The sequence below is a fragment of the Uliginosibacterium aquaticum genome (assembly GCF_012972705.2).
In the GTDB taxonomy this organism is placed as follows: domain Bacteria; phylum Pseudomonadota; class Gammaproteobacteria; order Burkholderiales; family Rhodocyclaceae; genus Uliginosibacterium; species Uliginosibacterium aquaticum.
This window is the reverse complement of record NZ_JABCSC020000002.1, coordinates 224,091-280,770: the sequence shown is the minus strand read 5'-3', so window position 1 is coordinate 280,770 and position 56,680 is coordinate 224,091. Positions and strand designations below refer to the sequence as shown.

General features: G+C 61.6%; 48 protein-coding genes and 1 tRNA gene (2 of these 49 only partly in view). 22 read left to right on the top strand and 27 right to left on the bottom strand.

Annotation, left to right across the window (positions count from 1 at the left end; genetic code table 11):
* The 4 genes from nifV to HJ583_RS08735 all read right to left on the bottom strand — a co-directional run.
* Window positions 1-729, bottom strand: partial view of a homocitrate synthase gene (gene nifV, locus HJ583_RS08750; RefSeq protein ID WP_170021575.1) — the 5' portion only. The gene continues 402 nt to the left of window position 1, outside the view; only the first 729 of its 1,131 coding nucleotides appear in the window; the start codon lies at window positions 727-729; its stop codon lies beyond the left edge, outside the window.
* Between the two features lie 145 nt (window positions 730-874).
* A complete protein-coding gene (locus HJ583_RS08745; RefSeq protein WP_170021574.1) occupies window positions 875-1,312 on the bottom strand; it encodes an RrF2 family transcriptional regulator in 438 nt (145 codons plus the stop codon).
* 59 nt (window positions 1,313-1,371) lie between these two features.
* Entirely contained in the window at window positions 1,372-1,755 is a 384-nt protein-coding gene (locus HJ583_RS08740) for a SirB2 family protein (RefSeq protein WP_170021573.1), read from the bottom strand.
* Between the two features lie 58 nt (window positions 1,756-1,813).
* Window positions 1,814-4,087 carry a nitric-oxide reductase large subunit gene (locus tag HJ583_RS08735; RefSeq protein ID WP_170021572.1) on the bottom strand — a complete coding sequence of 758 codons (2,274 nt, stop codon included), beginning with the start codon at window positions 4,085-4,087 and terminating at the stop codon, window positions 1,814-1,816.
* Between the two features lie 163 nt (window positions 4,088-4,250).
* Here HJ583_RS08735 and HJ583_RS08730 point away from each other — a divergent pair, with 163 nt between their 5' ends.
* Window positions 4,251-5,066: a class II glutamine amidotransferase gene (locus HJ583_RS08730; RefSeq protein ID WP_328824875.1), complete on the top strand. Its 816-nt coding sequence runs from the start codon at window positions 4,251-4,253 to the stop codon at window positions 5,064-5,066.
* A 44-nt stretch (window positions 5,067-5,110) separates the two neighbouring features.
* Here HJ583_RS08730 and HJ583_RS08725 read toward each other — a convergent pair whose 3' ends face one another.
* The 4 genes from HJ583_RS08725 to HJ583_RS08710 form a co-directional block, all read right to left on the bottom strand.
* Window positions 5,111-6,109, bottom strand: a complete 999-nt coding sequence (locus tag HJ583_RS08725) for an amino acid ABC transporter permease (RefSeq protein WP_170021571.1) — start codon at window positions 6,107-6,109, stop codon at window positions 5,111-5,113.
* Window positions 6,106-7,074, bottom strand: coding sequence for an amino acid ABC transporter permease (locus HJ583_RS08720; RefSeq protein ID WP_235943791.1), 969 nt, complete (start codon window positions 7,072-7,074; stop codon window positions 6,106-6,108). The genes HJ583_RS08725 and HJ583_RS08720 overlap by 4 nt, the downstream gene beginning before the upstream one ends.
* 61 nt (window positions 7,075-7,135) lie before the next feature.
* On the bottom strand, window positions 7,136-8,173 hold the full coding sequence (locus HJ583_RS08715; RefSeq protein WP_170021570.1) for an amino acid ABC transporter substrate-binding protein: 1,038 nt from the start codon (window positions 8,171-8,173) through the stop codon (window positions 7,136-7,138).
* Between the two features lie 137 nt (window positions 8,174-8,310).
* Complete coding sequence (locus HJ583_RS08710; protein WP_101942808.1) at window positions 8,311-8,757, bottom strand: ProQ/FINO family protein; 447 nt, start codon at window positions 8,755-8,757, stop codon at window positions 8,311-8,313.
* A gap of 432 nt (window positions 8,758-9,189) precedes the next feature.
* Between HJ583_RS08710 and fdnG the strand changes: the two genes are divergently transcribed.
* Genes fdnG through fdhE form a run of 5 tightly spaced genes read left to right on the top strand, consistent with a single transcriptional unit; the run spans window position 9,190 to window position 15,558 of the window.
* On the top strand, window positions 9,190-12,246 hold the full coding sequence (fdnG, locus tag HJ583_RS08705) for a formate dehydrogenase-N subunit alpha (RefSeq protein WP_170021995.1): 3,057 nt from the start codon (window positions 9,190-9,192) through the stop codon (window positions 12,244-12,246).
* A gap of 12 nt (window positions 12,247-12,258) precedes the next feature.
* The gene (gene fdxH / locus HJ583_RS08700) at window positions 12,259-13,173 is read left to right on the top strand and encodes a formate dehydrogenase subunit beta (protein ID WP_170021569.1); all 915 of its coding nucleotides are present in this window, start codon (window positions 12,259-12,261) and stop codon (window positions 13,171-13,173) included.
* A complete protein-coding gene (locus tag HJ583_RS08695; protein WP_170021568.1) occupies window positions 13,170-13,790 on the top strand; it encodes a formate dehydrogenase subunit gamma in 621 nt (206 codons plus the stop codon). The genes fdxH and HJ583_RS08695 overlap by 4 nt, the downstream gene beginning before the upstream one ends.
* A 7-nt stretch (window positions 13,791-13,797) precedes the next feature.
* Window positions 13,798-14,697 carry a formate dehydrogenase accessory sulfurtransferase FdhD gene (gene fdhD / locus HJ583_RS08690; protein WP_170021567.1) on the top strand — a complete coding sequence of 300 codons (900 nt, stop codon included), beginning with the start codon at window positions 13,798-13,800 and terminating at the stop codon, window positions 14,695-14,697.
* Between the two features lie 33 nt (window positions 14,698-14,730).
* On the top strand, window positions 14,731-15,558 hold the full coding sequence (gene fdhE / locus HJ583_RS08685; RefSeq protein ID WP_170021566.1) for a formate dehydrogenase accessory protein FdhE domain-containing protein: 828 nt from the start codon (window positions 14,731-14,733) through the stop codon (window positions 15,556-15,558).
* A gap of 98 nt (window positions 15,559-15,656) precedes the next feature.
* Here the strand turns inward: fdhE and HJ583_RS08680 are convergent, their stop codons facing one another.
* Genes HJ583_RS08680 through cysT form a run of 4 tightly spaced genes read right to left on the bottom strand, consistent with a single transcriptional unit; the run spans window position 15,657 to window position 19,456 of the window.
* A complete protein-coding gene (locus tag HJ583_RS08680; RefSeq protein ID WP_101942727.1) occupies window positions 15,657-16,595 on the bottom strand; it encodes a CysB family HTH-type transcriptional regulator in 939 nt (312 codons plus the stop codon).
* 2 nt (window positions 16,596-16,597) lie between these two features.
* The gene (locus HJ583_RS08675; protein WP_170021565.1) at window positions 16,598-17,707 is read right to left on the bottom strand and encodes a sulfate/molybdate ABC transporter ATP-binding protein; all 1,110 of its coding nucleotides are present in this window, start codon (window positions 17,705-17,707) and stop codon (window positions 16,598-16,600) included.
* Window positions 17,704-18,612 carry a sulfate ABC transporter permease subunit CysW gene (gene cysW / locus HJ583_RS08670; protein WP_170021564.1) on the bottom strand — a complete coding sequence of 303 codons (909 nt, stop codon included), beginning with the start codon at window positions 18,610-18,612 and terminating at the stop codon, window positions 17,704-17,706. Before cysW ends, HJ583_RS08675 begins: the two co-directional genes overlap by 4 nt.
* A gap of 1 nt (window position 18,613) precedes the next feature.
* On the bottom strand, window positions 18,614-19,456 hold the full coding sequence (gene cysT, locus HJ583_RS08665; protein WP_101942730.1) for a sulfate ABC transporter permease subunit CysT: 843 nt from the start codon (window positions 19,454-19,456) through the stop codon (window positions 18,614-18,616).
* Window positions 19,457-19,847: 391 nt separating this feature from the next.
* Here cysT and HJ583_RS08660 point away from each other — a divergent pair, with 391 nt between their 5' ends.
* The 7 genes from HJ583_RS08660 to HJ583_RS08630 all read left to right on the top strand — a co-directional run bounded on the left by HJ583_RS08660 (window position 19,848) and on the right by HJ583_RS08630 (window position 26,190).
* Window positions 19,848-20,375, top strand: a complete 528-nt coding sequence (locus HJ583_RS08660) for a rhodanese-like domain-containing protein (RefSeq protein ID WP_170021563.1) — start codon at window positions 19,848-19,850, stop codon at window positions 20,373-20,375.
* A 168-nt stretch (window positions 20,376-20,543) separates the two neighbouring features.
* On the top strand, window positions 20,544-21,518 hold the full coding sequence (gene cysK / locus HJ583_RS08655; RefSeq protein WP_170021562.1) for a cysteine synthase A: 975 nt from the start codon (window positions 20,544-20,546) through the stop codon (window positions 21,516-21,518).
* The gene (gene epsC, locus HJ583_RS08650; protein ID WP_170021561.1) at window positions 21,515-22,492 is read left to right on the top strand and encodes a serine O-acetyltransferase EpsC; all 978 of its coding nucleotides are present in this window, start codon (window positions 21,515-21,517) and stop codon (window positions 22,490-22,492) included. The genes cysK and epsC overlap by 4 nt, the downstream gene beginning before the upstream one ends.
* 2 nt (window positions 22,493-22,494) lie before the next feature.
* A complete protein-coding gene (locus HJ583_RS08645; protein WP_170021560.1) occupies window positions 22,495-22,716 on the top strand; it encodes a helix-turn-helix domain-containing protein in 222 nt (73 codons plus the stop codon).
* A gap of 102 nt (window positions 22,717-22,818) precedes the next feature.
* Window positions 22,819-23,748, top strand: coding sequence for a family 2A encapsulin nanocompartment shell protein (locus HJ583_RS08640; RefSeq protein ID WP_170021559.1), 930 nt, complete (start codon window positions 22,819-22,821; stop codon window positions 23,746-23,748).
* Complete coding sequence (locus tag HJ583_RS08635) at window positions 23,723-25,684, top strand: family 2A encapsulin nanocompartment cargo protein cysteine desulfurase (RefSeq protein WP_170021558.1); 1,962 nt, start codon at window positions 23,723-23,725, stop codon at window positions 25,682-25,684. The genes HJ583_RS08640 and HJ583_RS08635 overlap by 26 nt, the downstream gene beginning before the upstream one ends.
* A 71-nt stretch (window positions 25,685-25,755) precedes the next feature.
* Window positions 25,756-26,190, top strand: a complete 435-nt coding sequence (locus HJ583_RS08630; protein WP_170021557.1) for an OsmC family protein — start codon at window positions 25,756-25,758, stop codon at window positions 26,188-26,190.
* A 101-nt stretch (window positions 26,191-26,291) separates the two neighbouring features.
* Here HJ583_RS08630 and HJ583_RS08625 read toward each other — a convergent pair whose 3' ends face one another.
* The 3 genes from HJ583_RS08625 to HJ583_RS08615 form a co-directional block, all read right to left on the bottom strand.
* The gene (locus tag HJ583_RS08625; RefSeq protein ID WP_170021556.1) at window positions 26,292-28,082 is read right to left on the bottom strand and encodes an amidohydrolase; all 1,791 of its coding nucleotides are present in this window, start codon (window positions 28,080-28,082) and stop codon (window positions 26,292-26,294) included.
* A gap of 212 nt (window positions 28,083-28,294) precedes the next feature.
* The gene (locus HJ583_RS08620) at window positions 28,295-29,005 is read right to left on the bottom strand and encodes a Crp/Fnr family transcriptional regulator (RefSeq protein WP_170021555.1); all 711 of its coding nucleotides are present in this window, start codon (window positions 29,003-29,005) and stop codon (window positions 28,295-28,297) included.
* A 169-nt stretch (window positions 29,006-29,174) separates the two neighbouring features.
* A complete protein-coding gene (locus tag HJ583_RS08615; protein ID WP_235943790.1) occupies window positions 29,175-29,864 on the bottom strand; it encodes a Crp/Fnr family transcriptional regulator in 690 nt (229 codons plus the stop codon).
* 386 nt (window positions 29,865-30,250) lie between these two features.
* On the opposite strand from HJ583_RS08615, the gene HJ583_RS08610 reads away from it, so the two are divergent.
* The 5 genes from HJ583_RS08610 to HJ583_RS08590 all read left to right on the top strand — a co-directional run bounded on the left by HJ583_RS08610 (window position 30,251) and on the right by HJ583_RS08590 (window position 41,930).
* Window positions 30,251-30,862, top strand: a complete 612-nt coding sequence (locus HJ583_RS08610) for a hypothetical protein (RefSeq protein ID WP_170021553.1) — start codon at window positions 30,251-30,253, stop codon at window positions 30,860-30,862.
* Between the two features lie 145 nt (window positions 30,863-31,007).
* On the top strand, window positions 31,008-31,232 hold the full coding sequence (locus HJ583_RS08605; protein ID WP_170021552.1) for a CsbD family protein: 225 nt from the start codon (window positions 31,008-31,010) through the stop codon (window positions 31,230-31,232).
* A 327-nt stretch (window positions 31,233-31,559) separates the two neighbouring features.
* Window positions 31,560-31,874: a BON domain-containing protein gene (locus HJ583_RS08600; RefSeq protein WP_170021551.1), complete on the top strand. Its 315-nt coding sequence runs from the start codon at window positions 31,560-31,562 to the stop codon at window positions 31,872-31,874.
* 325 nt (window positions 31,875-32,199) lie between these two features.
* Window positions 32,200-40,902, top strand: coding sequence for a glycoside hydrolase family 94 protein (locus tag HJ583_RS08595; RefSeq protein WP_235943789.1), 8,703 nt, complete (start codon window positions 32,200-32,202; stop codon window positions 40,900-40,902).
* A 20-nt stretch (window positions 40,903-40,922) separates the two neighbouring features.
* On the top strand, window positions 40,923-41,930 hold the full coding sequence (locus tag HJ583_RS08590) for a 2-hydroxyacid dehydrogenase (RefSeq protein WP_170021550.1): 1,008 nt from the start codon (window positions 40,923-40,925) through the stop codon (window positions 41,928-41,930).
* Window positions 41,931-42,045: 115 nt separating this feature from the next.
* On the opposite strand, the gene HJ583_RS08585 is transcribed toward HJ583_RS08590, so the two are convergent.
* The 3 genes from HJ583_RS08585 to HJ583_RS08575 form a co-directional block, all read right to left on the bottom strand.
* Complete coding sequence (locus HJ583_RS08585; RefSeq protein ID WP_170021549.1) at window positions 42,046-42,870, bottom strand: PRC-barrel domain-containing protein; 825 nt, start codon at window positions 42,868-42,870, stop codon at window positions 42,046-42,048.
* Between the two features lie 162 nt (window positions 42,871-43,032).
* Window positions 43,033-43,887, bottom strand: a complete 855-nt coding sequence (locus HJ583_RS08580) for a PRC-barrel domain containing protein (protein WP_170021548.1) — start codon at window positions 43,885-43,887, stop codon at window positions 43,033-43,035.
* 251 nt (window positions 43,888-44,138) lie between these two features.
* Window positions 44,139-45,185: an OmpA family protein gene (locus tag HJ583_RS08575; protein ID WP_235943788.1), complete on the bottom strand. Its 1,047-nt coding sequence runs from the start codon at window positions 45,183-45,185 to the stop codon at window positions 44,139-44,141.
* 292 nt (window positions 45,186-45,477) lie between these two features.
* Here HJ583_RS08575 and HJ583_RS08570 point away from each other — a divergent pair, with 292 nt between their 5' ends.
* Together HJ583_RS08570 and HJ583_RS08565 are read left to right on the top strand one after the other, a co-directional pair.
* A complete protein-coding gene (locus tag HJ583_RS08570; RefSeq protein ID WP_170021546.1) occupies window positions 45,478-45,678 on the top strand; it encodes a BON domain-containing protein in 201 nt (66 codons plus the stop codon).
* Window positions 45,679-45,714: 36 nt separating this feature from the next.
* Window positions 45,715-45,936, top strand: coding sequence for a hypothetical protein (locus HJ583_RS08565; RefSeq protein ID WP_170021545.1), 222 nt, complete (start codon window positions 45,715-45,717; stop codon window positions 45,934-45,936).
* Here the strand turns inward: HJ583_RS08565 and HJ583_RS08560 are convergent.
* The 3 genes from HJ583_RS08560 to HJ583_RS08550 all read right to left on the bottom strand — a co-directional run bounded on the left by HJ583_RS08560 (window position 45,920) and on the right by HJ583_RS08550 (window position 48,975).
* Window positions 45,920-47,266, bottom strand: coding sequence for a PQQ-dependent sugar dehydrogenase (locus HJ583_RS08560; protein WP_170021544.1), 1,347 nt, complete (start codon window positions 47,264-47,266; stop codon window positions 45,920-45,922). The genes HJ583_RS08565 and HJ583_RS08560 overlap by 17 nt on opposite strands.
* Window positions 47,266-47,424 (bottom strand): DUF3309 family protein, encoded by a 159-nt coding sequence (locus HJ583_RS08555; RefSeq protein ID WP_170021543.1) that lies wholly within the window; start codon window positions 47,422-47,424, stop codon window positions 47,266-47,268. Before HJ583_RS08555 ends, HJ583_RS08560 begins: the two co-directional genes overlap by 1 nt.
* A gap of 159 nt (window positions 47,425-47,583) precedes the next feature.
* Window positions 47,584-48,975, bottom strand: coding sequence for an SAM-dependent methyltransferase (locus HJ583_RS08550; protein ID WP_170021542.1), 1,392 nt, complete (start codon window positions 48,973-48,975; stop codon window positions 47,584-47,586).
* 253 nt (window positions 48,976-49,228) lie between these two features.
* On the opposite strand from HJ583_RS08550, the gene HJ583_RS08545 reads away from it, so the two are divergent.
* Window positions 49,229-50,545, top strand: coding sequence for a cation:proton antiporter (locus HJ583_RS08545; RefSeq protein ID WP_170021541.1), 1,317 nt, complete (start codon window positions 49,229-49,231; stop codon window positions 50,543-50,545).
* Window positions 50,546-50,976: 431 nt separating this feature from the next.
* Here the strand turns inward: HJ583_RS08545 and HJ583_RS08540 are convergent, their stop codons facing one another.
* From HJ583_RS08540 to HJ583_RS08515, 6 genes are all read right to left on the bottom strand, one after another.
* Window positions 50,977-52,056 (bottom strand): ABC transporter substrate-binding protein, encoded by a 1,080-nt coding sequence (locus HJ583_RS08540; RefSeq protein WP_170021540.1) that lies wholly within the window; start codon window positions 52,054-52,056, stop codon window positions 50,977-50,979.
* Window positions 52,057-52,074: 18 nt separating this feature from the next.
* Window positions 52,075-53,154, bottom strand: a complete 1,080-nt coding sequence (locus HJ583_RS08535; RefSeq protein WP_170021539.1) for an ABC transporter substrate-binding protein — start codon at window positions 53,152-53,154, stop codon at window positions 52,075-52,077.
* Between the two features lie 84 nt (window positions 53,155-53,238).
* The gene (locus HJ583_RS08530; RefSeq protein WP_170021538.1) at window positions 53,239-53,988 is read right to left on the bottom strand and encodes an ABC transporter ATP-binding protein; all 750 of its coding nucleotides are present in this window, start codon (window positions 53,986-53,988) and stop codon (window positions 53,239-53,241) included.
* Between the two features lie 13 nt (window positions 53,989-54,001).
* Window positions 54,002-54,832, bottom strand: a complete 831-nt coding sequence (locus HJ583_RS08525) for an ABC transporter permease (RefSeq protein ID WP_170021537.1) — start codon at window positions 54,830-54,832, stop codon at window positions 54,002-54,004.
* Between the two features lie 15 nt (window positions 54,833-54,847).
* Window positions 54,848-55,813, bottom strand: a complete 966-nt coding sequence (locus HJ583_RS08520) for an aliphatic sulfonate ABC transporter substrate-binding protein (RefSeq protein ID WP_170021536.1) — start codon at window positions 55,811-55,813, stop codon at window positions 54,848-54,850.
* Between the two features lie 541 nt (window positions 55,814-56,354).
* Window positions 56,355-56,430 (bottom strand) — tRNA-Val (locus HJ583_RS08515).
* Between the two features lie 125 nt (window positions 56,431-56,555).
* Between HJ583_RS08515 and gltX the strand changes: the two genes are divergently transcribed.
* Window positions 56,556-56,680, top strand: partial view of a glutamate--tRNA ligase gene (gene gltX / locus HJ583_RS08510; RefSeq protein WP_170021535.1) — the beginning only. It continues 1,264 nt past the right edge of the window; the window shows 125 of its 1,389 coding nt (coding positions 1-125); its start codon is at window positions 56,556-56,558; its stop codon lies off the right edge, out of view.

The window sequence follows — 56,680 nt, the reverse complement described above, 5'->3', positions numbered from 1 at the left end:
GCACTGGCGCAAACCGAGCACGACTTCCTCCAGCGCTGCGTTGCCGGCCCGCTCTCCAAGCCCGCCGACCGTGGTGTTCAGATGGCTGGCACCGGCGCGTGCTGCCGCCAGGGTGTTGGCCGTGGCCATGCCCAGATCGTTATGAGCATGCATCTCGATTTCGAGCCGGGTCGTCTTGCGCAAGGCCTTGATGGCGCGCTCCACGCCGAAGGGCTCCATGATGCCCAGGGTGTCGGCAAAGCGCAGGCGACGCGCGCCCGCCCGGGCCGCTACCTCGGCAATCTGGGCGAGAAAGGCGGGGTCGGCCCGTGAAGCGTCCTCCATGCCGATACTCACTTCCAGGCCAAGGTCGCGGGCGAAATGCACCAGGCGATGGATCTCGGAGAGCAACCAGCTGCGCGGGCGCCCCAGTTTGCTGGCCAGTTGCTGGTCGGAAGAAGGCGCTGAGATGTCGATCAGCTGCGCGCCGAGACCGGCGCAGGCGGAGATGTCACGTTCATTCAGGCGGGCCCACACCATCAGCCGGGCTTGCAGGCCCAGCTCGGCAATGGCGCGAATGCAGTCGCGCTCGGCTTCGCCCATGGCCGGGATGCCAACCTCCATCTCCGGCACGCCCAGCGCGTCGAGCTGGCGGGCGATATCCAGCTTCTCGGCGGCGCTGAAGGCTACGCCGGCGGTTTGCTCACCGTCGCGCAGTGTGGTGTCGTTGATGATGATCCTGCGGCCCATGCCCAGCCCCTTTGGTTGCCTTGGCTGTATTCAGCAAGCACGGTGCCAGAACTTATCCGCATGATTTTAAATGGAAAAATTAATGAGCGAGAGCGTTTGTGTGGGGGCTTGGTGACAAAACCCTGCAGGATTTGCGACAGCAGCGTCAGCTGCGCACGATCTTCAGGATCTGTACCAGCGCGGCTGGCTGCTGGGTGAGATCGGCCAAGGTGTATTCATCCAGCGTGGTGTAGAGCGCGTCAAACGCGCGGCGCAGGGCACCGGCCAGCTTGCAGTTGGGGGTGATGCGGCAGGTGTCGTTGGCGCTGAAACACTCCACGATCGGGCCATCCCCTTCCGCGTCGCGTACCACCCGGCCAATGCGGATCTCGCTAGCCGGCAGGGCCAGCCGGATGCCGCCGCCCTTGCCGCGTAGGGCTTCGATCACGCCGGTTTTGGCCAGGTGCTGCACCACCTTCATCAGGTGGCTTTCCGATATGCCATAGGCCTCAGCGATGCCCTGGATGGTGGCGAGGCGATCCTGATTCAGCGCGAGGTACATCAGCACGCGCAGGGTGTAATCGGTGAAGGTGGTGAGTTTCATGGCGGGCGACGATCTTTTCCTGCTGCGAACGATACAGGCTTACGCCCTCGCTGGCTGCGTCAAAACAGGCCGAGGCTGGCCGAATGGGTGATGGCCACGCACACGATGTAGGCCACGCAGAGCAGCGCGCCGCCGAAAGCCAGCGCTGCGCGCCGGGGCGGCTGGCCGGCCTTGAGGGCCAGGCGGCCAACGAGGATGTAGGCGACCAGCGCCAGCACCTTGGCGGTGATCCAGCCATGCACGAAGGGAATCTGCTGCAGCAAGGTGGCGAGCCAGATCGCCGCGCTCAGCAGCAGCGTGTCGACCACATGCGGAGCGATACGCAGCAGGCGCCAGCGCCGCCAGTCGATGCCCGCCAACTGCAGGCCGCCGCGCAGGCTGAAGAGGCTGATGCTGAGGCCGGCACACCACATGTGCAGGGCCTTGATCGTGAGGTAGTCCATGCCGGGATTGTGCAAGAAAAAGCCCGCGCCGGAAGGCGCGGGCGGGTGATGACGCGGCTTAGCGTTCGGCGGTACGGACCTGCCCAACTGCTTCGGGCTGGCGCCGCTTGCCGAGCAGGCGCAGGGCGAACACGCCGAGGCACAGCACGCCAACGGCGAACACGATGTCGCCCGGCACGCGCAGCCACACCAGGGTGTGCATCACGCTGGATTGCACGATCTCCGGCGAGCGGGCATACCATAGGCCTTCGCTGACACTGGCCCAGGCCTGGTAGATGCCGGCCGGCACCAGCGAGATGAAAACCATCATCGCCAGACCGATGTTGAGCATCCAGAACATGCGCTTGAGCCACACATCCTGCCAGTTCTCGCGCGGCATCAAACCGCGCAGGCAGAACAGCATCAGGCCGATGCCGAGCATGCCGTACACCCCGAACAGCGCGGCGTGGCCGTGTGCCGGTGTCATGTTGAGGCCTTGCATGTAGTACAGCGAGATCGGCGGGTTGATCGAGAAGCCCAGCAGGCCCGCACCCACCGAGTTCCAGAAGCCGACGGCCACGAAACACAGGATGATCCAGCGGTAGCTCGCCACCCACGGCGCGGCCTGGCTGCGCTGGTAGTTGCGATAGCCTTCGAAGCCGATCAGGGCCAGCGGCACCACTTCCAGCGCCGAGAAGATCGCGCCGATGGCGATCACCGAGGTCGGCGTGCCGGTGAAGTAGAGGTGGTGCAGGGTGCCGAGGATGCCGCCGAAGAGGAACACGATGGTTTCCATCACGATCGCGGCGTTGGCCGAGGCCGAGCGGATCAGGCCCAGTCGCGTGAAGATCAGGGCAATCACGGCGGTGGCGAACACCTCGAAGAAGCCTTCCACCCACAGGTGCACCAGCCACCAGCGCCAGTACTCGATCATCGAGTAGTGGCTGTGCTGGCCCCACATCAACGAGCTGGCGTAGAAGCCGCCGATGCAGGTGGCGGACAGGAACACCATGGCGATCAGGCCACGCGATTCGGAGGGCTTCTTGAGTGCCGGCCACAGGCCGCGTGCCATCAGGCCCAGCCAGATCATCAGGCCGGCGAACAGGCCGTACTGCCAGATGCGGCCCATGCTGGTGTATTCCAGCCCCTGGTTACCGAGCCAGAAGGCGAAATCGGTGCCCAGACGTTGCTGGGTGCCGACCCAACCGCAGGCGATTGAGCCGACCACGATCAGCAGCAGCGCATAGAACAGCACGTTCACCCCGAGCGCCTGGAACTTCGGTTCATGGCCGGAGAGCGCCGGCGAAATGTACAGACCGGTGGCCAGCCAGGCGGTGGCGATCCACAGCACGCCGAGCTGGGTGTGGATGGTGCGGCTCACCGTGAAAGGCAGGATCTCGGCCAGCGGAATGCCGAAGAAGCTCTGGCCTTCCACCGCATAGTGGGCCGAGACCACGCCCATCACCACCTGCAGCAGGATCAGGCCGATCACCACATAAAAGTACTTGGTGGTGGCGCGCATCGAAGCGGTGGGTTTGAGTTCGAACAGCGGATCGTGCGCCGGCGGAGTCGGATCGTCTTCCTCCTTGGCCGCCGAATGCCAGGCGATCATGAAGGCGATGCCGGCGATCAGCAGGATCACGCTGACGATGGACCAGATGCCGTTGCCGGTGGTCGGCATATTGTCGATCAAGGGCTCGTGCGGCCAGTTGCTGGTGTAGGAAAGATCCGTCTCGCCCGGGCGGTCGGTGGCCGAAGACCACGCCGACCAGAAGAAGAAGGCCGGCAGGGCCTTGAGGTCGTCCGGATTCCTGAGCGTGTCCTTGACCATCGCGTACTGCTCGCGCAGCAGGTCGAGCGAAGCTTCCGAGCCGAACAGGCCGGTGTAATGCTTGACCAGCTCGCGCACCACGCCGGCGCGCTCCACGCTGAGCGTGACCGCGCCGCTGGCGGCATCCCAGGTATTGCTGCGCAGCTCGCGCTTCACGCGGGCGCCGATCAGCGCCTGCTGATCGCTTGCCAGGCTCGCGTAGCTTTGCTGGAAGGCTTTCTGTGCGAGTGCTTCACGCAGGCCGATGGCCTCGCGGTGCAGCCAGTCGGCCGACCAGTCCGGCGCCACATAGCTGCCATGGCCCCAAACCGAGCCGAGCTGCTGGCCACCGGCCGACAGCCAGGCCTCCTGGCCGTGCATGACCTGGCCTTCCTCGAAGACCACGCTGCCGTCGCTGGCGACGACGCGGGTCGGAATGGGCGGAGCCGAGAGGTAGATCTCATGGCCGATCCAGCCCAGCACGGCAAACGACAGCAAGAAGATTGCTGCCAGCCATTGCCACAGCTTGCGTGACGATTTCATGTCCGGATTCTCCTGAAGGTGAGGATGGGTGTTTATAAGAGTCATTTTATGTGAATCTTTTAGAAGATGCAACAAAAGTGAATCTTATTGATCCGAATCGGTCGCGCAGCCTGCGCACGGCATTTGCTTATGCGGAAGATGTCTGAGCATGCTCAAAAACTGCATGCAGAATCCGGTCAACGCATCAGGCCTTAGTGCCGTTACTCCTCACATGTGCCAGTTACTCGGTATGAATTCGCTGAAGCCTGCCCGCCTGAGTTTTTCGCTCGAGGGCTTCCTGCGTCGTGGGGGCGAAACGGACGAGCACGCAGATGGCTGGGGCATCGCCCTGTATGAGGATCGCCGCTGCCAGTTGCTGATTGATGAACTGCCGTCTGCCCGCTCACCGCTGGCCGAGTGGATCCAGCTCTATTCCGGCCGCTCGCGTAACGTCATCGCGCATATCCGCAAGGCGACTCAGGGCAGCATCAGTGCCACAAACTGCCACCCCTTCCTGCGCCACTTGTGGGGGCAGGAATGGTCCTTCGCCCACAACGGCAATCTGGATGTCAGCAAGTTGCCGGCGCCGGTCTGCTTCACGCCCTGCGGCCAGACTGACAGCGAACACGCCTTCTGCCTGTTGCTGGATGGCCTGTTCAGCCGTTTCGGCCGCCAGGCGCCGGGGCTGGCGCAACTGAGCCAGACCCTGGCCGAACTGGCGCGCCTGATCGCTGCGGCCGGCAGCTTCAATTTCGTGCTGTCCAACGGCGAATGGCTGTTCACCCACCGCAGTACCGAGTTGCACTATCTGCAGCGGGCCTATCCCTTTGGCCGGGCACATCTGCTCGATTGCCCGCTGGGTATCGATTTTTCCCGCCACAACGAGCAGGACGACCGCATGATTATCGTCGCCACCCGACCGCTCACGGACGAGCACTGGCAACCCCTGCCGGTCGGTGAGCTGGCCGTATTTGCTGAGGGGCGACGCGTGGCTTGCTGAGCCGCGCTCACGCAATTCTGCCGATTTCCGTCGCCTGACTGCCGCTAGCGGGCAGTTTCCAGCCCTTTGCCGACGCGCGACAGCGCAAAGCAGAAGGCCCAGTAGATGAAGGCGATGAAGAGATAGCCTTCGAGATAGAAACTGCGCCAGTCGGCATCACCGCCGAGTGCCAGCGAGAGCGCGCCGGTGAGTTCGTGCAGGCTCACGATGGAGATCAGCGAGCTGTCCTTGAAAATCCCCACAAAGCTATTGACCAGTGCCGGCAAGGCCTTGCGCAAGGCCTGCGGCAGTACGATCCACAGTAGGGCCTGCCAGGTGCGCATGCCCAGTGCGCGGGCGGCTAGTAATTGCCCTGCGGGAATGGCCTGCAGGCCACCGCGGATCACCTCGGCCAGATAGGCTGCTGCGAAGGCTGCGATACTCACGATCACCCGCGGCAGGATGTCCAGCCGCCAAGCTGTCGGCAGCAGCAGGGGAAACAGGAAGGCCGCCATGAACAGCAGGCTGATCAGCGGTACGCCGCGGATCAGCTCGATATAAGCCACACACAGGCTGCGCAGCAGCGGCAGGGATGAGCGCCGCCCCAATGCGAGCAGTACGGCCAGCGGGAAGGCCAGCAGGGTGCCGCCCAGCGAGACCAGCAGGGTCAGCGGCAAGCCCCCCCACAGCTTGGTCGGCACCGGGCTCAGCCCGCCGATATCGCCCCGCATCAGGGCGACAGCCAAAAGCAGGGCCAGGCCTGCCAGCGCGGCGAAGCGCAATTGCCACCGCTGGCGCCAGCAGGCAGCGCAGAGCACGGCGATGATCAGCAGGGTGGCCAGCAAGGGTCGCCATTGTTCTTCGAAGGGGTAGCGGCCAAACAGCAGCAGGCGATGCTTTTCAACAATGACTCCCCAGCAGGCACCGATACCACGCGCCGCGCGGCAGGCTTCCAGGTCGGCACTCCAGATTGCATGCACAAGTCCCCAACTGAAGAGCGGCCAGAGCAGGGCTGCTGCCAGCAGGATCCAGAGAATCGTGAGTTTGCGCGGCAGGCGGATCATCGTGTGCCTCGCAGGGCAACGCGGGCGTTATACAGATTGACCAGTGCTGCGGTGATGAGCGAGAGCGTCAGATACACCGCCATCACGATAACGATGCACTCGAAGGCGCGGCCGGTCTGGTTCAGTGAAGTGTTGGCGACCGACACCAGTTCCGGATAGCCCACCGCCACCGCCAGCGAAGAGTTCTTGATCAGGTTCAGATACTGGTTGCCCAAGGGCGGCACGATCGCGCGCAAGGCCAGCGGGAACACCACTTCGCGCAGCACCTGCAGCGGTCGCATGCCCAGCGCGCGTGCTGCATCGATCTGGCCCCGGGCGACGGACTGGATCCCGCCGCGTACGATTTCGGCGATGAACACCGCGCTGTAAAGGCTCAGTGCGATCAATACGGCCAGGAACTCGGGGCTCAGTGACCAGCCGCCGCTGATGCCGAAGCCTTCCGTGAGCGGCAGATCCAGTGTGCAGGCTGCGCTGCAATCCAGTGCTGGCAGGAACAGGCCGCTCTTGCTGATCAGCACGCTGGGCAAAGGCGCCAAGGCATTGCTGGCTTCCGGTAGCAAACCGGTCAGGGCGAAGTAGCAGATCAGCAATTGCAGCAGCAGCGGGATGTTGCGCAGGGTTTCGACCAGTGCGCCGCACAGCCGCCGTAGCAGCGGATGCTCTGCGAGCCGGCCTAGCCCGATCAGGACGCCAAGCAAGGTTGCCAGGAAGATCGCGGGCAGGGCTACGCGCAGAGTGTTCAGGCTGCCGGTGAGAAAGGCGCGCCACATCGGCTGGCTGGCGTCGTACGCCAGCAGCCCTTCGCCGATTTCGAAGCCGGCCGGATCGAGCAGGAAATCGAAGCCGGCACGGATGCCGCGCTCCCGCATGTGCTCCAGCACGTTGTGCCCCAACCAGCCCAGCAGCAGGGCAAGTAGGCACAGCAGCAGGATCTGGGGCAGCCAGCGCAGAAGGGGGCGAAGCATGATCTCTCTTCAAATGAGACGGGCCGCTGAGCGGCCCGTCGATGTGGCAAATCCGGAAGACTCAGCGAACCGGCGGTGCGTAGAGGATACCGCCCTTGTTCCACAGGTTGTTGAGACCGCGAGGCAGCTTCAGCACCGATTCGGGCCCCACGTTGCGGGCGAAGATCTCACCGTAATTGCCGACGGCCTTGATCGAGCGGTAAGCCCAGTCACGATCGAGTCCGAGCAGCTTGCCGGAGTCTTCTGTCGAACCGAGTAGGCGGCCAATGGCCGGATCCTTGTTCTCGGCACGAATCCGGTCGACGTTGGCGCGGGTGATGCCGTATTCCTCGGCTTCGATCAGGGCGAAGGCCACCCAGCGCACGATGGCAAACCATTCGTCATCCCCGCGGCGCACCGCCGGACCGAGCGGCTCCTTGGAGATCACCTCAGGCAGGATCACATACTCATCCGGATTCTTGGCTTCCTTGTTGCGCACGCCGGCCAGCCCTGAAATGTCGGTGGTGTAAGCTTGGCAGCGTCCCGAGAAGAAGGCTTTGAAGGATGCTTCGAAGCCTTCGAAAACCACCGGCTTGATCTTGATGCCCTGGCTGCGGAAGTAATCCGCCAGGTTCTTTTCGTTGGTGGTGCCGGACTGCACGCAGACCTCGGCATTCTTCAACTGTTTGGCACTCGTGACCTTCAGCTTCTTCGGCACCAGGAAGCCCTGGCCGTCGTAGTAGGTCACGCCAGTGAAACTGAGCCCCAGCGAAGCATCACGATTGAGGGTCCAGGTCGTGTTGCGCGCCAGCACGTCTACCTCGCCGGACTGGATGGCGGAGAAGCGTTGCTGCGAGTTCAGCGGCACGAAGCTCACCTTGTTCGCGTCGCCCAGAACCGCCGCCGCGATGCCGCGGCACAGGTCCACATCGAAACCGCTCCAGTTGCCCTGGCTGTCCGGCAGCGAGAAACCGGCGACACCGGTGCTGACCCCGCACTGGATATTGCCGCGGGCCTTGATGACATCCAGCGTTTTGCCGGCGTGGGCGGGTGTCGCCAGCAGCGAAGCAAGCAGGAGAGGAAGGGTGAGGCTCAGGCGACGCAGGGAGATGCCGTGCATGGTGGGGCTCCTGAAAGGCAAAACAGGAGACTACCAACTGCAGGGGCAATCCAGAAGTGGAATTTTCTTCTATCAAAATTCCATCCGGGTGCTTCAGGGCAAGCGCTTGCGCGAACCCTGTTCTGCCTGCTTCAGGCTTACTTGCGGCCGAACTTGCTGGCCAGCAGGGCGAGTTTTTCCTGGCGCTCGGTTTCGGCGCGTGCTTCCTTTTCAGCCTTTTCCTTGGCGGCTTTTTCAGCCTTGTGTTCTTCGGCGCGCTTCTTGAAGCGCTCGATCAGTTCCTTGCTGGCCAGTCCGCGCTGTTCTTCGCTCACTTCGCCGGCCGGGCTGCCGTCCAGATTGAAGCGTTGGGTCGCACTCTGCAGATTCTTCAGGTAGCGCACCGAGCGGGTGTGCATGCCCAGTGCGCCGCGCAGCAGCTTGGCAGGGATGTCTGCCCGGGCAGCCAGCAATTGCTTGTCGATGCCGATCGCCATGGGCTGATGCTCTCCGATCAGCTTGTATTGCTGCTGCAGTTGCTTCAGCAAGGCCGAAGCAGATGCTGCGGGGGCTGCGGGAGTGCTGGGGGAAGAGGCGTCAGTCATTTCAGTCATCGTGTGAAAGTGTGCAGGTGCGCAGTTTAACCAGTCAGAAGCAGGCTTGCCTGCATGCTTTGCACGGTTCTGGCTGTTTGGCGTGGTGGGTCCCCGCTTTTTCTTGGGACAGGATGTGGCTTGAAGAGCCGGTTTTTTCTATCGCAGAGGGCTGATTGAAGGCCTGTGGCACATAGGTTTTTCCCTTATACCCCTGCTTTTCACAGGGGCAAGACGCTATTGACGTGACATACTAAATGCTCAAGTCAGGTGGGTTGCCCGGACAGAGAGAGGCTCTTACATGGCAGCGGCCGCCGCAGTGAATGCGGATGAGCGACTGTTGCTGGAGGAGTGCGGCGCGCACTGCGCCCGGGGTGCCGGGGAATCCAGGTGTGAATTTACCTGGAGGCTTTCATGGATCAAGACAATCGCCGCGCAGCAGGCATGCAGATGAACCGGCGCCAGTTTTTCAGGATTTCGGCGGCCGGGCTGAGTAGTTCCGGTCTGGTGTTGATGGGGGCCTATTCCGGCGAAGCACATGCCGAGGTGCGGCAATACAAGTTGGCTCGCACCCGTGAAACGCGCAACACCTGTACCTACTGCTCGGTGGGCTGCGGCCTGCTGATGTACAGCCTTGGCGACGGCGCGAAGAACGCCAAGGCCGAAATCATCCACATCGAAGGTGACCCCGATCACCCGGTCAGTCGGGGCGCGTTGTGCCCCAAGGGCGCCGGCCTGCTGGACTTCATCCATGCCCCCGGCCGCCTCAAGTATCCCGAGGTGCGCGAAGCGGGCAGCAAGGAATGGAAACGCATTTCCTGGCATGAGGCCATCGAGCGCGTGGCCAAGCACATGAAGGCGGACCGCGACGCCAACCTGATCGAGAAGAACGCAGACGGCGTGCCGGTCAATCGCTGGCTGTCCACCGCCATGCTGACGGCTTCGGCCTCATCGAACGAGACCGGCATCATCACGCAGAAGTTCATGCGCTCGCTGGGCATCATCGCCACCGATGCGCAGGCGCGCGTCTGTCACGGCCCGACCGTGTCGGCACTGGCTTCGACATTCGGTCGTGGCGCAATGACCAACAGCTGGGTCGACATCAAGAATGCCGACTTCGTGCTGGTGATGGGCGGCAACGCGGCCGAGGCGCACCCGGTGGGCTTCCGCTGGGCGATTGAAGCCAAGAAGCAGCGCGGCGCCAAGCTGATCGTGGTGGATCCGCGCTTCAACCGCACCGCTGCCGTGGCCGACCATTACGTGCCGATCCGTGCCGGCTCCGATATTGCCTTCCTTGGCGGCATCATCAACTGGCTGATCAAGCACGACAAGATCCAGTGGGACTACGTCAAGGCCTACACCAATGCCAGCGCCATCGTGCAGGAAGGCTATGCCTTCGATGAGGGCCTGTTCTCGGGCTACAACGAGGAGAAGGGCAGCTACGACAAGAAAACTTGGAACTACGAGCTGGACGAGAAGGGCATCGCCAAGGTCGATCCCACGCTGCAGCACCCGCGCTGTGTGTGGAACCTGATGAAGCAGCATTACGAGCGCTACACGCCGGAGGTGGTGAACAATCTCACCGGTAGCCCGGTAGAGGGCTTCGAGCAGGTGTGCAAGCATCTGGGCGACACCTGCACGCCGGACAAAGTCGGCACCATTCTCTACGCGCTGGGCTGGACGCAGCACACCACCGGCGCGCAGAACATCCGCACCATGGCGATGATCCAGCTTCTGCTGGGCAACATCGGCATGCCCGGCGGCGGCGTGAATGCCCTGCGCGGCCACTCCAACATTCAGGGCCTGTCGGATCTGGGCCTGCTGTCGACCTCGCTGCCCGGCTATCTCACGCTGCCCAACGAGAAGCTGCACCCGACGCTGGATGCTTATCTCACCCAGACTACGCCCAAACTGCTGCGCGACGGGCAGCTCAACTACTGGAGCAACACGCCCAAGTTCTTTGTCAGCCTGATGAAATGGTTCTGGGGCGACAAGGCCACCAAGGACAACAACTGGGGCTACGACTGGTTGCCGAAGTGGGACAAGATGTACGACGTGCTGCACATCACCGAGCTGATGTACCAGGGCAAGATCAACGGCTTCGTCGTGCAGGGCTTCAACCCGCTGGCTTCGTTCCCGGATGCGCACAAGGTGCGCGATGCCTTCGCGAAGCTCAAGTACATGGTCATCATCGACCCGATCGCCACCGAGACCTCCAGCTTCTGGCAGAACCACGGCGAGTCGAACGATGTGGATAGCGCCTCGATCCAGACCGAGGTGTTCCGCCTGCCCTCCACCTGCTTTGCGGAAGAAGACGGCGCCATCGTCAATTCCGGCCGCTGGTTGCAGTGGCACTTCAAGGGCGCCGAGCCTCCCGGCGAAGCGCGCGGGGATCAGGAAATCATCGGCGAGCTTTTCGTTGCGCTGCGCGAGTTGTATCGCAAGGAAGGCGGCAAGGGCGCCGAGCCGATCCTGAACCTCTCCTGGCCTTACCGCGACCCGAAGAATCCGACGCCGGAAGAACTCGCCAAGGAGCTCAACGGCCGCGCGCTGGCCGACATCCCTGATCCGGCCGACAAGAGCAAGGTGCTGGTGAAGAAGGGAGAGCAGCTGCCCGGCTTCGCCACCCTGCAGGACGATGGCAGCACGTTGTGCGCCTGCTGGATCTTCTCCGGCTGCTGGACGCAGGCCGGCAACCAGATGGCGCGGCGTGACAACACCGATGTGGGCCTGGGCAACACGCCGGGCTGGGCGTGGTCCTGGCCGGCCAACCGGCGCATCCTCTACAACCGCGCCTCCTGCGACCCGGCCGGCAAGCCCTGGGACGCCACGCGCAAGCTCATCGCCTGGAACGGCGAGCGCTGGGCCGGGGCCGATGTGCCGGACTTCAAGGTGGATTCGCCCCCCGAGGCCGGCATGAACCCATTCATCATGAACCCGGAAGGCTTTGGTCGCCTGTTCTGCACCGACAAGCTCGTGGACGGTCCCTTCCCCGAGCACTACGAACCGATGGAGACGCCGCTCGGCACCAACCCGTTGCATCCCAAGGTGGTCAACAGCCCTGCGGTGCGCATCTTCAAGGGCGACCGCGAGCGCCTCGGCAAGCACACCGAGTTCCCCTTCGTGGGCACCACCTACCGCCTCACCGAGCACTTCCAGTTCTGGACCAAATCGGTGCGCCTCAGCGCCATCGCCCAGCCCGAACAGTTCGTGGAAATCAGCGAGGCGCTGGCGAAGGAGAAGGGCGTGAAGGCAGGTGACTGGGTCAAGGTCAGTTCCAAGCGCGGCTTCATCAAGGCGCGCGCGGTGGTCACCAAGCGCATCAAGCCGCTGACAGTGAACAAGCAGACGGTGCACCAGATCGGCATCCCGCTGCACTGGGGCTGGGAGACGCTGGCCAGGAAGGGCTATCTGACCAACATCCTGTCGCCGGCCGTGGGGGACTGCAACACGCAGACCCCGGAATACAAGGCCTTCCTTGTCAATCTGGAAAAGGCTTGAGGAGGCTGAATCATGGCACTGCAATCCCTAGACATCCTGCGCCGTTCCGCCACCACCACGCCCTCGACCCAGGTGCGCGCACCGATCGAAGTTGCCAAGCTGATCGATGTATCAACCTGTATCGGCTGCAAGGCCTGCCAGGTGGCCTGCTCGGAATGGAATGACATTCGCGAGGAGGTGGGCGAATGCGTCGGCGTGTATGACAACCCGACCGATCTTTCGGCCAAGGCGTGGACCGTCATGCGCTTTGCCGAAGTAGAAGAGCATGGCCGCCTCGAATGGCTGATCCGCAAGGATGGCTGCATGCACTGCGCGGACCCCGGCTGCCTGAAGGCCTGTCCATCCCCCGGTGCGATCATCCAGTACAAGAACGGCATCGTCGATTTTCATGAAGAGAACTGCATCGGCTGCGGTTACTGCGTGACCGGCTGCCCCTTCAACGTGCCGCGTATTTCCAAGGACGACGGCAAGGCCTACAAGTGTTCGCTGTGTTCCGACCGCGTCGCGGTGGGGCAGGAGCCGGCCTGTGTGAAAACCTGCCCGACCGGCGCGATCCAGTTCGGCAGCAAGGAGGACATGAAGGACTACGCGGCGACCCGGGTGGAGGATCTCAAGCGCCGCGGCTTCGAGAACGCCGGGCTCTACGACCCGCAAGGCGTGGGCGGCACGCATGTGATGTATGTGCTGCATCACGCCGACAAACCCGAGCTTTACAGCGGTTTGCCGAGCAATCCGTCGATCAGTCCGCTGGTCTCGCTGTGGAAGGGCATGGCCAAGCCGCTCGCCACGCTGGCTCTGGCCGGAGTGGCGCTGGGCAGCCTGTTCCATTACGTGATGAAGGGGCCGAACGAAGTCTCGAAGGAAGTCGAAGACGAGATCGAGGACGAGGACAAGCGTGAGCGTGCAGACAAGGAGGCAACGAAATGATCCGTGATCCGAAAGACCTCAAGCGTTACAACGCCTCTGAGCGCGCCAATCACTGGGTGGTGGGCATGAGCTTCATTCTGCTCGCGCTCTCGGGCCTGGCCTTCTTCCATCCGGCCTTCTTCCCGCTGACCCAGCTCTTCGGCGGGCCGGTGTGGACACGCATCCTGCATCCCTGGGTGGGCGTGTTGATGGCACTGGCTTTCCTGATTATCTTCGTGCGCTTCTTCAGGCTCAACCTGATGACCCGCATGGATGTCGAGTGGCTCAAGAAGGCCAAGAACATGGTCGACGGCAATGACCATGACATGCCCGAGCAGGGCAAGTACAACGGCGGGCAGAAGGCGCTGTTCTGGACGCTCGGCGTCGGCATGCTGCTGATGACGGTGTCCGGCCTGCTGATGTGGCGCAGCATGTTCCATGTCGATACGCAGATCGTGCGTGTTGCGGTGGTGGTGCATGCCGCCACGGCAGCCGTGATGATCGGCCTGATCTTCGTGCATGTGTATGCCGCCATCTGGGTGAAGGGCACGATCCGCGCCATGTGGTACGGCACCGTCACCCGTGCCTGGGCCAAGCAGCACCACCGCGGCTGGTATCGCCAAATGACCGGCAAGTGAGCCAGGCATGAGCTGCACAGTTCCTGTTCTTTCCTTGCCGGGCGGTGCGCCTGCTGACGAAGCTGATCACGCGCCGAGCGCGCTGGTTGAGGTGCTGCGCATACAGGCGGAAAGCCGCGCCGAGCAAGAGGACGAAGTCATCGAGGAGGTGCCGGTTGCTCTGAGCTACAACGGCATTTCGCATGCCGTGATGCTTGCGACGCCGACGGACCTCGAGGATTTCGCGCTGGGCTTCAGCATCAGCGAAGGCATCGTGGCAAATCTGGAGGAGATTCACGATCTCGAGGTCCAGCCTGGCTGCGCGGGCATTGTCATCGAGATGCAGATTGCCCAGCCGCGCTTTCTGGCCTTGAAAGAGCGGCGCCGTTCGCTGGCCGGCCGTACCGGTTGTGGTCTATGCGGCGTGGAGAGCCTGGCCCATGCCATTCGCCCACTGCCCGAGGGGCGCCTCGCTAGCGCTGCGTCCGTATCGGTCAGCGCGATCGATGAGGCCGTGCGGCAGCTTGCGCACTGGCAGCCCTTGCGCCAGCAGACGGGTGCCTCCCACGCGGCGGCCTGGGTGGATGGCGAGGGGCGGATCCGGATGGTCCGCGAAGATGCCGGGCGCCACAATGCGCTCGACAAGCTCGCTGGAGCCATGTTCCGCAGTCGGCATGAGGCATGCGCTGGCTTCGTACTGGTCAGTAGCCGTGCCTCTTATGAAATGGTGCAGAAAGTGGTCGCGCTGGGAGCGGGAGCACTGGTTGCGGTGTCCGCGCCAACAGCCCTGGCGATTCGCACGGCAGAGGCTGCAGGCATCCTGCTCGTCGGTTTTGCGCGCCCTGGCCAGATGGTGGCTTATTGCCATGCAGAGCGGCTCACCGGTGAAATGCCTCTTGCCGGTCAGGCCCGGCGCGGCATGATGTGAGTGTGAGCCTCTCGCCCAACGATCAAGAAAACCATGAATCTTCCTGAACAGATCCCCTCGGCTATTGCGCCGATCCTTGTGCTTGCGCCGGATGCCCGGCTTTTTGCCCACCGCGCGCAACGCCTCCGGAGTCTGGCCCCCGGCCACGCGCTGGAAGCCTGGTTGCTGTGGCTGGCTGAACTGGTGGATGCGCAGCAGCGTGCCCTGGATGCGCTGGGCCCGAAGCTCGCGGCCGCTTCTGATGCGGCACTCGAAGCCGCCTGGTCCGAGGCCTTCGAGTATCTGCGCGGTAGTCTTGCTGCAGGCACCGGTGAGCCCGATCCGGCCGCACTGCCGGCACGTGTTCGGGACAATCTCGATTTTGCGCGCGGTGAGCGCCCTGCAGAGGGCCGTAGCCAACTTGATCTGGTCCTCAGCGCAGCCCTCCAGGTGGTGTGGACGCTGCTTGCGCGGCGCCGGGTGGCGGCGGCTTCTGCGCCTATCGTGCAACGCGCACAGTGCCCCTGTTGTGGCAGTGCCGCCCTGGGCGGCGTGATCCTTGCCGGTGAAGGGCGCGGTGGCCTGCGCTATCTTGAATGCGCTTTGTGTGCCACGCGCTGGCATATGGTGAGGGCGCACTGCAGTCTGTGTGAAGCCGATGGTGTGGTCGATTACCTCGGCCTTGCGCCTGACGCGCCCATCCAGGCTGAAACCTGTGATGCCTGCCACGGCTACATCAAGCTGTTCTTCCAGTCGCGGGATCCGGCCTTCGATCCGCTGGCTGATGATCTTGCCTCGCTGCTGCTGGATGTGCTGGTGGGCGAGCAGGGCTATGCAAGAGGGGCACCCAATCTCTTCCTGCTCAGCGGCGAAGCCGCCTGAGCTTATCCTGCATTTGTGCGCTTCATGTCAGGCGGGCTGTGCGTGTATGGGGCGATGGCAACTCAAGTCGCCATCGCCCTCCCAAGCAGTCACGTTAGTTAGAACGCATTCTCCCGGTGTGGTGCAACGGCAGCCCTTACATTGGTTTCAGTCAGCTCCGGCGAGCACAGCTCGATGAAGCGATAGGCATAGCCGCGCAGGTAGTGGCCGCGGCGTACCGCGATCAGCGTGGTGTTGCGGGCGAACAGATGGGAGGCGTCGATCAGGCGCAGATCGTGATCCTTGAGCGGATTGAAGGCGCTCGGCGCGATGATGCCAACCCCCAGCCCAAGTTCGACGTAAGACTTGATCACATCCGCGTCCAGTGCGGACATTACGATGTCCGGCGTCAGATTGGCTGCGGCGAAGGCCTTGTCGATCTTGCTGCGACCGGTAAAGCCCGAGTGGTAGGTGATCAGCGGATACTCGGCCAGAGCCTCGAGGCTCAGCGTGGTTTCGGCAAGCAGCGGGTGCCCGGCCGGTACCAACACCGCGTGGTGCCAGTCGTAGAACGGGAAAGTCACCAGCTCCGGTTCATTGTCGAGCGATTCGGTGGCGATGCCGATATCCGCTTCGCCCGAGAGCAGTTGCTGGACGATCTCCTGCGGGCTGCCTTGATGCAGCGCCAGATGCACCTTGGGATATTCCTGCTTGAAGGTGGTGACAACCTTGGGGATCGCGTAGCGTGCCTGGGTGTGGGTGGTGACCACGGTCAGCTGGCCCTGGTCACGCTGGGTGAACTGGTCGGCGAGCTTCTTGATGTTGCGTGCGTCGAGCAGCATGCGTTCGACGATGACCACCAGTTCCTTGCCCGGTTCCGTCAGCCCCAGCAGGCGCTTGCCGCGGCGGATGAAAAGCTCGACACCGAGTTCGTCTTCCAGATCCTTGATGTGCTTGGATACACCAGGCTGCGAGGTGAACAGGGCATTGGCCACTTCGGTGAGATTGTAGTTCTGGCGCACTGTTTCGCGCACGATGCGCAGTTGCTGGAAGTTCATGTTCAGATCCCCGCTGCGATGTAATGGTCGGACGCTGCTGCGGCAGATTGCTGGAAGACCTTCAGGCGCGAGGGCACCAGACGGACTTCGCTACCGGTACGCAGTTGCAGCGAGATGAGGCGTTCGAGCGGCAACTCCACCTCGTGATGATGCACGGTCTGGCCGGCATCGATACGTTCCAGCTCAACCCGGGCGGTAATGCCAAAGGCCTGGATGCGGGCAATGCGGGCGCGGATCCCCTGGGGTGAGGCGAGATCGGTTTCGATGTCGAGCTCATGCGGGCGGGCGAAAGCGATGACTTCAGCGCCCGGCGGGATGCTTTCTTCCGAGTGCGCAAGGCTGTGCTCGCCCACCTTCACTTCGCCCTGTCCGGCGCGGCCATGGAACAGGTTTACCGCCCCCAGGAAACCATACACGAAGGGGGTTCTCGGCGCGTTCCAGACTTCTTCAGGGGTGCCGATCTGCTCCACGCTGCCATGGTTCATCAGCACCACGCGGTCGGCCACTTCAAGGGCTTCCTCCTGGTCGTGGGTCACGAAGATGCTGGTGATGTGCAGTTCGTCATGCAGCTTGCGCAACCAGCGGCGCAGCTCCTTGCGGACCTTGGCATCGAGCGCGCCGAAAGGCTCATCGAGCAGCAACACCCGCGGTTCTACCGCCAGTGCGCGGGCGAGCGCGATGCGCTGGCGCTGGCCACCGGAGAGCTGGGAGGGGAAGCGATCGGCCAGCCAGTCCAGCTGCACCAGCTTGAGCAGATCCGTGACCTTGCGTTTGATGATCTCTTCCGAGGGACGTTCATGGCGCGGCTTCACGCGCAGGCCGAAGGCGATGTTGTCAAACACCGTCATGTGGCGGAACAGCGCGTAGTGCTGGAACACGAAGCCGACCTGACGTTCGCGCACATGGGTGCCGGACGCATCATTGCCTTCGAGGATCACGTTACCGCTGTCGGCCGATTCGAGGCCGGCAATGATGCGCAGCAGCGTAGTCTTGCCGCAGCCGGAGGGACCGAGCAGGGCGACCAGCTCGCCGGTCGGGAAGTCGAGCGAAACGTCGTTCAGCGCAACGAATGAACCGAACTGCTTGCGGATGTTCTGGACCTGGATGCTCATGCTTGTTCTTCCTGTTGGCTGTCGCGAGCGGCTTGCCACTCGATGAAGGTTTTCAGTACCAGTGTGACCAGAGCCAGCAAGGCCAGCAGGGAGGCCACGGCGAAGGCGGCGGCAAACTGGTATTCGTTGTAGAGAATCTCGATCTGCAGCGGCATGGTGTTGGTGAGGCCGCGGATATGTCCGGAGACCACGCTGACTGCGCCGAACTCGCCCATCGCCCGGGCATTGCACAGGATCACGCCGTAGAGCAGGCCCCAATTGATGTTGGGCAGGGTCACATGCCAGAAGGTCTGCCAGCCGCTGGCCCCCAGCACGATGGCGGCTTCTTCTTCTTCCTTGCCTTGCGCCTGCATCAGCGGGATCAGCTCGCGGGCTATGAAGGGGAAAGTCACGAAGATGGTGGCCAGCACGATGCCGGGTACGGCAAACACGATCTTCAGGTTGTTCTCTATTAGCCAGGGGCCGAACCAGCCTTGGGCACCAAAGATCAGCACATAAATCAGGCCAGCCACCACCGGTGAAACCGAAAAGGGCAGGTCGATCAGGGTGATCAGGAACTGCTTGCCGCGGAATTCGAACTTGGCAATGGCCCAGGCCGCCGACACACCGAAGACCAGATTCAAGGGCAGGGCGATCACGGTGGCGATCACCGTCAGCTTCACGGCAGCCAATGCGTCGGCCTCGGTGATCGCAGCCAGATACACATCCCAGCCCCGCTTGAAGGCTTCGACAAAGACGGTGGCCAGTGGCAGCAGCAGGAAAGCTGCGAAGAACAGCAAGGAAACCGTGACGATGCTCCACTTCACCCAGGCCTGATCACGGGTTGCGGCCTTGTCTTCGAAGTGGCGCGGCGCGTTCAGTGAGGCCAGATGCGCAGCATTCAGGGTGGCAGTAGCGGCGGCCATGTCAGATTTTCCTTCCGATGCGGCGGGCCGACCAGGCCTGCAGGCTGTTGATGACGAAGAGGAGGGCAAAGGAGGCCAGCAACATCACTACGGCAAGGCTGGTCGCTCCGGCGTAATCGAATTGCTCAAGTTTGGTGATGATCATCAGCGGCGCGATCTCCGACACCATCGGGATGTTGCCGGCAATGAAGATCACCGACCCGTATTCGCCGACCGCCCGGGCGAAGGAGAGTGCAAAGCCTGTCAGCAGCGCCGGCAGCAGGGTCGGGAAAATCACATAGCGGAAGATCTGCCAGCGGTGCGCGCCGAGGCTTGCGGCGGCTTCCTCCAGCTCGGTTTCCAGATCCTCCAGCACCGGTTGAACGGTGCGCACCACGAAGGGCAGGCCGATGAAGACCAGCGCCAGCAATACACCCCAGGGGGTGAAGGCAATCTTGATGTCATGCGCCGCAGCAAGGCTGCCCACCCAGCCCTTGGGCGCATAGATAGCCGTCAGCGCGATGCCAGCGACAGCGGTGGGCAGGGCGAAGGGCAGATCGACCAGCGAATCGACGATCTTGCGACCCGGAAAGCGATAGCGCACCAGCGACCAGGCCAGCAGCAGGCCGAACACCGCATTGATTGCCGCAGCAATCAGCGAAGCGCCAAAAGACAAGCGCAGGGAAGCCAGCACTCGAGGGCTGCTGACCGACCACCAGAAATGCTCCCAGCCGCCCTGGGCGGTCTTGATGAATACCGCAGCCAGCGGGATCAACACGATCAGGGACAGGTAAAGCAGCGTGTAACCCAGGGTCAGCCTGAAGCCGGGGAGTACATGGGCCGAAGAGCGTCTTGAAGCGGTCATGGCACAGAGCCTTATATGAAGTGACCGCAGTGTATGGCTCCGCTTATTCATTACTAACTAATAAAAGCTGAAGTCCTTATTCCAAATTCGAGTAAAGAGGCTTGCCTCGGCCGGCCCTCTGCGAGCCAGGCTTTGCCTAGCGTTGCAGGCCCATCCGTCGCGTTGATGCGCTTGTGAGGGCAGGGCGTCACTCATATGAAAACGCAGCTTCTGGCGATCCATCCTCTGATGCCACAGGCATCCACCCCCTTGTTTGGCCTTATCAGGAAAGCGGATAAGCGAACAACTTTTAAATCGTTTTGCTGGCTAAAGACGGCGCATAAGCTGCTGCTCATCACGGAGCTCCAATGCTTGTGGCATCACAACGGAGCTTCCCGCCAAGGAGAGTGAAATGACAACAGCAGGTTCTCTTGTTCAGTCGCGCAGCGAGGCGAAAGCGCCCGCTACTAAGGCCCTTCAGCCAGTACCGGCTGGGGAGCGCCTCAATATTCTGCAGCGTGCCCGCGAAAGCGCGCTCGGGGAGCAGTTGCCCTTCGCGGGTGGGGTTACGCCGGCGCAAGCCTGGGACCTGTTCAGTGCGGGCGAAGCCTTGCTGGTAGATGTGCGAAGTGCAGAAGAGCGCAAGTTTGTGGGCCATGTGCCTGGTTCGCTTCATGTGGCTTGGGCGAACGGGACGGCTCTGACGCGTAATCCGCGTTTCGTGCGTGAGCTCGAAGCCAAGGCCGGCAAGGAGCAGGTGATCCTGCTGCTGTGCCGCAGTGGCAAGCGCTCGGCCCTGGCAGCTGAAGCCGCCGCCAAGGCGGGCTTCAATCATGTTTTCAATGTGCTTGAAGGTTTCGAAGGTGATCTGAACGATCAGCAGCAACGCGGCGAGCACAACGGTTGGCGGTATTGGGGCCTGCCCTGGAACCAAGAGTAAGGACGGGCGCCAATCTGCCGCACGGGTGCTATCTCGCAAATCGGTGCTTAACGTATTCAGATACGTTTCCGTGTCTCCTTGCGACCTAGCTTCCGCTCTAGGTGATTGTTGCTCCGTTTTTGGGGCGGCCGGGTGTTAACGAATTTCAATCAAGTCGGGGAGCAATAAATGAGCAAGGTCTTTTCGGATAATTCGCAATCCATCGGCGCTACGCCGTTGATCCGCCTCAATCGCATTACGGACGGCACGGGTGCCACCGTGCTGGCCAAAATCGAGGGGCGTAACCCCGCCTACTCGGTGAAGTGCCGCATCGGTGCAGCATTGATTGCCGATGCCGAGAAGCGTGGCCTGCTCGGCCCGGGCAAGGAACTGGTCGAACCGACCAGTGGTAACACCGGTATCGCACTGGCATTCGTGGCCGCAGCGCGCGGTATTCCGCTCACGCTGACGATGCCGGAAACCATGAGCCTTGAGCGCCGCAAACTGCTGGTGGCTTACGGCGCCAAGTTGGTACTGACCGAGGGCGCCAAGGGCATGAGCGGCGCGATTGCCAAGGCTGAAGAAATTGCCGCGTCCGACTCCAAATACGTGTTGCTGCAGCAGTTCAAGAATCCCGCCAACCCGGCGATTCACGAAGCCACCACGGGCCCCGAAATCTGGGACGCGACCGATGGTGCGGTAGATGTCTTTGTCTCTGGCGTGGGTACCGGCGGCACGATTACCGGCGTGTCCCGCTATATCAAGCAAGCCAAAGGCAAGGCGATCACTTCCGTGGCAGTTGAACCTGCAGCCAGCCCGGTGCTGACTCAGACGCGCAACGGCGAGCCCGTGAAGCCCGGCCCGCACAAGATTCAGGGTATCGGCGCAGGCTTCGTGCCGGGCGTGCTGGACCTCTCTCTGGTGGATGCCATCGAGCAGGTCAGCAACGAAGATGCCGTCGAATACGCTCGTCGTCTGGCGCGCGAGGAAGGCATTCTTTCCGGTATCTCCAGCGGTGCGGCAGCGGCAGCAGCCATCAGGCTCGCACAGAAGCCTGAGAACGCCGGCAAGACCATCGTGGTGATCCTGCCGGATTCGGGCGAGCGCTATTTGAGCTCGGTGCTGTTCGAAGGCTTGTTCGATGCGGCCGGGATTGCCGCATGAACATCGGGCTCTCGACTCTGGACGGAGCCGGTGCCTCAGTGCTGGCTTCGGCCACTCCGAACTGGGATCTGGACCGCGTCGTAGCAGGGCTGCGTGAGGTGCGTGAGGGCTGGCGAGAGGCGCAACAACGCAGGCATGAGTATGGCGGGCGCGAGTTGCCATCGCCGGAAACCTTGCGCCAGCTTCTGCTTGCCCTGCGCGGAGCATTGTTTCCGATGCGTCTCGGCCCAGCCGATTTGCGCCAGGAGAGTGAGGATTTCTACGTCGGCCATACTCTGGATGCGGCGCTCAACAACCTGCTAGCCCAGGTGCGTCTCGAGTTGCGCTACGCCGCCCGCCAGACGAGCGTGGGGGCCACCACTCTGGAACTTCAGGCCGTGAGCATCGTGCGGGATTTCGCAACCGCTTTGCCGGATATCCGCCGCTTGCTCGACACCGATGTGGAAGCTGCTTTTCGCGGCGACCCTGCGGCGCGCAGCGTGGACGAAGTGCTGCTGTGCTACCCCGGCATCGTGGCGATGATTCATCACCGCATCGCGCACAAGCTGCATCAGCTGGGTGTGCCGCTTCTGGCACGCATCGTGGCGGAATTGGCGCATTCCGAAACCGGGATCGATATCCACCCTGGTGCGCAGATCGGCCCCGGCTTCTTCATCGATCACGGCACCGGCGTGGTGATTGGTGAGACCGCTGTGATCGGCCGCAATGTGCGCGTGTATCAGGCCGTCACCCTGGGCGCCAAGCGCTTTACCAGCGATGAGGAAGGCAAGCTGCACAAGGGCTTGCCGCGTCATCCGATTGTTGAAGATGACGTGGTGATCTACGCCGGTGCCTCGGTGCTGGGGCGCGTCACCATCGGCAAGGGCTCGGTCATCGGCGGCAATGTGTGGCTGACGCGCAGTGTGTCGCCGGGGAGCAACGTCACCCAGGCCAACTCCCAGCACGAAGTGCTGAATCACGGCGGAGGGATTTGAGCATGAGTCCGATCGTCAATCGATTCCCAGGTGTCGTACGCCAGTTGCGCGAAGCACGGGGCTGGTCGCAGGAAGAATTGGCCGAGCGCGCTGACCTGAATCGCTCCTATGTGGGCGAGATCGAGCGCGGAAATGCAATGCCTTCACTGGTGACCATCAACAAGCTGGCCAGTAGTTTTGATCTCCTGCCGTCCTTTCTGTTGGCGCGTTGCGAGCAGCATTGAAGCGTATTTGCTGGCGATAGCATGTTGAGACGCTCTTAGAAGAAAAGCATATTTGATAAGACGTTTTTTTGATAAATCCCTGAACCTTGCAAGGAGCCATGAATGGCCGCAAATGAAGTCCAGCAAGCGCTCGGCGATAACGCCGCACGCCAGTTAGCCAATGCCACCAAGACCGTACCGCAGCTTTCGATCATCACGCCGCGCTGGCTGACGCATCTGCTGCAGTGGCAACCGGTTGAAGCCGGTATCTACCGCCTCAACAAGGTGAAGAACCCGCTGGATGTGCAGGTGACCTGCACCCAGCGCGAAGGCTCCGGTGAGCTGCCGAACACCTTCGTTGATTATGAAGAAGCGCCGCGCGAGTACTTCCTCAATGCCGTTAGCACCGTGCTGGACGTGCAGACCCGCGTGTCGGATCTCTACAGCAGCCCGCACGACCAGATCAAGGAACAACTGCGCCTGACGGTCGAAACGATCAAGGAACGTCAGGAGTCCGAACTCATCAACAATCCGGATTACGGCCTGCTCGCCAGCGTGCATCCGGATCAGATCATCTATCCGCTGACTGGCGCACCGACGCCGGATGATCTGGACGAGCTGCTCACCAAGGTTTGGAAAGAGCCTGCCTTCTTCCTGACCCACCCGCTGGCAATCGCCGCCTTCGGTCGTGAGTGCACCCGCCGTGGCGTGCCGCCTCCTACCGTCAGCCTGTTCGGTTCGCAATTCCTGACCTGGCGCGGCATTCCGCTGATCCCGTCGGACAAGGTGCCGGTGGCTGATGGCAAGACCAAGATCCTGCTGATCCGCGTGGGCGAGAAGCGTCAAGGCGTGGTCGGTCTGTTCCAGCCGGGTCTGGCTGGCGAACAGAGTCCGGGCCTGTCGGTGCGTTTCATGGGCATCAACCGCAACGCCATCGCGTCCTACCTGATTTCGCTGTACTGCTCACTCGCCGTGCTGACCGACGACGCGCTCGCCGTGCTTGATGATGTGGAGATTGGCAAGTTCCATGACTACCCAGACACCTACAAGTAATCCTGCAGGCGCAGGCAGCTTGGGTGGAGTGTCGGGGCTGACGCCGCCGGCAGGTATTCCCGAGGGGCCTCCCTCGGGCCTGCCGGATGTGGCAAGCCTGGCGAAGCTGGCGGGCGAGTTCTTCTCCGCCTTGCCGACGACTGCGCTGCCCGGCGGCGCCACCAATGGTCTGCCCCTTGGGCTGAGTCATCTGGGTGGTCCGTCGCAGCTCGCTACGCCGCCCCAGCCGTCCGAGCCAGTGCTGGCCCTCGGTGCGCGCGCCCCTGCGCTTGCACCGGTTGCCCAGACGCAGACCGTAGTGCCGGAAAAGGCCGTGGACTCGGCTGGAGTGTCGAGCCGCTCTCCGGCGCAAGGCGTGCCCGAAGCTTATGCGGCCTCGCTGCCCAGCATCGATCTGCCGCAAGCACCTGTGCATGCGCCAGCAACGCCGCCCAGTTCACCGTATTACTTCCTCGGTGAAAAGAGTGCGTATCCGGTCGCTGGCGAAGTGGATGTGCCGCGTGAAGATCGCGTGACAGCCCGCTCCTTCGGCCTGCCCGGTGAAGACGAGTTGCGTGCACTGCTTGGTGGCGTGCCGCCGACGGCTGCCACACCGACGAGTGAGTCCGCGAAGAAGGATCAGTGGTTTTACTTCACCGATCTGACGCGTGGCCACGAAAAATCGGAACATGGTCGCGCACCGGCATCGCAAGCAGGCGCACGTCCGCCTTTCGACGTGAATGCCGTGCGTCGCGATTTCCCGATCCTGCAGGAGCGGCTCAGTGGCAAAAGCGGTGGCAAGCAGCTGGTCTGGTTCGACAATGCTGCCACCACCCACAAGCCGCAGGCCGTGATCGACCGTCTCGCCTACTTCTACGCCCACGAGAATTCCAATATTCACCGTGCGGCGCATGAAGTGGCTGCACGGGCGACGGATGCCTACGAAGGTGCGCGTGACAAGGTCAAACGCTTCATCGGCGCCAGCTCGACCGAAGAAATCATCTTCGTGCGCGGCGCCACCGAAGCCATCAACCTGGTCGCCAAGACCTGGGGCGCGCAGAACGTCGGCGAGGGTGACGAGATCATCGTCTCCAATCTGGAGCACCATGCCAACATCGTTCCCTGGCAGCAGCTGGCTGCCGCCAAGGGGGCGAAGCTGCGCGTGATTCCGGTGGATGACACGGGCCAGATCCTGCTCGACGAGTATCGCAAGCTGCTGGGCGACAAGACCAAGATCGTCGCGGTGACGCAAGTCTCCAACGCGCTCGGTACGGTCACCCCGATCAAGGACATTGTTGCCCTCGCACACAGCGTGGGTGCCAAGGCGCTGGTCGACGGTGCGCAGTCCGTGTCGCACATGCGGGTGAATGTTCAGCAGCTGGATGCCGACTTCTTCGTCTTCTCGGGCCACAAGATCTTCGGCCCGACCGGCATCGGCGTGGTCTACGGCAAACGCGACATCCTCGAAAACATGCCGCCCTGGCAAGGTGGGGGCAACATGATTGCGGACGTCACGTTTGAGCGCACGATCTATCAGCCGCCGCCCAACCGCTTCGAAGCCGGCACCGGCAACATCGCGGATGCAGTCGGCCTCGGCGCAGCGCTGGATTATGTGGATCGCATCGGCATCGAGAATATCGGCAGCTACGAGCACGATCTGCTGGCCTACGCCACGCAGGGCCTGCTTACGATTCCCGGTATCCGCCTGATCGGGACTGCGGCTGAGAAAGCCAGTGTCGCCTCCTTCGTGCTCAAGGGTTTCACCACGCAGGAAGTGGGCGAAGCACTGAACCGCGAAGGCATTGCGGTTCGGACCGGCCACCACTGCGCGCAGCCGATCCTGCGGCGCTTCGGTGTCGAGCAGACCGTACGGCCCTCGCTGGCCTTCTACAACACCTGCGAAGAAGTCGACCGCATGGTGAAAGTGGTCTACCAACTGGCGACTTCGCGTCGTTGAGCCTGTTGTAAGCAATCACCAGCCGGCAGCCGGGAAACCGCTGCCGGCTTTTTCATTTGAGGGAGTCCGATATGGAATGCACCGTCAGCTGGGCCGGAGAGGCCCGATTTGTTGCCACAACCGGCAGTGGTCACGAAGTCCGCATGGAAGGCGGAGCAGGGGAGCTAGGCGGCCGAAACCAGTTCCCGCGCCCGATGGAATTGATTCTGGCTGGGGCGGGGGGCTGCACTGCGTATGACGTCGTGCTCTTCCTCAAGCGCGAAGGCTATGAGATCGATGCGGTGGAAGTGTGCATGGATGCCACGCGCGCCGACACAGAGCCCAAGGTATTTACGCGGGTGGATTACTTCTACACGGTAAAGGGTAGGGACCTGGATCCGGCAGTGGTTGAGCGCGTCATTCACCTGTCTGCCGAGAAATACAGCTCCGCGACGGCGATGCTGGAGAAGAGCGCGGAGATCAGGATTGATTTCGAAGTGCTGGAGGCGCTGACTGATGGCGGCTGATCGGCCAAAGCGGTCTGTCGATGAGAAGGTGGCTGGCGACCGCTTTCCAATCGTCACCGGTCTCCAGTTAGGCAGCCCTCGAACACAAAGTCTGAAAGGTCTCAATGAATGTCGAGATGTATGTTTGCAGGGTCGTACTTCTCGGGTAATGGCGATGCATCCTGATGCAGAGGATAGGGCTTACCCTCAAACATCGTGCCCAGAACCTCGATGTCCTTGATCTTCATGGGATCAACCTTCATCGGATTCTGATCCAACAGCACGAAGTCAGCCTTCTTGCCCACCGCAATGCTGCCTGTCAGATTCTCAAGCCGCAGCATGTACGCGGCGTTGATCGTGACACCTTGCAGAGCGTTGTATACCGAGACACGCTCCTGCGGCGCCAGCTGATTCCCCACCGCATTAACGCGATTGACGGCAATCCAGGCAAGGAAGAGCGGTTCCATTGGCGCCATCGTAAAGTCGGAATGCAGAGCAAATTTCACGCCGTTTTCGGCAAGCGAGCCGAGCCTCACAATTTCAGCACCGGCCTTGGCACCCAGACTGCCATTTGAGTACGCGTCCGACATTGAGTAGTGGTAGTACGGGTTCGCTGAGATGAACACATTCCCCATGCGAGCGATGCGCTTGGATTGTTCCGGCGTCGATACCCCGAAGTGCTCGATGACCAGGCGCTGGCCCTTGCCGGTGTGCACGGTCATAGCCTTGTCGAGGCTATCGAGAATCAATGTCAAAGCCTCACTGCCATTGCAGTGAATATGAATGTCGTAGCCTTCTTTCCACCACTGCCCAATCAGGGCTTCAAGGCGTTCGGGCGGCATCATCCATTCCCCCTGATGGCCGTCGCTGTAACCTGGCAGCTCCAGACGCATGGCTTCAGCAAAGAATGCACCATCGGCGTAAAGCTTGACCTGCTTCGGGAAGGCTTTGTGCGCAGTGCTGGTGTCAGGCAGCGCCTTGACCATGGAGACAAGCTTGGCCTTGTCCTTGATTTGCATATCCAGCGTTTTCGCATCCGGTACCAGCGCCATACGGAAGGGTGAGGCATCGTTGTCCAGAATGCTCGTGATGACGCCTAGATCGTTTTTCAGCGAGCCGCTTGATCCGGTCCCCATGTCACCCATGGTTGTAACGCCGCCCTGATGCGCCAGCTCACGCACCCGACGCAGGCCCGTCGGAATCTTCTTGGGGTCAAACAGCACCGACATGATCTTTGGCGCAGCGATTTCGATCATTGCCGCTTCCCGATAGAAGCCGTTTTCGAAATCCACTTGCTTGTTGCCGGCAACCTCTTCAGCGGTAAAACCGTAGGCCTTCAAGGCGGCCGTGTTGAAGTACATTTCATGCGCCGAGTACGACCAGACGATGATCGGCCGAGTACTGGAAACCTTATCCAGCATTGCCCGGTTCAGGTCTCCATGAAACGGCTTCAGATAGCCCCAGACGACCAAGGGAAGTCCGTCTGCAGTGCCGGCTTCGGACGCTTTGAGCTTGGCCATGAACGCAGCACTGCCGCGAACGGCTTTTGCATCCCCCCAAGGAAATTTCCAGTCGAACGGGGTAATGAACTGTGGCGCCAGCATTGATGCGGCCTGAACCGGATGCATGTGCGCATCAACAAAGCCGGGCATCAGGGTTTTGCCCCCAAGATTGAACAGTCTCGCTTTTGCACCGGCGAGCTTCATGGCTTCGGATTTGGCGCCCACGAAGCGAATCACACCATCCTTGACCACGACTGCTTCGGCATAGCGTGGCGAGCTTCCTTCCATGGTCAAGATGTCGCCACCAGAAATGACCGTTACAGGCTCTGCCGCCAGCAAGGAAGGGGAGACAACAGTGGCTGCTGCGAGTGCTAGCAGCGTTGAAGCAATCTTGGAACGCAAAAAAACCATCTGAACATCCCCTTGGGTTTAAGGTTGGATTCCATGTAATCCAACAGGATCAACGTCCAACCGAATTGCATAGTAGGCCGCTAGTTCGACTGAATCAACGGGGATGCATCATCAATCCAAAAGTCTTTCTGACCGAACTTGGCCGCTCCAAGTTGCAACGTGGCCTGTGGGCGCGTCCACAAAAGTCGGGGCGATTCACAGGGGGCGGGGGGCTAAAAATGCATGGTTTCCCGATAGGTGTTTTTATCGTGCGTGTAGCAGTCACAGGCTACCTCTATCAAGCCGCTCCTGTCTTCGATCGTGATATCCCCGCGGCTGTAGCTGATTAGCGCCAGGTTATGAAGGGATGTGGCGGCTTTGGTGACTCCCACGCGGCGCACCCCCAGCATGTAGGCTAGGAAGGCATGGGTGATGTGGAATTTGTCGGAATGCGCGCGGTCTTGTGTCATCAAGAGCCAGCGGGCGAGACGTGCTTCCACGACGTGAAAGCGTGTACACACCGAGGTCTGGGCAAGTTGCTGCATCAGCACGTACAGATAGCGTTTTAGTGTCTGCTCCAGTTCCGGACTGCGCTTCAGTTCTCTGCGGAAAAATGCTGCATCAATGCGCAGCGCAGTGCCTGCCCCTTGGACCAGCGCATGCAAGGGAGACACGTCAACGCCAAGCACGAGGGCGATGCCCAGCATGCCTTCATTGCCGATCAATCCGACTTCCAGACAGGTTCGTTCATCACGCGAGGTGGTCAGCGAGATGAAACTGTCACTGGGGAAATACACGTAACGAATCCATTCGCCGGGTTCGGCAAGTATTTCTGAAAATGCCAATTCAACCAGATCCCCCGCGTCGAGCAATCTTTGCTGGTTCTTGGGAGGGAGGGATGCCAGCAAGCGGTTGCTATTCAGGTCATGCGTTATGGCGAGCACGTGAAACCTCTCTCAGTCGCGGCTGCAGGCGAAGCGGATTGCACCTGCATGAGTTTCAACCAGCGATATATCTGGCTGGGCATTTGGCAAGCTGGACTAAAAGCAGGTTTCTGTCTGCGCGCTGCCGTACAGAGGCGACGGCGCATTGTCGCAAGACCTGATGCGTCGGTCAGACTACGGCGTGCAGGTCTGGAAGAAGGCGGTCTGATTCTTTCTTGACGACCGCATAGCACTCGCAGGCTCTTGCTTCGAGTCCGGGGCGGTCCAGGGCCGTGATGTGTCCGCGGTGATATTCGATCAGACCTGCACGTTGCAGATTGCCAGCGGCTTCGGTGACACCTTCCCGGCGTACGCCGAGCATGTTGGCTATCAACTCTTGCGTCATCACGAGTTTGTTGCTTGGCAGGCGATCAAGGCTCAGTAAGAGCCAGCGGCAAAGTTGCTGGTCCAGCGAGTGATGGCGGTTACATACTGCGGTTTGAGCCATCTGGGTCAACAGGGCTTGCGTGTAACGCAGCAGCAAGCGTTGCATCGGGCCCGCCTGGTTGAACTCATCCTTTAGCAGTTGTCCCTTCAGGCGGTAAGCATGGCCGGCACTTTGCACGACAGCCCGGCTGGGAGTCGTTTCGCCGCCCATGAAAAGGGACACGCCAACAATGCCTTCGTTGCCCACAACGGCAATCTCTGCAGAGGCCCCATCTTCCATCACATAGAGCAAGGACACGATGGAGGATGTCGGGAAATACACGTGGCGCATTTGTGCGCCGGACTCATACAGAACATCGCCAAGTGTCATGTTGACGGGCTCAAGATGGTTGACGATGCGCGCGTATGCGGTGGGTGGAAGTGCTGCGAGCAAGTGATTCTGCAAAGGGCCTGGAGCTTGGGGCATACGCGATCTCCCTGATTTTTGCGCAAATCTCGGCGCCGAATGGCATGCGAGTGACTGCCTCAGAATAATAGGTAGCCGGGTATCCCCAGACTGTGCGCTACCGAACATAGCCTGTGCAAATTGTTTATGGGGCAGGCGGGGCGCTTATGCATGTTTGGCAATTTCTGTGTGCGACAGCAGACAGACTTCGGCGGGCGGACTTCATAGTCTTTGCTGGCCTTGAGCCGACTCTGGTCAGCGCAGAATCTGTGGGCGTCAAGACGGAATGCGCTGAGGACGTGTCGGTTCAAGGGAGCTTGTGCATGGGCTGCTTGCAATGCACTGCTCACCACCCAACCTATGAAGGAAACAATATGAACAAGTTCACTTTCAGCGTGATCACGCTGGCGATCGGTCTCGTATCCAGCGCCGGCGTCATGGCACAGAGCATCTCGAATAACGAGTTCAAGGCCGGCAAGGAAAAAATATCTGCCGAATACAAGTCGGCCAAAACTGCGTGTGGTTCTATGTCCGGCAACGCCAAGGATATTTGTGCAGCTGAGGCTGCTGGCAAGGAAAAAAATGCCCTGGCTGAACTTGATGCCAGTTACACCCCCAGTGCCAAGACCCGCAACCAGGTGCGCGTAGTCAAGGCGGAATCGGACTATGCCGTAGCCAAGCAACGCTGCGATGACATCGCGGGTAACGCCAAGGATGTCTGCATCAAGGAGGCAAAGGCCGCCGAGACTGCAGCCAAGGCTGATGCCAAAGTGCAGCTGAAGACTTCGGATGCCAAGGTAACGGAAATCGAGAAAACCGCTGACGCACGCAAGAAGGCCGATACCACAACAGCTGACGCACGCAAGGATGCCAAGGACGATAAGTCCGACGCACAGTACGAGGTCGAAAAGCAGAAGTGTGGTGCCTTTGCCGGCGACGCCAAGGATCAGTGTCTGGCCAAGGTCAAACTCAGTTTCGGCAAGTAATTGTGTGACCGCGCGCGGGTATTGACCGGGGCTGATATCGCCCTTGTCCCCGGCGCTGACCGCGCTTGGGCTTGTATCTGTTTGCCGGAAATGCTTGCTCCGATGGGCGATCCCGTCCCTCGGTTTTCATGAACAGGAGTTTTACATGAACTGGGATATCGTTGAAGGGAACTGGAAACAGTTCAAGGGGCGGGTCAAATCGCAGTGGGGAAAGCTGACGGATGATCATCTGGATGTCATTGCCGGAAAACGCGTCGAACTGGGGGGGAAGCTCCAGGAGGCCTATGGTGTGACGAAGGAGGAGGCCGAAACCCAGATCCGCGATTTCGAGCATCGCAATCGCGACTATCGCCCGGGCAAGATTCCCTGAACCACTGAAATAGCCTGCGCGCCGCACGCGTTGCGGGGTGCAGGTGATACGCCGAACCCGGCGTGGATTGAATCCACGCAATGTTCGATAGCGTACAGACTGCCCTCACTCATCCTCTTACGCTTGGCTCATGAAACGAATCCGCAGCCTGCGCTCATTTCGGGCATCTGCGGTGGTCCATGCAGCACCCGTCTTCATCGGCCGTCGTCCTGCTTCCAAACGCAGCGCCATTCATTTCGGAGCTGATTCGTGGAGGCTGGCACGAAGGCTCGTCAAAACGCCCACGGCGTGGACGTTTCTGTTTCCCAATTGCCAGGAGAGTGAATCATGAAACAAGCCCTGAAGTACCTCGCAGCGTTTTTGACCGCCTTCACCTTGATGTCCGTGATGGGATGTGCCTCCACCTCGACTCAGGAGGGCACCGGTGAGTATCTGGATGACAGCCTGATCACCTCCAAGGTGAAGAGCGCGATTCTCGGCGAAGCTGATCTGAAGGTATTCGATATCAATGTTGAAACCTTCAAGGGCGTCGTCCAGCTGAGTGGTTTCGTGGATACCCCGGCCGCTGCAAGCAAGGCTGTTGAAGTAGCGCGTAAGGTCGGTGGCGTCAAATCCGTCAAGAACGACATCCGTATCAAGTAACAGGTTTTGCCCGGCGCATCTCCCAGGCAGTTTCGGAGATGCGCATTTTCCTTCCCTTCGACAGCGCTCTTCGTGAGCAAGGCTGCTCCGCCTTAATGCATCTCACATTTTCTGCTGTCTGCAGAATTTGCCCGCTGGTATTTGCATCCAGTTGAGGACTGCCGGGAATGGCGTGCTGTGCTGAGGTCCCCTGTTCCAGAAGGAGCTTTCGATCTTGGCCTTTCCTGCAGCATTCATCCGGCGTTTTTCCCGCTACCTGAAGTCACCGGCATCGCTCGATCAAGGGCAGGCACCTGTGTGGCTGTTTCCTGATCCTGAAGAACCCTTGCGCTCCGAGTTGTTCAGCTCGGAGCAGATGGCTGTGCATGGCCGCGGTCTGGCGCAAAGCCATACCCTGGCAGCGGGCCGCGCACCGGATCAGCTTCTGGGGCGCCTGGAAGAGAATGAGGCGGCGCTGATCGGTGTGTGCAGTCTGCTGACGCGCGCGGTAACCGCGAAACGCCGTATCACGCCTGCCGGAGGCTGGCTGCTCGACAACTTCTATCTCATCGAGGAGCAGATCCGCACCGCACGCCGCCATCTGCCCAAGGGTTACAGCCGGGGCCTGCCCCGCTTGGATGAGTGCCTGCCCGGCTTCTCGGCCGGACGCCCACGCGTATATGGCATCGCGCTTGAAATCGTGTCGCATGGTGACGGGCGCGTCGATGCCGAGGTGCTCAAGCGTTTCGTGACGGCGTACCAGAGCATTACGCCCTTGCAGCTTGGAGAGCTATGGGCTACCCCGATCATGCTGCGCTTAGCGGTGATCGAGAATTTGCGCCGCGTGGCTGTGCGGATCGCCCTGGCGCTGGATGAGCACAACACGGCCGATGCCTGGGCCGATCAGATGACGCAGGCTGCGGAGCAGGATCCGCAAGGCCTGATTCTGATCATTGCCGATATGGCGCGTTCCAACCCGCCGATGGTGGGGGCCTTTGTGGCCGAGCTGGCGCGCCGCCTGCAAGGGCGAGGCCCGGCACTGGCCTTGCCGCTGACCTGGATCGAGCAGCGCCTCTCCGAATCCGGCCTGAGCATCGAACTGCTGATCCAGCTCGAAAATCGCCAGCAGGCCGCCGACCAGGTCTCCATCAGCAACAGCATCGGCAGCTTGCGGGTGCTGGGCGGGATGGACTGGCGTGTCTTCGTTGAAAGCATGAGCGTGGTCGAGCAGATCCTGCGTGAGGATCCCGCAGGCATCTACCCCTGCATGGACTTCGCCACCCGTGATCGCTACCGTCACGCCACCGAGAAACTCGCCAAATACGGGCAGCTCTCCGAAGCGGAGCTGGCGCGCAAACTGGTGCTGCTGGCGAGCGCCGCAGAGCATGAGAGCGCCAGGCACGTCGGTTTTCATCTGATCGGCAAGGGCCTGCCCGGGCTTGAGCGGGCGGCTGGCGCCAGGTTGCCCTGGGGAGTGCGTGTCAGCCGCCTCGCCGGGCGCTACCCGCTGAGTCTGTATCTTGGCGCCATCTTCGTCCTCACGGCAGTCTTCCTGACCCTTGCCGCGCTGCTGGCGAACTCTGGTGGTGTGAGCGGATGGGGGCTGCTGGCCCTGTCGGTGCCGGTTGTTCTAGTGGTCAGCCAGCCGGCGCTGGCGCTGGTGAACTGGTTGAGCACACTGCTGGTGCGACCGCAGATCCTGCCGAAAATGGATTTCTCGGCAGGCATCCTGGCGAACTTTCGCACGCTGGTGGTGGTGCCCACCATGCTCAGCACTGCACAGAATGTCGAGGATCTGCTGGAGGCACTGGAGATCCGCTTTCTCGCCAATCGCGATGCCTGTCTGCACTTTGGCCTGCTGACGGATTTTCTCGATGCGCCACAGGAAACGCTGTCGGCGGATGCCGGGCTGCTGGATATGGCGCAGGCCGGGATTGAAGGCCTGAACGAGAAGTACGGCGCCGGCAGTTTCTTCCTGTTCCATCGGGGGCGCTGCTGGAATGCGCAAGAAGGTGTCTGGATGGCCCGGGAGCGCAAGCGCGGCAAGCTCGCGGCCCTGAATGCGCTGCTGCGGGGCGGCAATGCGGCCGATGCATGGAATGGATTCTCCCGGGTAGTGGGCGAGCTGAGTGCACTGGCCGGGGTGAAGTACGTCATCACCCTGGATACCGATACCCAGCTGCCACGCGATGCGGCGCGTCAGTTCGTTGGTGCCATGGCGCATCCGCTGAATCATCCGCGTTATGACGCGGCCAGGGGGCGGGTGGTCGAGGGTTACGGCATCCTGCAGCCAAGGGTGGCCATCAGCCTGCCGGGCACCAACCGCTCTCTTTATGCGCGCCTCTACGGTGGAGACCCGGGGTTGGACCCTTATACCCGCGCCGTTTCCGATGTGTATCAGGATGTGTTTGGCGAGGGCTCCTTCATCGGCAAGGGCATCTACGATATCGATGCTTTTGAGCAGGCCCTGAGCGGGCGCCTGCCCGATAACCAGGTGCTGAGCCACGATCTGCTGGAAGGTTGTTTCGCACGCGCCGGGCTGCTCAGTGATGTCGAGCTGTACGAGGATTTCCCCGCCCGCTACAGCATTGAAATGGCCCGGCGCCATCGCTGGATCAGGGGCGACTGGCAACTGGCGGGTTGGCTCCTGCGCCATGTGGCGGGCCATCGCTCGACGCTTGCAGGCAGCACCGAAGGGCCTGTGCCGGCCAAGCTCGGCAACCCCCTGTCGCCCTTGTCGCAATGGAAGCTGATCGACAATCTGCGTCGCAGTCTGCTGCCAGTGGCCCTCCTGTCGAGCCTGCTGGCGGGCTGGTTGTGCATGCCGGCGCTCTGGCTCTGGCCGCTGGGGGTACTGGGCCTGATGCTGCTGCCTGCGGTCTGTGCCTTGAGCATGGAGTTGCTCAGCAAGGCTGACGAAGTGTTGCCCGTTCAGCATCTTGCCGGCCTTGCCCGCTCTGCGCGGCGCACGCTGGCCCAGCGTGCCTTCGAGTTGTGTTGTTTGCCTTACGAGGCGCTCTCCAGTCTGGATGCGATCCTGCGCACGCTATGGCGAATGCATGTTTCACGCCGCCGTCTGCTGGAGTGGAAGCCGTCGAGCGAGGCCGAGCGCGCATCCTCGCTGACGGGCTGCTCAAGCCTCCTTGCCGCCTGGCGCACGCAGTGGATCGGCCCACTGATTGCGGCCTCCATGCTGATCCATCTCGCCAGCCGCGGCGCTGCGGCCTGGCTGGTCGCGCTGCCGATCCTGCTTGCCTGGCTGGGTGCGCCTTTCATTACCGCCTGGATGAGCCGCCCGCTATTGCCGCGCAAACCCGACTTGTCGCTTGCACAGCAGCAGTTTTTGCGTGAGCTGTCGCGGCGCACCTGGGCATTCTTCGAGCGTTTTGTCGGCCCCGGGGACCATTTCCTGCCGCCGGACAATGTGCAGGAATATCGAGCCATTGCGATTGCCCACCGCACTTCTCCTACCAATATCGGCCTCGCACTGCTGGCCAATCTGGCGGCGCATGATTTCGGTTACATCCCGGCTGGAAAATTGATCGAGCGTTGCGCCGGCACCTTGGCGACGATGGTCGGACTCGAGCGCTACCGGGGACATTTTTACAACTGGTATGACACTCAGACCCTGCAGCCTTTGTTGCCGCTGTATGTGTCGACCGTGGACAGCGGCAATCTGGCCGGCCATCTCCTGACCCTGCAAGCCGGCCTGCTGGCCCAGGCCCGCGAGCCGATCATGGGGCCGCGCGTGTTTGCCGGCCTGAGCGATACCTTGCGGCTGGTGGAGGAGGGCGGCGCTGGCGCGGGCCAGGGGCAGAAAGCGGCCTTGCGCGCAGCGCTCACCCAACTGCAGGGTGAAGCTGTGCTCACGCTACCGGGCATGCATAGCGGCCTGCTGCGCCTCGCGGGCCTGGCTGAAACCCTGGTCATCTGCCTGGCAGGCAGCAATGCCGGTTTGTTTTCTGGCCTCGGTCGGCAGCCCGAAATGGCGCCAGAGCAGGAGGCCGAAGAGCATGTGTGGGCGCAGGCCTTCGTTCGGCAATGTCGCGAGGCGCTCGATGATTTGGAGTTCTTGCTGCCTTCCCGCGCATTGCGCGCGGCGGCCAGCCTTGCCAGTGTCATGCCCTGCCTGAACGATCTGGCTATGCCAGAGGCTGCACTGCAAGGCAGTGGCGAAGCCTCTCAGCAAATGTGTGCGCGGGCTGCGCAGCGCCTTGCCAGCCTTGCTGCGCTGGCGCAGCAGGCGGGTGAGCTGGCGCTGATGGATTACGACTTCCTGTTCGACCGTACGCGCCATCTGCTCGGAATTGGCTACAACGTCAGCGACCGGCGCCTGGACGCGGGCTACTACGATCTGCTGGCTTCCGAAGCCCGCCTGGGCTGCTTCGTGGCGATTGCCCAGGGGCGCTTGCCGCAGGAGAGCTGGTTTGCGCTCGGCCGCTTGCTGACCAGTGCCGGCGGTGCGCCGGTGCTGCTGTCGTGGAGCGGCTCGATGTTCGAGTATCTGATGCCCTCGCTGGTCATGCCTGATTACGAGAACACCTTGCTGGACCATACCTGCCACGCAGCGGTGGCGCGCCAGATCGAGTATGGTGAGCAGCGCGGCGTGCCCTGGGGCGTTTCGGAGTCGGCCTACAACACCGTCGACGTGCATCTGAACTATCAGTACCGCGCGTTCGGCGTGCCCGGGCTGGGTCTCAAACGAGGCCTGGCCGAAGATCTGGTGGTGGCTCCCTATGCTTGCGTGCTGGCCTTGATGGTGGAGCCCGAAGCGGCCTGCGAGAATCTGCAGTGGCTGGCGGCTGATGGTGCGATCGGCCTGTATGGCTTCTTCGAGGCTATTGATTACACGCCTTCGCGGCAGCGGCGTGGCAAGACCAGCGCACTGGTGCGCGCTTTCATGGCCCATCACCAGGGCATGAGCCTGCTGGCTCTGACCAGCCTGCTGCTCGAACAGCCGATGCAGAAGCGTTTCGCCTCGGTGTTGCAGTTCCAGGCCATCATGCCCTTGCTGCAGGAGCGCATCCCTAAGGCAACGGCCTTGTTTGCCCATACCGCGAGGCGTTTTGATGTGAGCCCGGCGGCGCTGGAAACCGAGTTGCCGATGCGTGTGTTCCGCACGCCCAACACGCCGAACCCCGAAGTTCAGCTGCTCTCCAATGGCCGCTACCACGTGATGCTGACCAATGCCGGCGGAGGTTACAGCCGCTGGAACGAGTTGGCAGTCACCCGCTGGCAGGAAGACGCGGTGCGGGATGAACGCGGCGCCTTTTGCTATATCCGTGACGTAGCGAGCGGCAAGTTCTGGTCCAGCGCCTGGCAGCCGACCTGCAAGCGTGCCGACAGTTATGAAGCGATTTTCTCCGAAGGCCGTGCTGAGTTCCGCCGGCGTGATTCGGTCAGCGCCGGGGTCAGTATTGCCGGCGCGCTGAGCGGTGGTTTGGGCGTCGGGCTCGGCGACACTCAATTTGAAACACATACCGAGATCGTGGTTTCACCTGAAGACGATATCGAACTGCGGCGGGTGCGCGTCACCAACCTGTCGCGACGCCGTCGTGAGGTCGAACTGACCAGCTATGCCGAAGTGGTACTGGCTACGCCCGCCTCCGATGCGCTTCACCCGGCTTTTTCCAAGCTCTTCGTGCAGACCGAGATCATCCCCGAACGGCGGGCGATCTTGTGCACCCGCAGGCCGCGCGCGCCGGATGAGCATAGTCCGTGGATGCTGCACCTGATGGCGGTGGATGGTGCCGAGATCCGCGAGATGTCCTACGAAACAGATCGCCAGCGTTTCATCGGGCGTACCCGCAGTCTGGCTAGCCCGCTCGCCCTGCAGAGCGCAGCAGCGCTTTCAGGCACGCAGGGCTCGGTGTTGGACCCGGTGGTGGCGATTCGTTGCCGCATCATGCTGGAGCCCGAGCAGACCGCCACCATCGACATCGTTTCCGGCATGGCCGACACGCGTGAAATGGCACTGTGCCTGGCCGACAAGTATCAGGATCGGCACCTCGCCGATCGTGTGTTCGATCTGGCCTGGACGCATAGCCAGGTGGTGCTGCGCCAGCTCAACGCCAGCGAGGCCGACGCGCAACTGCATGCGCGCCTGGCCGGCGCAGTGCTGTATGCCAATGCCGGGCTGCGTGCCGAGGCGGCTGTGCTGGTGAAGAATCGGCGCGGTCAGTCTGCGCTGTGGGGCTATGCCATCTCAGGCGATCTGCCCATCGTGTTGCTGCAGATCAGCGACGCCGCCAACATCGATCTGGTGCGCCAGATGATTCAGGCGCATGCCTATTGGCGCCTGAAGGGGCTGGCGGTGGATCTGGTGATCTGGAACGAGGATCACGCCGGCTACCGGCAGCGGCTGCAGGAGCAGATCCTCGGGCTGATCACTTCAGGGCTGGATGCCAGCGTGATCGACCGGCCGGGCGGCATCTTTGTGCGCGCCGCCGAGCAGATTTCAGCCGAGGATCGCATCCTGTTCCAGTCTCTGGTGCGGGTCATCATCAGCGATGGTCGTGGCGGACTGGCCGAGCAGCTGGAGAGCCGGCGCCCGGCAGATCCGCGCCCGCTCCCCTTCGAACCGACACGCGTGCCGCGCCTGGAGTCCGCCGCCGCAGTGTCGGCGCCGGCCGGACTGCTGATGTTCAACGGGTTGGGCGGGTTTGCGCCTGATGGCCGTGAGTATGTGATTGTGCTGGGGCCGGATCAGGCCACACCGGCGCCCTGGGTGAATGTGCTGGCCAATCCAGGTTTCGGCACGGTGCTTTCCGAGAGCGGCTCAGCCTATACCTGGAGCGAAAACGCTCACGAATTCCGCCTCACGCCCTGGCATAACGATCCGGTCAGTGATGCCAGTGGCGAAGTGATTTATCTGCGTGATGAGGAAAGTGGCTATTACTGGTCGTCCACGCCCTTGCCGGCACCTGCGGCTACGTCCTATACGGTGCGCCACGGTTTTGGTTACAGCGTGTTCGAGACCCGATGCGGTGGTATCCACTCGGAGCTGTGGGTCTATGTGGCGCTGGATGCGGCGGTCAAGTTCTCGGTCCTGAAAGTACGCAACGAATCCGGTCGCTCGCGCCAGCTCTCAGCCACCGGCTATGTCGAATGGGTTCTGGGTGATCTGCGTGCGCGCTCGGCGATGCATGTGAGTACCGAAGTCGATATCCACACCGGGGCTATCCTGGCGCGCAATCCCTTCGGTAGTGAATTTGCCGATCGGCGTGCCTTTTTCGATGTGGACGAGGCACGGCGTACACACACCGGTGATCGCGAAGAGTTCATCGGTCGCAATGGCTCGCTGCGCCATCCGGCCGCCCTGAAGCGCAGCCGTCTCTCCGGCAAGACTGGCGCCGGTTTCGATCCTTGCGCCGCCATTCAGGTGAGCTTCGAGTTGGCTGACGGGCAGGCGCGTGAAATCATCTTCCGGCTCGGCGTGGGGCAGGATGGCGAAGAGGCCACCCGGCTTGTGCAGCGCTTTCGGGGCGCTGTCGCGGCACGAGCGGCACTCGAAGCCGTGCGTCAGCATTGGGTGCATACCTTGGGCGCGGTGCAGGTGGAAACGCCTGACCCGGCGCTGGATGTGCTGGCCAATGGCTGGCTGCTCTACCAGACGCTTGCTTGCCGCGTGTGGGCACGCAGTGGTTATTACCAGTCCGGCGGTGCTTTCGGGTTCCGCGATCAGTTGCAGGACATGATGGCGCTGGTGCACACCGAGCCGGGCCTGCTGCGCGCGCATCTGCTCGTGTGTGCCAGCCGCCAGTTCCATGAGGGTGATGTGCAGCACTGGTGGCATCCGCCTTCAGGGCGCGGGGTGCGCACGCATTGCTCGGATGATTATCTCTGGCTGCCCCTGGCCGTGTGCCGCTATGTGCAGGCCACCGGCGATGTGGGCGTGCTCGATGAAGTGGTGATGTTTCTGGAAGGGCGTCCGGTCAATCCGGAGGACGACTCTTACTACGATCTGCCCGGCCGCTCGGCGGACAGCGAGAACCTCTACCAGCACTGCGTGCGCGCCATTCGGCACGGCCTGAACTTCGGTGAGCGCGGCCTGCCGCTGATGGGCTCGGGCGACTGGAACGACGGCATGAATCTGGTGGGCTTTCATGGCAAGGGCGAGAGCGTGTGGCTGGGCTTCTTCCTGTGCGAGGTGTTGCGCCAGTTCAGCCGCCTGGCTGCCGCGCAAGGCGACCCGCTGTTCGCGGAACTGTGTCAGGCCGAAGCCTTGCGTCTGCGCCAGAACATCGAGTTGCAGGCCTGGGATGGCGAGTGGTATCGCCGTGCCTGGTTTGACGACGGTACGCCACTGGGTTCGTCGGCCAATGAGGAGTGCCGCATCGATTCGATCTCGCAGAGCTGGGCTGTGCTCTCGGGCGCCGGCACTGGCGGCGGAAATCTGGATCGCGCCCGGATTGCCATGCAGTCGGTGAAGCACAAGCTGGTGCGCCCCGCGCAGGCGCTGGTGCAGCTGCTCGATCCGCCTTTCGACAAGTCGGCCCTGAACCCCGGCTACATCCGGGGCTATGTGCCGGGGGTGCGCGAGAACGGCGGCCAATACACCCATGCGGCGATCTGGGCGGCGATGGCCTTTGCGCAGCTGGGCGATCGCGAAGAGGCCTGGGCGCTGATGAACATGATCAACCCCGTGAATCATGCCCGTACCGCTGCGGCGGCGGCCTTGTACAAGGTCGAACCCTATGTGGTGGCGGCCGATGTGTATGCGATGAGCCCGCACGCCGGGCGTGGTGGCTGGAGCTGGTACACCGGCTCGGCGGGGTGGATGTACAGGCTGATGCTGGAATCCCTGCTCGGGCTCAAGCGTGTGGGCGACACGCTACAGCTCGCGCCTTGCCTTCCGGCCGAGTGGCCCGGATATGCGCTGCATTACCGCTATCGCAAATCCATGTATCACATCCGGGTCACGCAGATGGCACAGGGCACGATAGAAATCAGCGTGGATGGCGTTGCACAAGCCGATCAGCGCATTCCACTGCTGGATGACCAACGCGAGCACGCGGTGGACGTCCGGATTCCGCTCGTCGCAAGCTGATTTCATGAAGGCTCTCCGCCATGCGCATCGCCGTATTTGACACTCACCCTTATGATGAGCAGGCGCTCAGCGCCGCCAATGCCAGCGTGGGACACAGCCTCGATTTCTTTGAAGAACGCCTGTATGACAAAACGGTCGAGCTGGCCAAGGGCTTCGATGCCGTGTGCCCCTTCATCAATTGCCGGCTCGGTGCTGTGGTGCTGGCGCGCCTAGCCCAACTGGGTGTAGAGCTGGTGTTGCTGCGCGCGGCCGGCTTCAACGGCATCGACATTGCGGCTGCCGGCCAGGCCGGTATCTGCGTGGCACGCGTGCCGGCGTATTCCCCCGAGGCGGTGGCCGAACATGCTTTTGCCTTGTTGCTGACCCTGGTGCGCAAAACCCACCGCGCCTACAACCGGGTGCGTGATCAGAATTTCTCGCTCGACGGGCTGGAGGGATTTACCTTGCATGGCAGGACGTTTGCCGTACTGGGCGCCGGGCGAATCGGCCTGTGTGCGCTTCGCATCGCCCGGGGTTTTGGCTGCCGCCTGCTGGCCTACGATCCGTATGAGAATCCGCAGGTCGCCGCAGAGATCGGGTTCGAATACGCCAGTGTCGAGCGCGTGTTGCGCGAGGCCAACGTGATCTCGCTGCATCTGCCGCTCACTGACCAGACGCACCACCTGATCAATGCCGAGGCGCTGGCGGGCATGTGCCGGTGTGTGGTGATCATCAACACCAGCCGGGGCGGGCTGATCGATTCGGCCGCGCTGATCGAAGCACTCAAGCGTGGTCAGGTCGGTGGTGTCGGGCTGGATGTGTACGAGATGGAAGAGGGCGTGTTTTTCAATGATCTGTCTGACCGACCGCTGCAGGACGATACCCTTGCGCGCCTGATGAGCTTTCCGAATGCGCTGATCACCTCGCATCAGGGCTTCCTGACCTGCGAGGCCTTGCACGCGATTGCTGTGACCACACTGGAAAGTGCCACCGCATTCGAGCGCCATGAGCCGATGGTGAATCAGGTGATCGCGTTGCCTAGCCACTGACTCCTTCGCTACGGTGTTGGCCGCAGGGCGCGATGTATGGCGGAGGCGTTCAGGCCAGGTCGCGCATGCAGCCTCCGAAAAGTTCGGGTCGGCGGAGTATTTACCGCCCCCGGAACTACACCATATGGCCAGCGCGCAGCGCGTCCTCCGGCCAGTAAGCATCGCGCTGATAGTGCGCATACAGCGCGCTTTCAAACTGGCGGTCCAGTGCTTCGGTCGTGCTGAACACCGGTGCATCCATTACTGATTGCCGGTCCAGTGAAAGAGAAACTGTTTGCTTGACCCAGTTCACATCCTTGAACCATTGCGGGGCTATCAGCACCTGATGGCCAAGCCACCAGTTGCTTGTATTCACGATGAGGTAACGGATGCTCCAGTCCACCTCATCGACCAGGAAACCGTCGATGTGGCCAATCTCGCCATCGGTGGCAAGGATGTTGTAGCCCGTCACCAGCTTGCAACTGCGCAAATGTGGATCGTCGTCGCGGCGCAGCGTCTGCTGAGCCCTCATGGTGATCACCTCGGTACTCTGTCGAGCCTTGCTTGCTGCCTTGCTGATCGATGTGGCTGGCGGCAGCAGGGCCGGTGGCAATTTGATATCCCGGAAATCATCCCCATCCCAGTAATGCGGATAGCCGTAATAACTGAGATGCTGTGATTCATGCTGACGGGAAATGGGCTTGTCTGTGTCGATTTTCGGACTGTGCCTGATCTGGCCCTTGGTGATTGCCACAGGCAGTCTGTTCCCTGACCAGTCGGGGTATTGAATCGCCTGTGGCGAGACCAGCACCTTGCGGCTGGCGAGCCAGTCTCCGGTTTCCACCACGATGTGTCGGATGACCCAGGCATGGTCATCGAAGTAGAAATCCTTCACGCGGCCGATGTCACCATCCGTGGCACTGATCGTGTACCCCTCCAGATCTTTCAGATTGTGCAGCATGTGATTCTCCTCATGCGGTTCGTCCGGGTATGTCGACGGTTGGGGGATGAATGGGGGTCAGGACGCTTGGCGTGCCCTGATCTTTTCTGGAGTCCGTCAGAGCAGCAGGGGTGTGGAGCGCGACGGTGTCTGCTGCTGTCTCTGGAAGGGTTCAAGGCCGGTTCACAGCGGAACGCGTGCGATGGCTGGTTTGCGTGCGCAGCCTCCGTCGCCCACGCCTTCAAGTGGCCAGTAGCCCACGTGCTGGTAGTGGTTGTAGAGCTCTTTCTCGCGTTCCCGATTGAGCGCTTCGGCAGATTTGTAGATCGGCGCATCCATCACGGATTGCCGGTTCAAGGTGATCGAGATGCAGCCCTTGTGCCAGTTCACATCCTTGAACCATTGCGGGGCCAGCAACACCTTATGGTCAAGCCACCAGTTGCTGGTATTCACGACGAGATAGCGGATGCTCCAGTTCGAATCGTCGAAGAGGAAGTTATCGACATGACCGATTTCCCCATCGGTAGCGTGGACCTTGTAGCCCGTTACCTGTCTGCAGCTTCGCAAATGCGGATCGTCGTGCTGATGTTTGGCCTGCTCGGCTCTCATCTTGATGGCGTCCGCCTTCTGGAGCGCCTTGCGCCCTTCCGCTGTGACCGGCCCGGAAGGCGGGAAGAGTTCGGCGTGCGTATTGCCGCCCCAGATACCGACGCCATCCCAGTAATACGGATAGCCGTAGTAGCTGAGGTATTGCTCCTCGTGCTGGCGCGAGACAGGTTTGTCCGTATCGATATCCGGGCTGTGCCGCACCTGGTTCTTGGTGAGCTCTACCGGCAGCAGTTTTTCCAGCCAGTCAGGTGAGCGGATCGCGCGCGACGCAATCAATACCTTGCGGCTGGCCAGCCACTCACTGGTTTCCACCACCAGATAACGGATCGTCCAGGCATGGTCATCGAAATAGAAATCTTTTACGTGGCCTACATCGCCATCAATCGCGCCGACAGCGTAGCCCTCCAGATCCTTAAGGCTGTGAAGCATGTGTGTTTCCTCATGTGATGGTTCAAGGGGCGTCTACGCTCGCCATTTGGGCAGAGTCAGATGCTTGGATAGGGCAGAGTCGGGGTGAGCTCACTATAGGCCTGGCACAGCGGCAGTTCTGTTCGCTGACGCACACCTTTCAGGTCATCTGGCTGATGGTTTTGCGGAAACGAGCGAGCGAGGCGATGAAGAGCAGTCCAGCCAGACAGAAAAGCCCGCCAGGCGGCGGGCTTTCAGGGGGCGGTAAAGCCTTAAGGAACGCGGCGCTGGAGGACGATTTCTTCCACTTCAACACGGCGATTGGGTTCGAGGCACTTGATCAGATCAGCGCGCTTCTTGTCCGAGCACTCCACTACCGGATTGCGCTCGCCTTTGCCCACAGCATTTAGTCGGCGGGCATCCACACTCTTGCTGATCAGGTAGCTCTTGACCGCTTCGGCACGGCTCTGGGAGAGCTTCTGGTTGTATTGGTCGGAACCCAGGCGATCCGTGTAGCCGAGGATATTGATGCTTTCAATCGCCGGGTCGCGGTTCAGGACCGAGGAGATCTCATCCAGTTTGGGTTGCGAGCCGCGCAGAACGAAGCTGTCGAAATCAAACAGCTCGGTGGACGACAGGGTGTAGCGCTCGAAACGTTGTGGTACCGGTGCAGGGGGCGGTGCTTCGATGGCTCGCGGCGGGGGCGGCGGAGGCGCTTCGTTGCGTGCGATCGGCGCTGGCGCAGCGGGTTTGTCGAAGGTGTAGAGCAAAGCCACGGTCACGATATTGCTGTGGCCACGATCAAAACCGAAATCGTTGTTCTGCAGGAAGCTCACCGCGTGGCGATAGTCCGCTTGCAGGCCCCATTGACTGTTGAAGGAGTATTGCGCGCCCAGGCCCATGTTGAGATAAGGAGATGTGCCATTGGAACTTAGATCCGGGCGATTGACTTTGTCATACTCGGCGCCGCCACCTGCCAGCAGGAAGGGGCGGAAGCGCTCGCGCGAAAGCAGAAACAGCGCATCTACCCCCAGAGTGTTCTGGCGGTAGCTGGACGAGCCTTCATGGGCACGGGAGTAAGTTGTGCCTAGCTGGAGGTCGAGCCAGTGGGTGAGCGGTTTGCCGACGCGTAGGCCCAGCCCTCCGCCCTGATCATCGGAGCCGAACTTGTCGTCCGGACTGATCCCATTGATGCTCGGCGCGATGTACCAGGATGGATTGAAATCGTGGCCGCTCGGCGTGTTGTAGATACCCTGCGCCTGCGCCGGAGCTGCCAGGGCGCAGCTCAACAGCGTCACCGCCGTGACGGCGGATGTCATGCTCGTGCTTGTTTTCATGATGACCTCTTGTGATGGGGGGGCCTGCCGCAGAGCAGGAAAAACCGGGCGAGCGCGAGCGCTGCTCGTGAGCACCGCAAATCAGCAGACAAGAGCGGTGAATGAAGCCAGCATGCAGGCCTGCAAAGCCTTGGGTCTGTACGCTGACGCACCATGTGCGCATTTGTCCCTGCATGGCATTGGGTCCGGATCAGCGCACTGGGTGCGCTGTCTTACAGATCTGACGGGCAATCTCGCGCAAGCTGAGCCTTCCTTGTCAGCCGGGAAGACGATCATGAAAAACGATTCACAGATTCGGGAAGACGTTATCGCCGAATTGAAGTGGGAGCCTTCAATCTGCGCGGACAGTATCGGCGTGATGGTGGAGGACGGCGTGTTCACCCTGGCCGGCCCTGTCGAGAGCTATGCCGAGAAGTCCCAGGCCGAGCATGCCGCCTTAGGTGTCGGAAGCTGCCGCAGCTCTCCCGGAATCTAGAGCCAGGGCACTGCCATGCCCGATGCAGGACAAGTGATGGCTCCTCCAGCCGGTTTGAGTGCAGTGCTCGCAGCTGCGCGGCTAAACGCCGATACTTGCAACGAGCTGCCAGCTAGCGAGCAAGGCAGCTGTTTCCTGCAGATTCTGCTGTATGTGGTGCTCCAGCCGGTGTTGGCCCTGTTGCTGGGCGGCGCAGTGGCTGACCTGCTGCTCGGGGACCGGATTGAGGCACCGCTGATCGTCAAGGTTGTGTGCTGACGCGCCAAACGATATTCCCGACATCATCTGCAACGAGCAGGGCGCCTCGCTTGTCGAGCGCAACCCCCACCGGGCGACCATAGGCTTTGCCGTCTTCGCTCAGGAAACCGGTCAGAACATCGACTGGCATGCCGGCCGGTTTGCCGTTCTGGAAAGGCACGAAGATGACCTTGTAGCCACTGTGGGGTTTGCGATTCCAGGAGCCGTGCTGGCCGATGAACATCCCTTGGGCGACGAGGGGAGGTAGGCTGTTGCCAGCGGCGGATGCCAACCCCAGCGAGGCCGTATGAGCGCCCAGAGCATAATCCGGCATTCGGGCCTTGGCGACCAGAGCCGGATCTTGCGGGCTGATCCGCACATCGACGTGCTGGCCGTAATAGCTGTAGGGCCAGCCGTAAAAGCCGCCTTCCTGGACCGAACTGAGATAGTCCGGTACCAGATCGTTGCCGATTTCGTCGCGTTCATTCACAACGGTCCACAGCGCGCCGGTGCTGGCCTCCCAGGCCATCCCATTGGGATTGCGCAGGCCGGAGGCGAAGACCCGGTGTGAGCCATTCTGCAGATCGACTTCCCAGATCGCCGCGCGCTCAGCTTCGGCCTCCATGCCACGCTCGGCCACATTGCTGTTCGAGCCAACGGTCACGAAAAGCTTGCTGCCATCGGCACTGGCGATGATGTTCTTCGTCCAGTGATGATTGATGGCGCCGGCAGGCAGCGCCAGGAGCTGGGTAGCGGGCGCCGTGATGTGGGTGTCACCCATCTGGTAGGGGAATTTCAGTACCGCATTGGTGTTCGCGATGTAGAGCGTGTTCCCCACCAGAGCCATGCCGAAGGGCGAATCCAGCTTGTCGAGCAGAACCGAACGCATGTCCGCAACGCCATCGCTGTCGGTATCACGCAGCAGGGTCACGCGATTGGCGCTGGGCACTGCTGCGCCCGCCCGTTTCATGACCAGTCCCATTACCCAGCCCTTGATCCCCTGGCTGTTCTCCGGGCGGCTCGGTGCGTTGCTCTCGGCGACGAGCACGTCACCGTTGGGCAACACGTAGAGCCAGCGCGGATGCGCCAGCTCGCCCGCGAATGATGTGACTTTCGCGCCTGGCATGGCCATTGGCAGCTTGCCGGCGGGCCAGCCTGTAGCGGGGGCGATATTCACGGTGGGGATCCGTGTTTGCTGGGGTTCGGCGAGCTTGGGGTCGGGGCCGGTGCTGGCCGATACGGGGAGCTTGGAGATTTCACCACAGGCGGCCACTACCAGCAGGCCACAGCAGCTTGCTGCGATGACCAGATAGCTGCGCCTGGGTGAGCGGGGGCGTGTGCGTATCAGCATCACATGCGTCCGGTGAGCAGCAAAACGATGATCACGATGATCAGGACTCCCAGTCCGCCGCTTGGGAAATAACCCCAGCTCTGGCTGTGCGGCCAGCTCGGAAAAGCGCCGACGAGCATCAGGACAAGAATGATGAGAAGTATGGTTCCTAGACTCATGGAGTCCTCCTTGATCTGGTGGTTGGCGGCTTGAGCCTGCGACACCTGAGTGGCGTCGCAGCAGCCTGTATGTGCCGAAAGGTGTATCGACCACCTATGCAGGCTGCGCCATTGGCATGCCCGGGTCGGTGCGATGGCGAACACAGTTCGCGCGGATATTCAGGCCACTGCCGGGTAAAGGTAGCGGCGGGTCAGCGGCAATGCCGTGGGGCTGCGTACACGCTTGCTTGCCAGAACCTGATAGATGCCGATTTCGCCGGACTCGAACTCCAGTGCGCAGGCGGCCATGTAGAGACGCCAGATGCGCCAGGTCGGCTCACTGACATGCTCCAGTGCCTGCTCATGGGTTTGCTCCAGGCGTGCCACCCAATGCCTGAGTGTCAGTGCATAGTGCGCGCGCAGCGATTCGACATCGGCTATCTCCAGACCGGCACGCTCCATCCCGCGCTGGATGTTGCTGATCGTGTCGAGCTGGCCATCGGGAAAGACATAGCGATTGATGAATTCGGTCGAGGAGGTCTTTTCCCAGCCTTCGACATCATGGGTGATGCCGTGATTGAGAAACAGACCACCGGGCTTGAGCAGGTGGATGACCTTGGCAAAATACGCGGGCAGATTTTTCAGGCCGACGTGTTCGAACATGCCGATGCTGGCGATCTTGTCGTAAGCGTCCTGCCCGGGCAGATCGCGGTAATCGCACAGCTCGACACTTACCCGGTCTTCAATCCCCGCCTGTGCGATGCGGTGACGCGCCATATCAAGCTGACGCTGGCTGAGTGTGATGCCGTGGGCGCGCACGCCATAGTGCTGCGTGGCGTAAATGATGAGCGCGCCCCAGCCGCAGCCAATATCCAGAAAATGGTCGCCGGACTTGAGCAGCAGCTTGCGGCAGATATGTTCCAGCTTGGCTTGCTGGGCTTGCTCCAGGGTGTCGTCGGGCTGCTCGAAGTAGGCGCATGAATAGACCATGGCCTTGTCCAGCCACAGCGCATAAAAAACATTGGAAACGTCGTAGTGAAACTGGATCGCGCCCTGATTCTCGGTTTTGCTGTGTCGTTTCACGACACGCGCGTGCAGGGATGAGCTGCCCGGCGTGTTGTTCTTCCGGCTGCGGGTCGCTGCATGCAGGCGCAGGGCTTTGAAAACGGCGCGCAGGCGGTCCAGGCTACTCAGGCAAATGCTGTTCAGGTGATCCTTCAGGCGCAGCGCGGCGAAGAAGCTGCCTTCAATGTCGATGTCGCCCCGGAAGTAGGCTTCGGCCAGACGCAGACGATCACGCCCCAGCACAATGGCGCGGACGATCTGCGGCGTATGACAGATCAGCATGAAGGCGTGGGCGGCGTCCACCGGGGCGCCTTGCCCGAGGCTCAGGATCTTGCCGTTCCACAGACGCAAAGCGAGATGCCCATCGAAGCTGCGGAACAGGTGCTTCAACAAATGCGTGGCTTCAAGGCTGCCGCGCTGCAGCGCGGCATCTCCGGCAGGGTTGATGGTAAGCAGGGGCTGGGGCAGCGGATAGCTTGCGACAGCAGCGGGGGCAGAATCGAGCATGGGGGACTCCAGAGCAGATGCGCTCAAGGAGGACCTCAAGCCACGCCGAGAGTAGGCGTCGCCACACGCGGTGTATGTTCGATATCGAACGGATGGCGCGTAGGGCACGGCCTGCGTCGGCCGGTCTGTCTGCACGCGCACACAGGCAGCTGCAGGCGTGGCGTATCGTGTGGCGGAACGACGCTCGCCGGGGAGTGCTGCGCAGCGTTTGCCAGGATGCTTCTCTTCATTTCATCGCCCGGGGCTAGCTGCCATGTATTTCGCAATATGGGCGCTCATCATTGGCGTCTTGCTGACGACCATTGCCGTGTCTGGCACTCTCTTGAGCCGTCTTCCGGTCAGTACGGCAATGCTCTATCTGCTGGTCGGATACGGGCTGGGACCTGATGGATTGGCCTTTATTACGCCAGACCCGTTTGCGTATTCGATCGTTCTCGAGCGCGTGGCAGAGGTTGCGGTGCTGATCTCGCTGTTCGCCGTGGGCCTCAAACTAGGTCTGCCCTTGTCGAATAAGGGTTGGCGCTTGCCGCTGCGCTTGGCGACGGTATCGATGGTCATCACCATTTTTCTGATCAGTGCCATTGGTGTTTTCGGGCTCGGTTTGCCATGGGGGGCATCGATTATTCTCGGTGCCATTCTTGCGCCGACCGATCCGGTTCTGGCGTCCGATGTGCAAGTCCTTGAGGCGAATGATCGTGACCGTTTGCGCTTCAGTCTGACCGGGGAAGGTGGGCTGAACGATGGCGCCGCATTTCCCTTCGTGTTGCTGGGCCTCGGCTTGCTGGGCCTGCATGATCTTGGCACGTGGGGCTGGCGCTGGATCGGTGTGGATGTGCTGTGGTCGATTTCCGGCGGCTTGCTGACGGGCTGGTTCTTGGGGAGCCTGATTGGTCGTTTGGTCGTATACCTGCGCAGCCGCCACGGTGAATCTGTCGGTCATGACGAGTTTCTGGCTCTGGGGCTGGTTGCTCTGGCTTATGGCGTAACTGTCATGGTCAATGCCAATGGATTTTTGGCGGTACTGGCAGCAGGACTTGCACTACAGCGCGTGAAGGAGCGCCCGGAGGACAGCTCTGCGCTTGTCGCGCGGGAGACAGGTCTTCAGAGCCGAACCGCCAATGAAACGCTTGCCACCAACTCCGAGTACGCCAGCGCCTTCATGCGGCAGCAGATGCAGGGCTTCAATGATCAGCTAGAGCGTGTTGCAGAGCTTGCTGTGGTGCTGATCATCGGGGCGATGCTTTCCTACTTCCGGTTTGATTTCCGGATCACGTGGGTCGTCCTGTTGATATTCCTGGTGATCAGGCCGGTCTCTGTCTGGCTAGGCTTGCTGAAGGCGCCCGTGCTGTCTGACCAGCACACCTTGATTGCCTGGTTTGGTATTCGTGGCATCGGTTCGATCTACTACCTGATGTACGCAATAAATCACGGACTGGCTCGTCCCATTGCAGACGAAATTGTCGCGGTGACACTCTCGGTGGTTGTCGTTTCGATTGTTGTTCATGGCATATCGGTTACGCCACTGATGGAGCGCTATTCGGCCAGGAAAGCGCAGCATGTGCGCCGGTGATGAAACATGGTGCATGGACTTCTTTCACGGACTTCTTGGTGTCGAATCTGAACAACAGGCCTACGCTGCCGGCTCAGCATGCAGGGTTTTACCCTGCTGATAGAGCGTGGCGAATGTGGCTGCGGGCGGGCGAAGTAGTAGCCCTGGATTTCGTCACACCCTTGCACGCGTAGACACTCCAGCTACGCCAGCGCTTCGACGCCTTTGCCGACGACCTTGATCCCCAGACGGTGTGCCACGCCGATGATCGCTGCTAGTTGAATCGCCTTGGGTTTTGTTGTCCGTAGTCCGCTTTAGCTCTTACTACCGCCGTTTAGATCAGGTGGGCCGAATGACGGCATTGGCCGACTAGCTGTCATATAGCCAAATGGAAATCGCTCAAGGCTGCGACGCAGCCTTGAGCGATAGGGTCATGCTAAACGGACCGGCTTTCAGCTTGGCAGGCTGGCCAGGGCTTCTTCCAGATAGCTGCTGTCCGCCCAAGTGTTCACGTCGAAGTCGTTCTTCACGTAGCCGTGCTCGCGCAGGAAGTCTTTTGAGAGGCGCAAGCCGGCGAGGCTTTGTGCCGAGAGATTGGGCACGAGGTCGTAGCTGGGGAGCAGTTTCGCCACGGCGGCTTCCGGGTAGAACGTGGTGCGGGCGAAGACCGCAGCGGCGGCTTGTGGGTTGGCGTTGATCCAGCGGCCGGCACGGATGGCGGCGCGCAGCCAGGCGACGACGACATCGCGGTGGGCCTTGGCGAACTCGGCGCTGACGGTCAGCGTGCGCGGGGCGTTGGCGATGCGCAGTGTCCAGTCCGGGTAGCGGTCGAGGTCTTCGAGCACCTTGAACTTTCCGCTTTGCTCCAGCGTATCGGAAAGGCCAATGCCGTACTCGTAGTAGGCATCGATCTCGCCACGCTCCAGCGCTTGCAGTTCGACACCGCGTGCGGCCTTGTCTCGCTGGCGACCCCAGGTTTCCGAGGGACCGCTGGAGGGCTCGGCGACGTGCACGTCGGGTGCGGTGATGCTCACGATCTCCACATCCTTCTCGCTGAGGCCATGCAGGGCGAGGGCAACATGGATGCCGTGCTCGCTGGTGGCGCGGCGGAAGTCGATTTTCTCGGTGATGGCGCTCTGGTAGAGGCCGATGCGTTTGCCGCGCAGTTGGGCGACGCTGTAGATCGGGGCGTCTGCCCGGGCGATGATCTTCCCGGCGGGCTGGGCCTGGGTGAGGCCGAGCAACACGGTGTCGCGAATGTCGGCTTTGGCCTGGATCGCCGGGCTGTTGCCGCCATCGCGGAACAGGTTGGGAGACTGGTGGTTGTAGTGCTCCAGCCAGCCGTGCTCGTCTGGCGTGGAGCGCAGGTAGCTGAGGCTGGCGCCGACGCGGCGGAACTCTTCGGCCACCCAGCCCAGTTCGTTGGCGACGCCTGAGGCGACGAGTACGGGGCAGATGGTGTAGTGGGCGACGACAGGCGTGACGGCGGTGCTCGCTGCGCGGTCGAGGCCGGTTTCAGTGAGGATTCCCATGGTGATTCTCCTTGTGGCTCAGGCGGCTTTGCGCAGGCCTGTTTGTGTGGCTTCGGCACGCAGTGAGGCGTGGGCTTCTTCGAGGTAGCGGCTGTCAGCCCAGTCTTCGATGGCGAAGTCGTTCTTCACGTAGCCGTGGCTTCGCAGGAAATCCTTCTGGATCGTGAGGCCGGCGAGGTTTTGCGGCGAGAGGCTGGGGACGAAGTCGAATTCCTGAATCAGGCGGGCGATCTGTTCGGTATCGCGGTAGGTGGTGACGCGCGCAAAGATGTCTGCGGCGGCGCGGCGGTTGGCGTTGATCCATTGACCGGCGCGAATGGCGGCACGCAGCCAGGCAACGACGACTTCCGGATGGGCCTTGGCGAATTCGGTGTTGACCGCAGTGGTGTAGGGGCCGTTGGTGACACGCAAGCTCCAGTCCGGATAGCGGTCGAGATCTTCGATGACCTTGTATTCACCGCTGGCGATCAGCGGGGCCGAGCGCGCCGGGCTGCTGTAGATGGCTTCGACGCGGCGCTCCTGCAGGGCCAACAGGTCTTGCGCAACATGGCGATGCAGGTAGCCCCAGTTTTCGGCGGGGCGATTCGCTGGGGCGGCGGGCTTGGCTTCTACTTCTTCGAGAATGACGATGTCAACTTCGCTGCGCTCCAGCCCGGCGATGGCGAGTGCGAGTTCGATGCCGCGTTCGGCGGTGGCACGCACGAAGTCGATCTTCTCGGTAGCGAGGCTGCGTGTGAGACCGATGCGGCGGCCCTTGAGATCAGCCACGCGGTGGATGCCGGAATCGGTGCGCACCAGAATCTGGCCCGCGCGCTGCGCGAAAGTGGCGGCGATCAAGGTGGTGTCGGTGAGGTCGGCGCGCGCCTGGATGGTGGGAATCGCACCGCCGTCACGGAAGAGTTTGGGCAGGGAGTGCGTGAAATGCGGCAGCCAGCCGGCGTTGTCCGGCAGCGAGCGCAGGTAGCGCGGAGTGGCGCCGACGCGGCGGAATTCCTCGTCGAGAATGCCGAGTTCGAGCGCTACGTTGGAGGCCACGAAAACGGGGCAGATGGTGTAGAGCACTTCCTGTGCGCTGGCGGAGGTCTGAGCTTGGGTCATGGCTGTTCCTTTATTGCGTGAGCGATGGGGTGGGCTGGCGCTGGGTGCGCCGGCTACAGGGCGGAGGTATGAAGCGGGCGTTCATCAGGCAGCTTCCTCCAGCGCACCGATGCGCTCGGGCAGCAGGTCGGCCAGCAGCAGTTCCTTGATCTCCTGGAACTCGCGCGAGGAGCGTTTGCGCGGCTTGGGCAGGTCGACGACCAGATCGCGGCGGATCTGCGCGGGCGGGCCGTCGAGCACGATGATGCGATCCGACAACACGATGGCTTCGTCGATGTCGTGCGTGATCAGCAGCACATTGGGGCCGTCGTCGCCCACGATTTCAAGCAAGTGATCCTGCATGCGCACGCGGGTGAGCGGGTCGAGCGCGCTGAATGGCTCGTCGAGCAAGAGCAGGCGCGGGCTGCCGACCAGCGCACGGGCCAGCCCCACACGTTGGGCCATGCCGCCGGAGAGTTGCTTGGGCAGCGCATCGGCAAATTGGGTGAGCGACACTTTGACGAGGGCGGCTTGTACAGCTTCCTTGCGTTCGGCATCGGGGCGATCCCACACGGCGAGCTCTACGTTCTGCGCGACCGTGAGCCAGGGCATCAGGCGCGGTTCCTGGAAGGCAACGCTGATGAGCGGGTTCGGGCCGCTGATGGTTTCGCCATCAAGGCGGATGCGGCCTTGCGTGGGGGCTTCAAGCCCGGAGAGCAGGCGCAGCAGGGTGCTCTTGCCGCAACCGCTGGGGCCGATGACGGTGAGGATGCGCTCCTGGTCGAAGGTGAAGCCGAGCGGACCGAGGGCGGTGAAGTCGTCGAACTTCTTGACCAGTCTCTGGATGTCGATCATGGCGGTGTTTTCCTTATTCCTTTTCAACCGTGTCTTGCCAGCTCAGCACACGCTGGGCGATGCGGGCGATGATGAGATCGGTGGTCTTGCCGCACAGGGCGAAGACGATCATGCAGGCCATCACGATCTGCGCACGGCCGGTCATTTCGCCGTCGAGCAGCACGTATCCGATGCCGCTGGAGGCGCCCATCAGCTCCGCCGCCACCACCACCAGCCAGGCCACGCCCATCGACTGGCGCAGGCCCACGAAGAGGAAGGGCAGGCTGTGCGGCAGCAGTACCTTGGTGATCAGCCGGACGCCGCGCAGCCGATAGACCTGGCCGACTTCGATGAGCTTGCGGTCCGCCCGGGCGATGCCGGACATGAAATTCAGATAAGTCGGGAAGAAGGAAGCCTTGGCAATCAGCACGACCTTTGAGCCTTCATCGATCCCCAACCAGAGGATGAACATCGGTATCCAGGCGAGGCCGGGAATGGTGCGGATGGCGTGGATGGTGGGGTCGATGATGGAGCGCCACCAGGTCGAGTAGCCGGTGAGCGCACCAATCACGATGGCGACAGCAGAACCTGCGGCAAAGCCAAGCAGCACACGCTGGAAAGAGATGGCCAGATGCGGGTTGAGATAACCCGAGATGACCATTTCATACAGCGCGCCGAGCACCTTGGTAGGCGTGGGCAGCAGCACCGGGTCAATCAGTGAGAAGCTGCCCAGACCTTGCCACACGGCGAGGATCAGTGCCGGAAATATCAGGGGCCTGACAATCGCAGCAGCGCGGTGCGCCAGCGCGTAGGGCCAGGCCGGTGCGGCCAGTGGGCGCACCAGTTTGAGGATCAGTTCAGACATGGTGCGCTCCCTGACTTATTTCGACAGCTTGAAAACGGTCGGGTCCAGCACGTCCTTCACGACGGCGGCCACATTCGTATCGGCCGGTACCGAGCCCAGCTTCTTGTAAAGCTCGCCCCAGAAAGCCAGATCGATGGCGTCTTGCGGCACGATTTCCGGGTTGTCGTTCTGCTCCAGCGAGCGCTGAAAGACCTTGCGCGCAACGTCCAGATCGACCTTGGATGACTCGGCAAAATCCTTGATGGCTTGTTCCGGATTCTGGTTGCTGTAGACGCGGGCACGATTGAATTGAGCCAGTACGATCTTCACGATTTCCGGATTTGCCTTGAGGTATTCCTCGCGCACATTGAGCCCACCACCGCCGGCCAGACTCTTGTCGACGAACAGGATGCGGGCCTTGTTCTGCACTTCGGCGATGGTCCAGTCCGGCTCCAGTGCGGCCCAGGCTTCGACACGACCAGCAGCCAGCGCGAGTCGCCCTTGCGCATGCTGCAGGCTGACGATCTCGACATCCTTTTCGGTGAGGCCGTGCTTGTGCAGGGCGGCGATCAACGAGATCAGCGGGCCGGTGCCGGGGGTAGCGGCGATTTTCTTGCCGCGCAGGTCGGTAATGGATTTGTAAGGCGAGTCGTGGCGAACCAGGATCGGCGCACCGTGCGAGTTGCGGCCGGTCCAGTACACAAACTTGATCGGCGTGCCGTTGGCGCGTGCGAGGAAGGCGGAAGCCGAACTGGTCGAGGCGATGTCGATGTTCTTGCCACGCAAGAATTCCAGACTCTTGTTGCTGCCCAGGGATTCGACCCATTTGACGGTAACGCCATGTGACTTGAGTGCATCCTCGATCCAGCCCTTGTCTTTGGCGATGCGGGTTTCAGGATTGATGGACGAAAAACCGAGACGGATTTCGTGCGGCTCGGTGGCGTGCGAGGTTTGCGTGGTAAGGCTCAGTAAGAGAAGGGCGGCCGCTAGCGTTCTTTTCATGACGTGTCCTGAATTGGCTGTTTTGTTGTGTGTCAGCCAATTTACGAGGGCAACTCAGGCGTGGGAACGAAGCATTTCCACCATGCTTATCCAGTTGTGTTGAATATCTATTTTTGGGGACCTGGATTGAGTCAGTAGCGGCGGCACGTCAGGCGATCGTCATCGCTTGTGTGAGCCGTTATTTCTTGGTGATGGGTTTGTACGCGCGCGGGCCGAAGACGATTCGCAGGCGCTCTTGCTGCTGGGGTTATGGCCAGATCTTCGCACCGAAGCTTTCTGCGCCCAATGTTTGGCGGCAGGCCATCAATAGCGACTTTTCGAGGTGGTCGAGACGCACTGCGCTGTCCTGGGTTCGCAGCTCAGGTGGCGTGGTCAGACGCTTAACCTCCGAAAGTTTCGTGGTAGAAGCTGAGATGCAGGCTGCTGCAACTCAGTCTGGTGTCCATGAGCTGGAAGTATGGCGCAACGAAAAAGGCCTACAGCATCGCTGTAGGCCTTTTCTGAGGATTTTCAGTCATTAACTCCAGACTGAAAAAATATTTGGTAGGCGGTATTGGACTCGAACCAACGACCCCGTCCGTGTGAAGGACGTGCTCTACCAACTGAGCTAACCGCCTGCATGACTGGGAAAAACTTCGTTCCCGTCAGAAGAGAGGCCGAATTATAGGGAAGCTTTTTCGGTTCGTCAAAGCTTTCATCGCTTAAAATGCAGATCTTTCGTTTTGATGCTATTCCGTCAGCCATGAGCACTCCTGTTCGCACCCGTTTTGCCCCCAGCCCGACTGGCTTTCTGCACATCGGCGGCGCTCGCACTGCGCTGTTTTCTTGGGCCTTTGCACGTCGTCATGGCGGTCAGTTTGTCTTGCG

What these genes read in the sequence shown, in the direction of transcription:
- HJ583_RS08550 (WP_170021542.1), bottom strand. Translation starts at nt 48,975, where the DNA reads ATGCTCGATTCTGCCCCCGCTGCTGTCGCAAGCTATCCGCTGCCCCAG.
- HJ583_RS08725 (WP_170021571.1), bottom strand. Translation starts at nt 6,109, where the DNA reads ATGATCCGCCTGCCGCGCAAACTCACGATTCTCTGGATCCTGCTGGCA.
- cysW (WP_170021564.1), bottom strand. Translation starts at nt 18,612, where the DNA reads ATGGCCGCCGCTACTGCCACCCTGAATGCTGCGCATCTGGCCTCACTG.
- HJ583_RS08530 (WP_170021538.1), bottom strand. Translation starts at nt 53,988, where the DNA reads ATGATCGACATCCAGAGACTGGTCAAGAAGTTCGACGACTTCACCGCC.
- fdxH (WP_170021569.1), top strand. Translation starts at nt 12,259, where the DNA reads ATGGCACTGCAATCCCTAGACATCCTGCGCCGTTCCGCCACCACCACG.
- HJ583_RS08745 (WP_170021574.1), bottom strand. Translation starts at nt 1,312, where the DNA reads ATGAAACTCACCACCTTCACCGATTACACCCTGCGCGTGCTGATGTAC.
- HJ583_RS08645 (WP_170021560.1), top strand. Translation starts at nt 22,495, where the DNA reads ATGAGTCCGATCGTCAATCGATTCCCAGGTGTCGTACGCCAGTTGCGC.
- HJ583_RS08520 (WP_170021536.1), bottom strand. Translation starts at nt 55,813, where the DNA reads ATGAAAAGAACGCTAGCGGCCGCCCTTCTCTTACTGAGCCTTACCACG.
- HJ583_RS08680 (WP_101942727.1), bottom strand. Translation starts at nt 16,595, where the DNA reads ATGAACTTCCAGCAACTGCGCATCGTGCGCGAAACAGTGCGCCAGAAC.
- HJ583_RS08715 (WP_170021570.1), bottom strand. Translation starts at nt 8,173, where the DNA reads ATGCACGGCATCTCCCTGCGTCGCCTGAGCCTCACCCTTCCTCTCCTG.
- HJ583_RS08625 (WP_170021556.1), bottom strand. Translation starts at nt 28,082, where the DNA reads ATGGTTTTTTTGCGTTCCAAGATTGCTTCAACGCTGCTAGCACTCGCA.
- HJ583_RS08630 (WP_170021557.1), top strand. Translation starts at nt 25,756, where the DNA reads ATGGAATGCACCGTCAGCTGGGCCGGAGAGGCCCGATTTGTTGCCACA.
- HJ583_RS08640 (WP_170021559.1), top strand. Translation starts at nt 22,819, where the DNA reads ATGGCCGCAAATGAAGTCCAGCAAGCGCTCGGCGATAACGCCGCACGC.
- HJ583_RS08555 (WP_170021543.1), bottom strand. Translation starts at nt 47,424, where the DNA reads ATGAGTCTAGGAACCATACTTCTCATCATTCTTGTCCTGATGCTCGTC.
- HJ583_RS08720 (WP_235943791.1), bottom strand. Translation starts at nt 7,074, where the DNA reads ATGCTTCGCCCCCTTCTGCGCTGGCTGCCCCAGATCCTGCTGCTGTGC.
- HJ583_RS08580 (WP_170021548.1), bottom strand. Translation starts at nt 43,887, where the DNA reads ATGCTTCACAGCCTTAAGGATCTGGAGGGCTACGCTGTCGGCGCGATT.
- HJ583_RS08545 (WP_170021541.1), top strand. Translation starts at nt 49,229, where the DNA reads ATGTATTTCGCAATATGGGCGCTCATCATTGGCGTCTTGCTGACGACC.
- HJ583_RS08610 (WP_170021553.1), top strand. Translation starts at nt 30,251, where the DNA reads ATGAACAAGTTCACTTTCAGCGTGATCACGCTGGCGATCGGTCTCGTA.
- HJ583_RS08695 (WP_170021568.1), top strand. Translation starts at nt 13,170, where the DNA reads ATGATCCGTGATCCGAAAGACCTCAAGCGTTACAACGCCTCTGAGCGC.
- HJ583_RS08585 (WP_170021549.1), bottom strand. Translation starts at nt 42,870, where the DNA reads ATGCTGCACAATCTGAAAGATCTGGAGGGGTACACGATCAGTGCCACG.
- fdhD (WP_170021567.1), top strand. Translation starts at nt 13,798, where the DNA reads ATGAGCTGCACAGTTCCTGTTCTTTCCTTGCCGGGCGGTGCGCCTGCT.
- HJ583_RS08590 (WP_170021550.1), top strand. Translation starts at nt 40,923, where the DNA reads ATGCGCATCGCCGTATTTGACACTCACCCTTATGATGAGCAGGCGCTC.
- HJ583_RS08575 (WP_235943788.1), bottom strand. Translation starts at nt 45,185, where the DNA reads ATGACATCCGCCGTCACGGCGGTGACGCTGTTGAGCTGCGCCCTGGCA.
- HJ583_RS08600 (WP_170021551.1), top strand. Translation starts at nt 31,560, where the DNA reads ATGAAACAAGCCCTGAAGTACCTCGCAGCGTTTTTGACCGCCTTCACC.
- HJ583_RS08730 (WP_328824875.1), top strand. Translation starts at nt 4,251, where the DNA reads ATGCAGAATCCGGTCAACGCATCAGGCCTTAGTGCCGTTACTCCTCAC.
- fdhE (WP_170021566.1), top strand. Translation starts at nt 14,731, where the DNA reads ATGAATCTTCCTGAACAGATCCCCTCGGCTATTGCGCCGATCCTTGTG.
- HJ583_RS08710 (WP_101942808.1), bottom strand. Translation starts at nt 8,757, where the DNA reads ATGACTGACGCCTCTTCCCCCAGCACTCCCGCAGCCCCCGCAGCATCT.
- HJ583_RS08540 (WP_170021540.1), bottom strand. Translation starts at nt 52,056, where the DNA reads ATGGGAATCCTCACTGAAACCGGCCTCGACCGCGCAGCGAGCACCGCC.
- HJ583_RS08565 (WP_170021545.1), top strand. Translation starts at nt 45,715, where the DNA reads ATGGCTCCTCCAGCCGGTTTGAGTGCAGTGCTCGCAGCTGCGCGGCTA.
- HJ583_RS08560 (WP_170021544.1), bottom strand. Translation starts at nt 47,266, where the DNA reads ATGCTGATACGCACACGCCCCCGCTCACCCAGGCGCAGCTATCTGGTC.
- HJ583_RS08675 (WP_170021565.1), bottom strand. Translation starts at nt 17,707, where the DNA reads ATGAGCATCCAGGTCCAGAACATCCGCAAGCAGTTCGGTTCATTCGTT.
- HJ583_RS08570 (WP_170021546.1), top strand. Translation starts at nt 45,478, where the DNA reads ATGAAAAACGATTCACAGATTCGGGAAGACGTTATCGCCGAATTGAAG.
- cysT (WP_101942730.1), bottom strand. Translation starts at nt 19,456, where the DNA reads ATGACCGCTTCAAGACGCTCTTCGGCCCATGTACTCCCCGGCTTCAGG.
- HJ583_RS08735 (WP_170021572.1), bottom strand. Translation starts at nt 4,087, where the DNA reads ATGAAATCGTCACGCAAGCTGTGGCAATGGCTGGCAGCAATCTTCTTG.
- fdnG (WP_170021995.1), top strand. Translation starts at nt 9,190, where the DNA reads ATGCAGATGAACCGGCGCCAGTTTTTCAGGATTTCGGCGGCCGGGCTG.
- HJ583_RS08660 (WP_170021563.1), top strand. Translation starts at nt 19,848, where the DNA reads ATGACAACAGCAGGTTCTCTTGTTCAGTCGCGCAGCGAGGCGAAAGCG.
- cysK (WP_170021562.1), top strand. Translation starts at nt 20,544, where the DNA reads ATGAGCAAGGTCTTTTCGGATAATTCGCAATCCATCGGCGCTACGCCG.
- HJ583_RS08605 (WP_170021552.1), top strand. Translation starts at nt 31,008, where the DNA reads ATGAACTGGGATATCGTTGAAGGGAACTGGAAACAGTTCAAGGGGCGG.
- HJ583_RS08740 (WP_170021573.1), bottom strand. Translation starts at nt 1,755, where the DNA reads ATGGACTACCTCACGATCAAGGCCCTGCACATGTGGTGTGCCGGCCTC.
- HJ583_RS08535 (WP_170021539.1), bottom strand. Translation starts at nt 53,154, where the DNA reads ATGACCCAAGCTCAGACCTCCGCCAGCGCACAGGAAGTGCTCTACACC.
- HJ583_RS08635 (WP_170021558.1), top strand. Translation starts at nt 23,723, where the DNA reads ATGACTACCCAGACACCTACAAGTAATCCTGCAGGCGCAGGCAGCTTG.
- epsC (WP_170021561.1), top strand. Translation starts at nt 21,515, where the DNA reads ATGAACATCGGGCTCTCGACTCTGGACGGAGCCGGTGCCTCAGTGCTG.
- HJ583_RS08525 (WP_170021537.1), bottom strand. Translation starts at nt 54,832, where the DNA reads ATGTCTGAACTGATCCTCAAACTGGTGCGCCCACTGGCCGCACCGGCC.